The following is a 56,269-nucleotide window of genomic DNA, read 5'->3' as shown; positions in this document are numbered from 1 at the left end:
GTAATGATAACCAGCGTCAACAAGTTCATTCGCTACTAGACCTTAGGCTGAGCCAATACAAAGCTTTTGCTGCCCTCTCTGGAGTTGGGAAGTTCTTTATTTTTTTGCTTTCTAAAATTTTTATTCCCTCCCTTACTAACTCCCCAGCCATGAAGTTTACTATTATTGGCTTATCACAATTTGCCTCGACAACAGCTCTTGCTATCTCCTCGCTGGGTATGAATATTGGTGGAACGCATATCACCAGAATGGCATCCACATTCTCATCCCTACACACAACTTCAATGGCCCTCTTATACCTTTCATAGTCTGCATCCGCTATCAAATCAACTGGATTCTTTACTGAGCACTGGGGAGGCAAAAAACTCCTTAATTCCTCCACTGTTTCTTCAGTCAGCTTGGCAATTTCTAACCCCAATCTCTCAAGCTTGTCAGTAGCCAAAACTCCTGGGCCACCTGAATTGGTTATAATTGCCACTCTCCTTCCAGCTCTTTCGTACATCTCAAAGGCCTTAGCTGCATCGAAAAGCTCTTCCATCTCCTCAACTTCTATTGCCCCAGCCTGCCTGAATGCAGCCCTGTATATTTCGTAACTTCCAGCAAGGGAGCCTGTGTGAGATGCGGCAGCCCTCGCTCCGGCCCTACTTTTTCCCGCTTTAAGGATTATGACGGGCTTTTTTGACGCTGCATAACGGAGTGCATCCAGGAACTTTCTTCCATCCTTTACTCCTTCAATGTAGAGACCAATAACCCTAGTATTTTCATCGTCGGCAAAGAACCTTAGAAAATCACTCTCATCAAGGTCAGCGGCGTTCCCATAGCTAACGAAGGCTGAAAATCCAATGCCTTCTTCATTCCCCATGGCCAATGCTGCTCCTCCAAATGCTCCACTTTGGCTTATCAGAGCTAGCCCTCCCGGATTAACGCGGACTTCAAAGGAACCGTAGAACTTTGCATGAACCCCGAAGATCCCCGCACAGTTTGGCCCTATCACCCTAATTCCAGCTTCTTTTGCAGCTTTTATTAGCTCTTTTTCAAGCTCCACATTTCCAACCTCAGAGAATCCAGCGGAGATAACTACAGCTCCTTTTGTAAGCCCTTTTAGTCCCCTTATCAATTCTGGAACGAGCTTTGCTGGTATGGCTATTATTGAAACATCAACTGGCTCATCGAGCTTCTCTTTTATGTTAAATTTTTTACCCGCCACTTCTACTTCTCCACCTTTGGGATTCACAGGAATTATCTTGCCCTCAAATCCTCCCTCAACTATGTTCCTCAGTATTTCCCTCGCTATTGCTCCCTCTCTGAATGAGCCAAATATGGCCACACTATTTGGGTAAAAGAAGTACCTCATTTCAACCCCCGAGAAGTTTTTATTTAATCAAGATAAAAGGGTAGCGATGAAAAAGAAGTACAAAAAAGTTGTCGTTGGTGGAACTTTCGATAGGCTTCACCTGGGCCACAAGGCCCTCTTGAGGAAAGCATTTGAAGTTGGTGAGATAGTCTACATAGGCTTAACATCAGATGAGATGATTAAGGAAAAACAATACTCCGAGAGAATTCTCCCCTATGAGAAAAGGCTCCTCGACCTCATCAAGTTCTTGGAGGTGAACAAATACAGGAACTATAGGATAATGAAGATTCACAATGCTATTGGATTTACAACTAAAATTAAGAGTTTAGAGGCTATAGTTGTTAGTGAGGAAACTTACAAGGGGGCTGTTCTCGTGAATAAGGCGAGGGAAGAGTTGGGCTTAAGGCCTTTGGACATAGTTGTCATTCCAATAATAAGGAGTAGACTCGGGTGTAAGATAAGCTCTTCCCTCATAAGGGCAGGACTTATAGACCCATTTGGCAACCCAATTAGGAGGGAAGAGAAGTGAGGGCAGTAGTTGTTGGAGCTGGGCTTGGTGGCCTTCTTGCTGGGGCATTTTTGGCGAGGAATGGACATGAAATCATTGTCCTAGAGAAGTCAGCCATGATTGGAGGAAGGTTTACGAATCTCCCCTATAAAGGCTTCCAGCTCTCTACTGGAGCTTTACACATGATTCCTCACGGCGAAGATGGTCCTTTGGCACATCTACTAAGAATTTTGGGGGCTAAAGTGGAAATAGTGAATTCAAATCCAAAAGGGAAAATTCTGTGGGAAGGGAAAATTTTTCACTATAGGGAGAGCTGGAAGTTCTTGAGCGTGAAGGAGAAGGCCAAAGCTCTCAAGCTCTTGGCTGAGATACGGATGAATAAATTGCCTAAAGAAGAGATCCCCGCTGATGAATGGATAAAGGAGAAAATAGGAGAGAATGAGTTCTTGCTGAGTGTTCTTGAGAGCTTTGCTGGGTGGGCAGATAGCGTTTCTCTTAGTGACCTTACAGCTCTAGAGTTGGCAAAAGAGATTAGGGCAGCTTTAAGATGGGGAGGGCCTGGGCTAATTAGAGGGGGATGCAAGGCTGTCATTGATGAGCTTGAAAGAATAATAATGGAAAACAAGGGCAAGATTTTAACGAGAAAAGAGGTCGTTGAAATCAATATTGAAGAAAAGAAGGTTTATACAAGGGATAATGAGGAGTATAGCTTTGATGTTGCAATATCAAACGTTGGTGTAAGGGAAACTGTAAAGCTCATAGGAAGGGACTACTTTGATAGAGATTATCTCAAACAAGTTGATTCCATTGAGCCAAGCGAGGGGATAAAGTTCAATTTAGCAGTCCCAGGAGAGCCGAGGATTGGTAATACAATAGTCTTTACTCCTGGGTTAATGATCAATGGATTTAACGAACCTTCCGCGCTTGATAAGAGCTTAGCTAGAGAGGGGTATACATTAATAATGGCTCACATGGCTTTGAAAAATGGAAATGTCAAGAAAGCGATAGAAAAAGGCTGGGAGGAGTTATTGGAGATTTTTCCCGAAGGGGAACCTCTCCTTGCCCAGGTTTATAGAGATGGTAATCCTGTGAATAGGACGAGAGCTGGCCTACATATCGAGTGGCCATTAAATGAAGTTCTGGTGGTTGGAGATGGGTATAGACCTCCTGGGGGAATAGAGGTGGATGGAATAGCTCTAGGTGTTATGAAAGCTCTTGAAAAGTTGAACTTGGGTAGCTTTTCGGAATGGTATCTATAGGTGAAAATTGATGAAGAATAAGTAAGATAGGTATTGCTTCTCTCCATATAGAATTATGTCATGAAGGTTTCCCACTCAGAAATACCTGTGGTTATCTCGTATTTCTTTGTAAATTCGAAATCTAAGAAGAAAAGAGATTAGAATAGGGGGTTTCACTAATTTAACAATTATAGAGCCCCTAAAGTGTTTAAAAAGCCTGATTATACTTTTCTTGCTATAATGGGGGAGGAAATAAGAGACAGGTAATTATTCCAGCTACAATGCTCATCGTATAGGCTAAATACTTATTAGATGTGTTTCGAGATAAAATGGTTCCAAGTTTATAATACGAGATAGCGAGAGCAACTAATAATACTCCTTGTTCGAGAATTATCCTGATTGTATAGCTTTCCGGAAATATAAGAGAAAGAAATCTTAAGAGGGATGTAATAACTCCATAAAATGTAGCAGGCTTAAAATACTCAATTGTATCAATTGTTAGGAGAGCAGTAGATCTCAAAACAGCGCTCAGAATAAAAATAGGAAGTAGTAAAAATATAATTCCTCGAATAGTATATCAAATACTAGAGACCAAGAATAGCAAGATTATTCCTGTGTACCCTAGTGATGCTCCCCACAGTGAAATAGAAAATATTTGGGGTAGATAAAACATCCAAGCATATAGTGAAATCTTGAACCATTTTGATCTTCTAATAAACATTAGGAACCCTCCATTACCCTATCCAGGATATAGAGACCGGGTAGAATAATAAACAGTACAATAAATCCAAGAGTAGGGTTCGTCCAGTAACTAGTCAGTGCAGGTAAAAGTGAAAGCATAGTTCCTGCACCCAATGTACCAATTACCTTGAGGAATCCCCTAAAGGCTTTTTTGGTCTCTTTCATTTTATGTTCATGAACTAGAGCGCTAAGCAAGATGAAAGACGCAACTCCTATTGGAATTATTAATGTGTACACAAAAGTATCAACAAAATCCGAAGGGAGATGTTGCTTCCAAGTTGATTCAATTAACAACGTCAGTGAAAGAAAAAAGTAAACAGAAAAGAATCTTAAAACTCTCATATACTCACCCCTCTACGTAAACAAATACAATATCTGCGTTGACTCCTGTTTCTATTATTGATACTATGAGTCTAATCAAATTTGAGTTTAATGCAAGGCGCTTAAGAGCACTTAAAGTAAATTTCTTCCCTAGGGATTCAACTAACTTCTTAATCCCATAGAAGGAGGTAACGAGTTTCCCTGCGTCACTGAAAGATGACATTGATGTTCCAATAGTTCCAACAATGGTCCAGCCTGTTTGTGTAAATCTCGTTGGGAGTCTAACTCCAACTTTCCATGTCAACCATCCTTCCTTTTTAAAGTGGAAAGAGTTTTTTGTAAGCCATGGACCAAGATACTCGACCTTTTTGTACTCATTTGAAAGTATTTTCTTCCCATCTAAATCAGTAGCCTCCTTAAGATTCACTTGAGCACTTTCTGGAAATATTACAACAAACTGATACTGGCTACTAAGTGGGATCCTATAGTATTTAACCTCTACTATATAGTCTTTTCCCCTCTGAACTTTCCAAATGTCTATCTCCCTAAGAGTAACTCCAACAGGTCCATAGAGTGGAACAGAGTAGTGTGTGGCTCCTACTATGGATATTGAGACATAAGAACCAAGACCTATGCCACTTTTAGGCTTTGTGTCATCTACTGGACGTGCTGCTACACTTTCGGTATTTGCCCCGATAATTAATAATCCGAGTAGGACTGCTATCAAAGACCTCAACTTCACTTTCACCCCCTCTTTAGTTTTTGTGAACTTTTCATAATATGGTTACGCTAATTATATTTATAAATCTTACTACTTGGATATATCAATGACATGTTATTCAATTTTAAATTTCTATACTTTTTGGATAAAATAGACAACAAAAACCTAAATTTAGTATTTTGACGAGCTTAAAACACATTAATTAACTGTAGCTGGAAATTATTATAATTGTTTTTATTATGAAAATAAAAAATTCTTCAGAAATGTTAAAACACTCAAACAAGATCTGGAAGGTTTCCCTGATGTTAAATTTACTGCTGACTTCTCTAAGATTCTACTGTGAAATTAGTTAGAGTTATAAATTCGACTCTACATACTCTTCGCCCGGTGAAAGAGGAGTGAACGAACTGCTTTATCTTTTACTCTCCTTTGCTATAATTATAGTGCTCATAAGGTTAAGGGTAAATGTAGGCCTATCTATCTTTATAGGCTCTCTTCTCCTGGGAATTCTCTTTAGGTTAACCCCTAAGGAGCTTTTATTGTCCCTGTACACTTCGGCAACAGAGTGGACAACTTTGAGGTTAATTATAATAATCTCCCTAATAATGGCCTTAACAAACGTTTTCTCCCAGATTGGATACCTAAGACTTATGGAAAAAGCTGTGAAAAACTTATTTCCTAGCGAGAAATACTCCTTAGCTGCCCTCCCAGCCCTAATAGGGTTAATGCCAATGCCCGCTGGAGCGCTAGTCTCTGCTCCAATGATAGAGCCAGTCGCAGACAAGCTTAAACTTTTGCCTGAAAGAAAGACCGTCATAAACTATTGGTTTAGGCACGTATGGGAGCTTTCTTGGCCCATGTATCAGGCAATAATCATAACCTCTGCAATCCTGGGAATTACGGTAAGAGAATTTAGCACCAAGATGTTCCCCTTGACTATCATAATGATAATGATTGGATATCTTATCTTTTTGAGACCAATAAAAGCCCAGGAAGACGAAAAAGGAGACTTTAAAGAGGGCCTATTCTTATTTGTAAGGAGCACATATCCAATCCTCGTGATAATATTAATCTCCGTAGTCCTTGGCTACGACATGGTTTATGGAGCTCTTTTTGGATTCCTCTCCGCACTAATTCCCAACTTTACTAGGGTTGACAAAAAGGAGATTGCAAAATATGCCCTTCAGCCAAAGATAGTCTTCCTTCTGATCTTCGGTCATGTACTTCAAAAAGCTACTCGAAGTTACAGGAGTTGTTGAGGCATTGCCAAGGACAATTATTGAGCTTAATCTTCCCATAATCCTGATTATAACACTCACACCATTCATAGTTGGGTTGATAACGGGCATAAGCTTTGCCTACGTTGGAATGACATTTCCACTCTTACTTCCTTTCCTAACAGGTTTCGACAAGATAGCCCTTGCATACTTGAGTGGATACATGGGAATGCTATTCAGCCCAGTTCACCTATGCCTGATCTTCTCTGCTGAATACTATAAAGCTGAGTTAGGAAGGGTTTACAAGGTCTTGCTAGTCCCAGGAGTGTTACTGTTTGTCCTTGGTCTCCTATACATCCTACTCCTATAAAAAATAGAGAAAAAGGAATCACTTGGTTGCCCTTGTTATTCCAACATCTTTCACGAGGACGTAGGGTGTTGACACTGGTGTGCTAACTTCCCACCAGTGGATGTGGTATGACTCCCTGCTCAACCCTTGTATATTTGAAAGTATTCTGAGCATGTTATCGCTCACACGTATGTTCCTTATTGGTTTAAGCTCTCCGTTCTCAATTAGGAATATTCCATCTCTGGGTATAGTTGAGAAGTCTCCAGTCATGTAGTTCTGGAATCTTGTGTACCACACGTTTGTGATGTATATTCCCTTCTTTACCTCTTGGAAGAGCTCATCTTTTGTGTAATCACCCGGCTCAAGGACTATATTCCAAGCTCTTGGAGATATTAGCCCAGCATTTGCCGTGGTCTCTCTTCCGTATTTCCTTGCAAAGCTCGTGTTTAGTAGGTAGGTCTTCAGAACTCCCTTATCTATGAGAGTCGTTTCTTTAGTTGGAACTCCCTCGTCGTCAAACTTTCTTGTTCCATATCCATTGGGCAAGTTACCCACATCTTTTATTGTAACGATCTCCGGGGCAAGTTGTTGGTCGAGCTTGTTGGCGAAGTAGCTGAATCCAGCTTCAACAGCGAATGCAGAGAATGCCCATCCCATGTAGCTTAACAGATTGGCAAAGGCTAATGGATCAAATATAACGTCAAACCTTCCTTCTGGTCCTTGTTCTGGATTCTTTGCGAGCTTTGCAATTTCTCCAGCTTTTCTTCCTGCACTCTCTGGATCAAACTTCTTAAGAACCCTAACGGAATTAGTTCCATGACCGCTCTCTAACTCGCCCACAAAGGCTCTCACGCTTATCTCTATTCCAGTTCCCTCGTCAAAAGCCTCAACACCGTTGCTGGTGGTTAGATAAATTTTGTCGTGATCTGTATAAAGCACTCCAGCCACTCTCTTTGCTCCTTCCTCTAGAGCTGCGTTTATGGCAATTTCAACATACTCACTTGGATCATCTAACTCTACTATAGCTTTATCAAATGTCTCTGGAATGTCTTTGTACTTAAAGGGACCCTCGGCAATTCCATAGTAGTCTTCTTTTGGCTTCATCTTCTCTAGGTTTGCCTTTAGAACTTTTAACGTGGCTTCAATGTTTTCGGGGCTTAGCTCTGTAATCGTCGTTGAAGCTATCCTTTTTCCCATCTCAACGAATACCTCGACCTTCTGCTCATGCCAGTGCTTAGCTACAGTAACTTCATTGTTTGCAAATCTTATTTGCCTCCTGTTAGTTTCGTAACTGAGGACTACAACATCTCCAAATCCCATTTCCTTTGCCTTTTTAAGTATGAGCTCGTTAACATCAAACATTTTCCCTCACCTCAAGGCCTTCTTAGTGGAATATCCCTCAATCTCGCATGAGCTCCTCCCATCCACACTGGGACTCCCTGTCCTGGTTCTCCTTTTCCACATGTTCCTGGGAAGAACTCAACCTCCCTGCCAACGGCGTCAACACTGCTCCAGAGACCTTTTGTAGTAATCTCTAGAATGGGCCTCCTTACTGGATACTTTATCTCTCCATTCTCTATGAGATAGGCTTCCCTTCCAATGTATCTCTGCTGATATCTCCTATCATCGATGTTCCACTCGTTAAATGACACCATGTAAACACCGAGCTTTACGTCCTCGATTAGCTCCTCGAATGTGTAATCCCCAGGAGCTAGGTATGTGTTGGCCATTCTGATAATTGGCTCTCTATTGTAATTTATTGCTCTCGCAGCTGCATTTGACTTAAGGCCGAGCTTTGCGGCATATTCTCTGTTCATTAAAAACTCTGTTATAATTCCATTCCTTATCAAGTACCTGGGTCTTGCCTTAACTCCCTCATCATCATACAGATAGAATCCCCAGCTGTTTGGAATTGTGGGGTCTTCAATTACCGTAACCACGTCACTTCCGATTCTCTCACCCAGCATGTCTGGCTTTACGAAGCTCTCTCCTGCCTGTGCGGCTTCTCTTCCCATTATTCTGTCAAGCTCATACGGGTGCCCAACGCTCTCGTGAACTGCAATTCCAACGACTTCTGGTGCTAAAACTAGGTCTACTTTCCCCTCTGGGGGTCTTTTACCCTCTACTATAATTTTCTTTAGCGTCTCTACCTCTCTCCTAGCCCTTTCCCAGGGTTCGTCCTTCTCTATGAGTTCTAATCCTCCGGAGAATGCCCTCTGAACGAATGGGGCCTGCTCCATCTGGCCGTTCTCAAATACAACTAGATTATACATTACCGAGACCCTGGGAATTACACTCTCCACCAAAGCACCCTCGTTGTTCATGAATATCTTATGCCAAATGAAGTCATTGTATCTTAGGAATCTCATTGGTACGTTAGCGTTTGTTGATGTTACTTCCTCTTCTATTTTCTTCAGAATTTCCAACTTCTCCTCTGGCGGGACATCTCTTATGTCCTTTCTCATCTTTACCTCATAGTACACTTCGTGGAAGTCTTCTTCGCTAAATTTTATTGGCTCTTTTCTTAGCTTTGCTGCGGCCTTTGCCATCTTTATTGCTCTCTCCACAGTCCTCGCTATGCTCTCCTTTGTGAGCACATTTGTGCTGGCAAATCCCATTCCCCCATTTACTAGGACTCTCACTCCAATTCCCTTATCTGCTAGGATTCCTAGTCCTTCTGGATTTCCGTTTTTCATTGCAAGAAAAGTTCCCTGCTTTTCTTCGAACCTTGCTTCTGCATAATCGGCACCGAGCTCCAGAGCACGGTTAACGGCGAACTCAACTAGGTCATGCATGTCCTCAACACCTCCTTAATGCAATAATATTGATGAAACATAAGTATAAAAATCTTTTCGTTTCGATGTTTGTCTTATTGATACTAGACCAGCATCCTAACTCCGATTATCAGTAGAAGAGCGGAGAAGAGAACTCTAAGCTTGTCTGAGTGTATTCTATGGGAAACTATTGCCCCAACATAGGCTCCCACTATCAATCCCGGGGCCAAAGCTAGGGCAATGCTTAAGACAACGTTTCCTTCTTTCAGATGAGTTATGGCTCCTGCTAGGGCTGTAAAGAATAAAGCTAAGCTGGATGTTCCAATTGAGTACTTAATTGGTATTCCCACAAAGATTGTGAAAAGAGGGACGTTCAATATTCCTCCACTAATTCCCAGGAGGCCGGAGAGAAAGCCAGAAGCAACTCCCACAAGGGGTACTCTTTCATAGTGTATTTTTGCTTCTTTAGAATCTTTAGCTCTCCTCTTCACTGTTAACCTTACGGCAAGATAAAACAACAACATTGAAAACGCTACCCTTAGTATTTTCTCATTAATGTCATTCGTTAGATAAGCTCCAAGCACGGCAGCTGGAATTGAAAATAATTCTTTCAATATAACAACCTTGATGTGAACTTTTCCCTTTTTGAGATGTGTATAAGCAGAGGAGAAGGAGCTTATTGCTATACAAGCTAGGCTGGTTCCTATAGCTTCATGTATGGAAAGTCCCAAAATGGTTAGAATCGGAACTATTAAAAAACCACCTCCAACTCCAAAGAGCCCTGCAATGCATCCTATAAAAAATCCAAGGAAAGAATATTTAAGCATGAAAAAGATTATTCAGTAGCTTTTAAAGCCTTTTGTCAAAATCTTTCAACGTTGACCTTCCCATTTACACTCGTTATTGTTAAGGTGTATGGAGAGTTCTGGTTGATTAGTGGAATTGACCTTCCCCTCTTAACTGCAATTACATTGACATCACAAACGTCACTTATCCTTAAATGAACACCCCCGTTGACTGTATTAATAACACCATCTCCCTCCATGTCTAGGATGTCCAGCTTTACATACCCATTTACAGAATTGACAGTTAAATCTTCGGCCATTATGCTTCCTGCTATCATTCCGTTAACCGTTGAAATTGACTTAACGTGGGAATTCTTGAGGATTATCGGCCCATTAACTGAGTTTATGCTCTCAATGCTAACCTGGGATGCAGAAATTCCTGCATTGACCGAGGAGACTTCTAAGGTAACGCCCTCGGGAACCTTAATGTTCATCTTAACCTTGCCATCTGATTTCCATGCGAAGAGGTTTAGAAATCTTTTCTCTTTTCCCTTCGTCTCTATTATGAGCTCTGAATCCTCCTTTCTTATTTCAACTCTTGGCTCTCCCTCGAGAATGTAGTATTCAATGTACACATTATCGTCTTCACTCTTTTCTATCTTCAATTTTCCATTTACAATTCTTACATGAACCTTCTTTACGTCCTTAAAGACTTCCTTCATATCAATTCCCTCCCAAGTAGTTCATTAACTCCTCTACGAGTTCCTTAATCTTTCTCCGGACTCTTGTTCTATCAATCCCAAGCCCTTCAATCACCTCCTCACCCTCGATTTTCACAATATCCTTAGCTTTCTCAATGACTTTCTTGTATGCCTCTCTGCTGTTTAGTGTATAGGTCTTCCCTCCTATCCTAATCTTTACTACACCATTCCTTGCCGAAATTATGGAATCTTCGATTCTAAGCTTTGCATAGTCCTTTCCTACTGATACAGAGATTCCATTAGAGCTTATGGCAACGTAATCCTCAGCTATCGTTAATTTCTCTGAGCCACTCCTATAGGAAATCTTGTCATTCTCTATCTCTATGTCATAATCTTCAGTTTTTATTCTCAAATTAGAGCCAATTTTTGTTAGTCGGAAGCCATTTCTGAGTTCCTCGATCGTGACCATTTCCTCATCTATTTTCCTGGGCCTTCCATCCCTGATTTTGAGGGGTCCTATTTTTACCTCTGAACCTGAGGGAGTGTCAACAATTTCCAAGAATGGCATCTTGACGTAAGTATAATTATCAGAGTCGTACACCTTGAGTATTCCGAGGTCTAGGGCTACTTCGTCCTCTCTAACTCTTAGAGATTTTTGGTGTAGTAAAGCCTCTACTGTGCGAACAAAATTTTCATTGGCTGTAACTTTTCTCCCTTTTATATCCTGGGATGTCCAGATAACTACTGGGGAAATTAGTTTCCTTCTTATACTCCCTAAAGGAGTTTGAGCTTCAACTTCAACGCTTCCCTCTATTGCCCATCCGACTCTTTTCCTACCGAATTTTAGTGGATAGGCTTTTCCCTCTCCCCTAACTTTGACATCGCCAAAGTCGAGATCGTTGAATTCGTAAGCTTTCTTTTCTACTTTTGGAATTATGTCCTCTTTTTTCCTTATTCGGGGAGTTTCAATGCCTCCAACTAGAATGCCTGCAATTGAGAGAACTACAAAGTATGCAAATGCCATCTTTGAAGTTACTGGGAAGTCCTCGGGAATTCCAAGCCACTTTCCTACGAATAGGAACAGGGAAATTAGGAAAGCCGCCTTTGCTAGGGAGAAAATTATTCCACTCAGCGTTACTCCAAACCACCTGCCCACCCCAAGGACTTCCACTATAACTATGAGGCCTATTATTGCCCATACCATGTATTCGTTGTACTTCTCCAATCCCAACCATCCTTTAAATAGCCAGATAACAAGCAGCAGTCCAGTTATGGCCTTTAGGTAGTCTCTAATCTTAAATCTAATTTCACTCATTTTCTTCACCCTCCTCTCCTAAAGCAGAGATTAGCATGAGGATCCTCAAAAACAGCATTCCATCTTGGGTTATTTCGTACTTTTCTCCCTTCCTTACCATCTTGGTCTTCGTGAGAATCTTCAAATGGTGGGAGACAGTTGGACTTTCTACTCCAAGGGCCTCTTTAATCTCCTTAAAGCTCATTGGCCTTTCAGATAGCATCTTCATTATCCTAATTCTGTCTGGGTTTGCAAGGGCCTTTAGGACTTTAGCCGCGTTCTCCTCATTTATCGTGGATATACTTTCTATCTTCTTCCTTAATCTAGCTTTTATGGAGAGCATTACTTCATCTACAGGATCAATGCTTTCCTCAAGTGCTTCAAGCCTCTTTTTCAGCTCTTCAAGCTGTCTCCTTAAGTCCTCCATTTTCCCACCTAGTACAAATTTTTGTAGTACATTTTTCTGTACTAAATTAGGGTGAAAAGTATATAAAAATTTATCTGTCTGTGTAATTACAGAATACAATAATTGTTGAATTATTTAATTGTGCAATTATGTAGAGAATACCTCAGAAAATAACTTCTGGGCGAATTCTCTAAGACTCTTCTTTGCTATCTTAGAGAGTATCTTCTGAGCATTGCTCCCGTATTGTGCGGCCTTTTTCTCCCTAAAGGCAACTTCTTCTGGCAAGCCAAAATCTAGTGCAATTCTCCTCAAAATTGCCTTTCTAACTCCCTCTCTTATCTTTTCTTCTAGGGGAACCCTTAAGGCTAGAGAGACAAAGGGCAAATCCAAGTAGGGGTATCTAACTTCCACACCATTTAGCATTCCCACTTTATCATCTCTACCTAAGTTTCTCTCGGCTATCTCCTCTATATCTTTTCTCATCAAAGAGGGATTCTCGAGATACTTTGCATATCCTCCAAACAGTTCATCAGCACCCTGGCCACTCAAAAGGACCTTAACATCATCCTTCCTAGCAAGCTTTGTGGCAAAATATAGAGGAATTGCAATGGCTAAGTTCATTGGATTTGGCTCCTCTATAGCGAACATTACATTCTTAATCTCCCTCTCAACTTCCTCCCGGGTAAATATATACTCTCTAAGCTCAAGTCTAAGCTCATCACTAACTTTTCTGGCCCACTCAACGTCTTTACTATCCTCCGTTCCCGCAGTGTAGAGAACTACCTTAGAGTATTTTGAAGCTAACAAAGCTATTAATGAGCTGTCCAATCCTCCTGAAAAGAGCACTCCAACTTTTTTAGCTGTCCTTATTCTTACAGCATCTTGAAGTAAATTCTTAAGACCGTCGTAGTATCCTTTTCCAGAACCTTTAATGTCCCAGGGGGAAAGTAGCTTCATCTTCTCTTCTTCTGGCAACTTAACGAGCTCACCTGGGTTAACTGGTATTGCTTCTTCACCTACACTCCACAACACCTTCTTCTCTGACCCAAACCTCCCCCTTGGGGAATAGTAGAGTGGTCTAACTCCAATAGGATCCCTAAACAAATAGATTTTACCATTGAGAGCAAATGCGACGGCGTAGTCTCCCCTCAACATAAGCATCGCTTTTTTAACGGCCTCCTCAACTTTCATCTTTTTGTCAAATATAAAATACTCCAAAAGTCTTAGGATAACCTCACTGTCCACGTCACTCTCAAATGATGCTCCCCTCTCTATTAACCACTTCCTCAAACTTTCGTGGTTATATATCTCTCCATTGTGGACGAGAACAATGTCATTGTAAAAGGGTTGGGTATAGTTTTTAGATCCAGTCATTGCAAGCCTACACTGGGCTAAAACAACGTTGCCCCCTCTAATTTCTTTTATCTCTGAGAAGTCCTCAGATTTTATAACTAACCCATCGCTCCATACGCCAAAAGAATCTGGTCCTCTATGCTTTCCAGTAATTATCATCTTGACGATTTCTTCCTTTGTTAGATTTATTCCTCCGGTTATTAGACACATCGGATCTTACTTTTCAAGAGGACGTAAAAACTCTTGCATTTTCCATGTGGGATAGTATTTAACGGGTGTAAAATACAATGAATGCCTATTCAACAACTATCTTCACTTCTGAAATTTTGTTCTTCTCACTAAGAATCCAAGCTTTGTATTCCCCTTTTTCATTTACAATTAACCAGATGACTGGCCACCTCTTCATCCCTTCCAAGTCTTTTCCACTAGGAATTGGGGGGCAAGCTATGTGAGAATGAAAAATCCCAACAACTTCAAGATTCTCCTGCTCAGCCTCTTCAAGGGCCTTGAGCATTTCTTCTGGATCCATTTCAAATTCAACTGGAGAATTTAGCCTGTTTCTGATGAATCTTACTTTTAAAACCCTGTTCTCTTTACCAAATAGAAAGCCACAAACTTCAACGCTCGATGAAGAAACAACTTTCAAAATGGCCCTTAAGTAATGTTGAGGGATAATAAGGGTGGAAAAAGAAAAATCACTCTTCGAGGAGGATGGCATTTACAACGCCGTCTTGCCCAGGTCTGGAGGTAACCTTTGCCTTTCCAATCTCAGTCTCAATGATGGCTCCCTTGGTTATTATGTTTCTTCTTGCGAACTGCCTATTTGCTGGATTCTCGATGACCCTTATGATTCTAACCTTTCTACCCTTCCCACTCTTGTCAAATACGTTTGCATATGCAGCGGCTGTTAATCTAACCTTCCTGTTGCCACCGTAAGTTCTTATGATCTTTCTCTTGTCTTGCTCAGCTACTCTTGTGTTGGAGGGTTCCCTTCCAAGCTCCCTTTTCCTCTTCTTCCTCGCGAGGACAATCCTTCCACCTGAGGGCTTCTTAAGTGATCTTCCCTGCCAAATCGCCATTTAATCCCACCTCGCTATTGGGCATTAAAGGAAGTAATTTATAAGTTTTTTCGTGAGCTTAATATTCCATATTAATGAACTTTGTGAATGCCGTAAATAACGTGAATGCTATAGCTAACACTAAGATATTCCCCCATGCTAATTGTAGGCTTTCTAATATTTATTGACCTATCCTCGACAAATATGCTAAGGCTAAATATCACTTTACTTATCTGAGGCTTCCGCTGAAGATCATTCTAATAATTTCTTGGTAATGGTAGTTTGGTGAGAGGTATAGGATTCCTTCCGTAGTTTTTACAAGTTCGTTCAGCCATTCCTGGTAAGATGGATCTTGGATTATTAACTCCTGAAGCTCTTCTTCGGTAAAATTTGATGCACCCGCTGGAATGCTTGGGATTAGTGGTAGACCTCACTCTTGGAGCTTTCTTGGTAAGTACCAAACCTTCGTGGAGGAATATTATAGCGGCTATGGGCCCACAGGCATCAGAAAGTTCGGCAATTCAACGTTTCAACCAATTTCGGGGGTGTACTAACTTTTGGAGGTGCAACCCTGTTAATTTTTTAAATAACATGAATTAGAGATAATTTTCCATACTAAAGTTAAGAGTGCCAAAGTCTTTTAGTTGATATAAAAAGAATAAATCTAACTCTCAAAAAAACTTGCTTAGTTCATCAAACAGCGTGACAATGTCATCCTCAGTATTGTAGAGGTGTGGCGAGACTCTTATGCCAAAGATTCCCTTTGCTCCCCTTAAGGAGACCACAATTCCTTTCTCTTCCAAATTTTTCACTATTTCTCTCTGCTTCACATAGTCCACTCCTAATCTCAGAAGAGTTATCTGTGATGAACCTAAAGCAGTTACACCTAGTTCGTATGCGTACTCCCTAACCCTTTTTGCTAGCTTCATGTCGTGCTTCTCGATTTTTTCAATTCCCACACTATTTATGAGCTCTAAGGAAGCATCTAGGGCCACTATGCTAACGTAAGGAGGAGTTCCAGGATCAAGCTTTCTAGCGTCTTTTCTTACAGGAAGAATATCCCAAACATCCTTTCTCTCATCTCCCCACCACTCTGACCATGGAACTTCTGGTTGGGTGTTTAAAAGCCCCAATATAGGTTCGCTAACTTCAATTAATTCCTCCGATATCCACATGACTCCACTTCCCGTATTTGGGTTAAGGAGCCACTTCTCTCCCCCTGCCACGAGGGCATCTACTTCCATCTTCTCTGGATACACCTCTAATGCTCCCAGGGATTGAACTGCATCCACAATAACCCAGGCTCCATGCTCGTGAGCAACTCCGGCAATCTCTTTCGTTGGCATTCTCTGCCCAGTAATCCACTGCACATCACTAAAAACCACGGCAAAGGTGTTATCGTCTATTACCCTCTCTACATCCTCCATGTAATATAATCCCCCTTTGTTTCCGATAACTTTAACTTCCAAACCATGCCTTTTGGCATAGCTTTTTAATATGGCAGAAATCGTGGGGAATTCTAGGTCAAAGGAGACAATCTTCATGCCTTTCTTGGGGGTTAGAGATGTTAGAATTCTCTTTAGGCCATCTGTAGTTTGAAGACTCACTGTTATGTTCTCGGGGTTAGTTTTCATAAGCTTCGCGGCCTTTTTCAACATGGGGTTAAAGTAGAGCTCATCAAGAATCTCAACAGCGTTTATTCCATCCTCGTAGTTTATAACGTCTAAGAGAAATTCATTCACTTTTTGGTAAACTGTTAAGGGCATTAAACCCAGGCCGGCAGTGTTGAGATATGCCCTAAACCTCTTAAGTCCTGGGAATAATTCCTTCATTGGCTTCACCACTAAAACTTTTTGGTGAAGGATAAATAAGTTGTGGAGGTGTAAGAATGGCTGAGCTGTGGGAGATAGTTTCATTCCTAGATGAATACCTCAAGATTTCTGAATATCCTGACAAATCCAGCAACGGTTTGCAAGTTGAGGGGAAGGAGGAAGTTAACACGATAGCATTTGCGGTAGATGCATGTTTGGACACAATAGTTAAAGCTAGGGCCTTCAATGCAGACATGCTCATAGTCCACCATGGCCTAATATGGGGAGGGGTAAAGTACGTGAAGGGGCTTTTTGCAAAGAGAGTCAAGGAACTTTTGAAGAGCAACATGAACCTCTACGCTGCCCACCTTCCTTTAGATGCTCATCCAGAAGTTGGAAATAATGCTCAACTCCTTAAGTTACTTGGGCTTGAGCCGAAAGAAAAGTTTGGGGAATACCACGGTGTTATGATTGGATACATTGGGGAGTTCGAGGAGGAAAAACCTCTTCCCTTAATAGCTCAGATGCTTGCGGAAAAGTTACCAGTCGATTATGTGAAGAGTTATGAATTTGGAGTACAAGAGATAAAGAGGGTCGGAGTTGTCAGTGGTGGAGGAGGATTTGCGGTGGAGGAGGCAAGTGAAAAGGGCGTTGACCTATTCATAACGGGTGAGTTTACACATGAAGACTACAGAGCGGCAGAAGATTTGAGGCTTAGCGTGATCGCCGCTGGCCACTACGCCACAGAGACCCTGGGAGTAAAGGCTCTAATGCCAATCTTAAGAGAAAAGTTTGGAGTGAAGACAATATTCATAGACAGCCCAACTGGGCTATGAGTGCATTGCGTAGTGTATTAACTCATCCCAGTCCAAGTTTAACTCCAATCCCTCTATTCCAAATATTGTTCCCAGGGTTGTAAAGATGAAGTACAGGGAAATGAACGCTATCATGAATCCAAATTCTGCAACGAGAGTAATTAAGATTGCCTCCTTTATTTCAAGTTTTTTGTAAGCTAAAACTGTGAAGAAGGTAAATGCCATTGCTGCCAATATGTTTCCAAACAGAGTAACTAAGGTAGCTCCAACGGAAAGTGCAAATAGGATGAACTTTCTTGGTCTCTTATACGTGAATACTTCAAAGCCCGTCTTTAGAAACTCGTAATACATAATGGTAGACAGTAATATGACAAAAAAGTCAGCGGGTGCTATGAAGGGATATTCCGAGAGGTTCATCTTTCTCCCTCACCCCACCTGGGATCTCATCAAATATATATTCTTCTCTCAACCCCAACAGTATCTCGACTTCCCTTGGAGTTAAGACCGGTTTTCTCCAGTTCTCATAATCATCTATTGGAACCCTCGGGCACGCAACGATAACGTAAGCATCGAAGCTGAATCCTTCAAGTTTCGAGTAGCTTATGTCGTTCATTGCAATTAACTTGGCCTCTCTTCCATGGTCTTTGAGAAGCTTGATTATTCTCTTTGCCTCATTTAGCCTTAACTGTCCTCTCTTGGTACTTATCACAACTCCAAATCTTTTAGCGTCCATAGCCTTGGCTATTTGTGCCCACCTTTTTCTGATAAACCTTTCCGCTAGCTCATTTATCCACTGGCAATCCCCACTATAGGGATTAACAGCTAAAACTCTTTTTCCAGTTGCTAGGGCCAATCCCAGGGGGTGGAAGGTTCCAGAGCCTATGAATAGTATTCCATCTCCCTCAACCTTGGCAACAGAAAAGTTACATCCCAAAACTTGGCTAGGCCAAGATACCCTATTATCTCCCCTCCCCACAACTGGCTCGAATCCCTGGGACTTAAGATACTCTATTGCCCTCTCAAGTTGGTGAATGTGCTGGGCTGTGGTTGTCACGATTATCTTTTTCCCAAGCTTCTTGATCTCGTGAAGGTTCTTTTTCAAGGCTTCAACTACATTAACCTTGGCAAACGCGGGAACGAAAATAGTGGGTACTTCTAAAGATAACATCATGAAGGAGTGTCCCAGGTGTATTAGGGCGTCGCAACCTAGCAATCTAGCTTCATGATCTGCAGGATCACAAGCACCATAATTAATTTCACCGTGAAGTATAACTTCAATTTCATTTTTTTCTAAAAATTCTGCGAGTTCTTCTGCTTCTCGCCTTAACCCTTCGGGAGATTGGATTAGAACTTTCTTTGCCCCTATATTTTTCAACTTTTCGAGAATTTCTTCTTTTGGTATTTCGTGCAACATGAAGAAAAAGAGGGAAAGGAAGTTAAAAACTTCACCCTATAACCTGGGCAAAGGCGTACTTGCTCTTCACGGAGTTTATAACGATCTCCACTTCGTCCCCCACATGTGTATTGGGGACAAAGATTACAAACCCCTTAATTCTGGCTATCCCATCTCCTCCTTTGCCCATGCTTTCTATCTTAACCTTATATCTTTCTCCAACCTTCACTGGTGCTGAGTTTTCAAACCTTCTTCCTTTCCTTTCTCCATCAAACCTTCTTCTATTCCTTCTCATATCTCCACCTTGCATCTCCAACACATCCATCCACAGTTTGGGCAAACACCCCAGAAGAGGTGTCTGCCCAAGAATGGTCTAAGCGTTTGTTTATAAACATTTTTATGGCCACGAAGTTATTTTAACCACCTGAGACGACGGGGATAACTTCCACAAAGTCTCCATCCTTAACTTCATCATCTTCCAGTACAACTTTCCCATTAACCTTAGCTATTGCACTTTCAGTGTTAAATCCCACGGCTCTTAGGATGTCTCTGACTTTCATTCCTTCCCTCCACTCGATTTCCTTCTCTATGTTTCTCCCTATGACCTTCACCTTTATCATTTTCATCCCCAAGGGTAACTTATGGAAAAACTCTATAAACTTAGCTCTTGTTCCACCATTGGGTGAGTTAAGTGGAGGATCTCAGGCCTGAGAGAATTCAGGAAATCGGGAGAACAGACTGCCCTGTGTGCAAAGGGAAAAATACATTAAAATTAATCCAGTTCATTCACAAGATACCCTATTTAGGAGAGGTAATGCTTTCAACCGCAATATGTGATAATTGTGGTTACAGGGATGCCGATGTCATGATACTCGAGGCGAGAGAGCCAAAGTTGTACGAAGTAAAGGTTGAAGAGGAGAAAGATCTCTTTACGAGAGTTGTGAGGAGTAAAAGCGGGACTATTGAGCTTCCAGAACTTGGAATAACAATAGAGCCAGGCCCAAGAGCTGAAGGGTTTATAAGCAACATTGAGGGGGTTCTTGAGAGGGTCAAAGAAGTCCTACTTATGGCGAGAGATTTCAAGGAGCAGGAAAATGATGAAGCAAGTGTGAAGAAAATTGACGAGCTTCTCAGATATATAGAGGAGGTAAAGGAAGGTAAGAAGCCGTTGACTGTAAGGATAATGGATCCCTTCGGAAACAGTGCTTTAATTGGAGAAAAGGTAAAGAGTAGAAGGCTCACGAAAGAGGAAATCAAAAGCCTGAGCACTGGGCCTTATTATGTCATTGATCTTGATGAACTTCCTCAGCAATGACAGCTAATCCCTTAACGTTGAACACGAATGCTCTCTTTTCTCCACTTAAATTGGCTTCAATTCTTCTTCTAATTTTCCAGTATTCCTCTTCTGGAACGCTTATTCTTAAAGTTGCTCTTCCATAACCTTCTTTTCTTAGGAAATCGTTAATTCTAACTGGATGGAAAGGCATTGTTTTTACAACGACATAAGCTCTCTTAAAGTATTTACACTTTATTTCTTCATCGCTCGTCGCCAAAATTCTTCTTTTTTCTCTAAGGAGTAGCTTAAGCTCTCCCCTAACTGTATGGAAAAGCTCATTTATCAAGTCTGCGTAGTCTATTCCCTGGGGAATTTCGTAGATATACCTTCCAGGCTCATCAACTTCCTCCACTATATTCTCCAGATCTGGATTGCTCTCAAGTCTTGCCCCCTGGGGAAGAAGAACAGCACTTCTTTCTGCCTTCGCTAGGGGTTCAGTGTAGAAGGTTAGCCTATTCACGTGCCCATAGAGGTCTATGTACTCAAATTCTCCCTTCCAGGGAACTTTTTCTCTCCTTATTTGTGGGGGAAGGTCAAAGATAAAACTCTCGGTTTTTTCCTTGTAGGCCTCGTAAACCTTAAGGGGGCTTGGAAGTAGATCTTCAAGGTTTCTCTCTGGAACTTCGGGAGGTCTGGCAGGATCTGAGAATATTACCTCCGCATTAATCTTCTCAACAATTTCCGGATCTAGAGAATCCCCAACGATAAACTTGATATTTACCCCATACTTATCTGCGTTCCTCTTCGCGAACTCTATCTTTATGGGATCAATGTCAACACCAATGCTCTCGATTCCATGTTTTGCAAAGAATATCAATTGTATTCCAACTCCACAAGAAACGTCGGCAACGCTCTTAACTCCCTGCTCCTTTAGTCTTTTTCCTCTATAGTCGGCTACCATTTCGTGAGTGGCATACCTGAGGCCTTCTAAGTCAAACCATAAATCGTTCCTTGAGAATTTGTCTTTGGCCTTTATTCTCGCCTTTGCTACTTCCAAGGCTATGTTGAATTCTTCTTCGGGGAGTTTTAGTGCTCTCTTAATCTTTTTTATATCGTATCCTTTTCTTATCATCTCCTCAGCCAGCTTAACGGCTTCTTCGGTGATGAGAGTTAGGTCAACCATTCACATCCCTCCATACTAAGTAGATAGTTATGATCACTCTTAAAGTACTCCACGCGGCTAAGAGCGCAAATAATGGCTTTATTAATCCCAGGAGGGCGAATATCATTGTTACAAATATTCTCTCATCCCTCTTACCTGGGATTTTTCTTAAAGCTGGAACGACCTTGTATGCATCTGCACAATAGGCTCCCCTAAATCTTTCGGTTGAATAACTCACCATTGCCGAAGAGAAGATTGCAATTCCTGCAATTACCCACCATATTGGCTCTCTTATAGTCACGTAGGCTAAGGTTAGGAGGTAAGTAAAGTCTACATACCTGTCGAGAATGGAGTCAAAAAATCCGCCAAACTTGCTAGTCTGCATCCTTGCCCTTGCAATTTCTCCATCAACTCCGTCAAATATCGAGCTTATTTGGTAAAGAATTGCAGCTAAAGGAACGCTGATTAGATTCATTAATCCGGAAAATATGCCAAAGAGAAAGGTTACTATTGTTAACTTGTTTGGGGTTATGTGATCGACGAGAAGGGCCGAGATTCTAGTTGAGATTTTTCTATTAATATATCTACTTATGAATCCATCTCCAACCCCCTTTACCGAGGAGTAAACTATTAACTTTCTCGCCTTCTTCAAATCACCTGGAGTATCCACATCCATCCAATATAGCCCATCTACGTAGCTAACTTTTAATCTCGCCCTCTTAACAACATCCTTAAGCTCTACAACTTCCTTTTCCTTTAAGATATCTTCAATGACACTGAATATTGAGTCATCTAAAATGAAAAACCCTGTATCTACTCCATCCCATGAAGGTATCTCTTTTCCAATGTCAACAACCCTGTCGTTCTCGATTTTAACTTTAGTCGCCTCATCAATGTCCACAAATTTAGGATTTCTATCTACAATGAGGCCTTCTCCCCTCAAGGCTAATTCATAAAACTTCTCCTCATATATGTGATCACTCATCACGAGGACGAATTTGCCCTTCACAAAATCCTTTGCAACATAAAGTGAATATCCATTCCCCTTTTCGGGAAATCTATTCACAGCAAGTTTTACATTTTGCAGGTTGTTCTCTTTTACGAATTCTTCAAATTTTTGAAGGTATCTCTCGTTTGTAACGATGATAAATTCTTTAATTCCGTTTTTTTCGAGGTTCTTAATTGTTCTGTAGAGGATCTCTCTTCCTGCGATCTTTAGTAGTCCCTTTGGTTTCTCTCCCATTCTACTCCCATATCCAGCAGCTAGAATAACCCCTTTCACTTCCTCACCTCCAAGGATATTCACAGGATTCTACTTTTAAATGTCTGGTTAAAAATTAAGAAAGTAAGTTAGAGAACTTTTCGTAACTAATCTTTAGCGCTTCAAGAACTGGCAACTTTTCTCCAGCAAAAAATGTTAGCATAGCTCCCCCACCGGTAGAGATATGGCTTATCCCAGTTATGTTGTACTTGTATATGCTTGCTATTGAATGACCACCACCAATGACGCTAAAGGCTGGACTCTCTCCGATGGCCTTGAATACCCCAATTGTTCCCACGGCAAATTCTTCCCTTTCGAACACTCCCATAGGACCGTTGGCTACTATTATCCTGGCCTTTAAGAGTATCTCCCTATACTTTTCAACTGTTCTAGAACCGATGTCAAGGATTGGATATTCGTCAAAGAGCCTTTTCTCGTCGCTGAGCAAATCTATCTCTACTCTTTCTCCCTTGAAGTCAATGGCAAAGTCTACGGGAGTTCTAACGTAGGGATAAAATTCGTCAAGAATCTTTTCTGCCCAGTCTACGTATTTTAAAATTCCCTTCTTTTCTAAGAATTTAATGTTTTCTCTTCCCAGGTCAAAGCCCTTAGCTAGAGTGAATAATTGGCCAACCAATCCCCCTGTCAGTATGAGATCAGCCTTTTCTTTCCTAAGAACGTTTTCGGCAACTTTTAATGAGTCATCAACTTTTGCACCACCAAGAACATAAACTCTCGGCTTTTCTTCACTTTCATAAGCTTTTGTTAAAGCATCAACTTCTTTTTCCATAAGGAATCCCATTATCATAGGCTTTATTCTTGCAAAACCAACGAGAGATGGCTGACTTCTATGAGCGGCAGCAAAGGCATCGTTAACAACGAGGTCTATTACCTGGGAGAGCTTCCTAACAAAAAACGTCTTTTCGCATTCCTCAATAGTTGCGTTTTTTACTTCTTCTGCAGAGAACCTGAGGTTTTCGAGGACTATAACTTCCCCAGGTTTCATAGCCTTTATTCTCTCCCTTGCATACTTTCCAAAAATGTCTTCAACGTATTCAACATGCATATTTAGGAGCTCAGAGAGAATTCTCGCATGCTCTTCAGTAGTCGAATACTCTTCGCTGTAGGGTTTTCCTTGATGAGTGCCAACAACTACTTTTGCTCCACTCTCTATTAGGTACTTTATCGTTGGAAGGACTGCTCGAAATCTCGCGTCACTTATTATTTTTCCATTACTCATTGGTGAGTTTAAGTCAACTCGAAGAAACACGGTTCTGTTGTAGTATTCAAAATCTCTCAACCTGAACATTTCACCACCATAAAATAGTTGGATGGAGATTTAAGAAAGTTGTGGGGAAGGGGAAGAAAAGATTTGTATAGCCTAAAACATGTTGTTTTAGAAGGGCTGTAAAGCTTGGAAACGTGAATGTTCTAATTGTCCTGAAGGGCTTGTTGTCGCTAGTTTCAGAACTGCCTAAAGGCTTGTAGTATGGAACCTAAAGAAAATAAAAATAATCAGAGATAGCCAAGCCTGTAGGCGAGTTCAGCGTTGAGAACTGAACCTCCAGCCGCTCCTCTGACGAGATTATGACCAAGTGTTACGTACTTCACTCCACCGTTTATTTTCTCGAGTCTACCTACAGTTACAGTTAGTCCTTTCCCCCTATCCCTGTGAAGTCTGGGTTGTGGAACTTCTGAATATACTATCGGTTTCTCATAAGAGGGGAGCTTATAGTCTCTCAATGGATCAAAGCTGTCAAATGCTTCTCTTATCTCTTCAATGTTTACCTTCTCCAACTCCACAAATACTGCCTCCGTATGACCATGAATAACTGGAACTCTCGTTGCTATGGCAGAGATGTCGAAGTCTGCGTTTTCTATTCTCTCACCGTTGAATTTTCCCAATATTTTCTTGCTCTCATTTTCTATCTTCCACTCCTCTCCATTTATGAAGGGAATTACATTGTCATGAATTGCATATGCCGAAAGTCCTGAAAATCCAGCTCCACTAATAGCTTGCATTGTTGCAACTCTAACCTTCTTTATCCCAAATTCAACTAATGGAGCTAAAGATACCGTAAGTATAGCAGTTGAACAGTTGGGGTTTGTGACTATAAAACCATCCCAACCCCTGTTCTTTTTCTGAACTTCAATTATTCCCAGGTGATTCATGTTTACCTCTGGAACCAAAATAGGAACATCTTCGTCATATCTGTGAGCTCTAGCATTTGTAAAAACTGGAATCTCTTGCGCAAGTTTTTCTTCAACTTCTCTGGATATTGAGGCTGGGAGAGCATTGAAGACTATATCAACATCGGGGTCTTTTAAAAACTCCTCTAGGCTGATTATTACATTTTTTCTAAACTCTTTTGGTGAGTCCTCGACTATTTCTCCGTACTCCTTACCTGCAGACTTTTCAGATGCTACAAGCTTACTGACTTTAAACCATGGGTGTCCGCTGAGTAATTTCACGAAAGTCCTTCCTACGAGTCCAGTTGCTCCTAAAACGGCTGCTTTCATTCAATCACCTCCTTAAAAGCTTCTAAAGTTGGGTCTATAGGTTCTGGAACTTGGAAGTTCTTTATGACGATATTTGGATCTTTTAGCCCATGTCCAGTTGTGATTAAAACGTAACTCTCATTCCTGCTTATTTCACCACTTTCAAGGAGCTTAATTAAGCCAGCTAAAGATGCTGCAGAAGCAGGTTCAACAAATAGTCCTTCCCTAGACGCTAGAAGTTTCTGAGCTCTTAGTATTTCCTCATCACTTACGCTCTCAAATAGTCCCCCAGATTCTTCAACAGCCCTCCATGCCTTTATCCAATTTGCGGGGTTTCCTATTCTTATGGCCGATGCAATGGTTTCTGGACTCTCTTCGGGTTGGAATTTTCTTTTCTCTTTCCAAGCCTTCGCTAATGGGGATGCTCCTTCTGCTTGAATTCCTATCATCCTGGGAAGTTCATCTATTACGCCAGCCTCATACATCTCCTTAAACCCCTTCCATATTGCAGAAATGTTTCCTGCATTTCCAACTGGGAGAATAACGTTGTCTGGAACTTTTCCAAGTTGGTCATATATCTCATACGCTATTGTCTTTTGTCCTTCGAGCCTGAATGGGTTTATTGAATTTAACATGTATATCCCAAGTTCTTTGCTTGTCTCCACGACTACTCTTAGAGCATCGTCAAAGTTCCCCTTGATTGGTACAACCCTAGCCCCATAGATTATTGCTTGAGCAAGCTTTCCTAACGCTATCTTCCCACTTGGGATTAGGACATATGCTTTTATTCCTGCTTTTGCAGCATAAGCAGCAAGTGATGCTGAAGTATTTCCCGTAGATGCACATATGACTTTATCCATTCCTAGCTCAAGAGCCTTCGAGACTCCAACCGTCATTCCGCGGTCTTTAAATGAACCTGTTGGATTCGCACCCTCGTTTTTTGCATAGAGCTCTTTTACTCCAAGATCACTTTCAAGATTTAATAACCTATATAGGGGAGTTCCACCTTCTTCCAGACTAACTCTCTTCTTTACGGGTAGCCAGCTTTCATATTTCCACAGCTTTATCTCCTTACCGTTAAAAATGGAAGTATCAACTTTATCTAGATCGATAACAACCTCTAATAGACCTCCACACTCACACCTATACCTAACTTCGTCTTCAGGATACTCTCTCCCACAGACTACACATTTCAGCACCATTTTGCACCCCTACCAACCTTTGTCACCCAGTATTCAGCCTCAATTCCAAAACTTTCAAACGCCTCCTTCATAGCCTTCCCTATTTCTTTGAGGTTCTCCCCAAGAGCAAATACTGCTGGTCCCGAGCCAGATATCATAACCCCATAGGCTCCTGCCTCCTTAGCGGCTTCCTTTACCTTAGGAAACCATGGAACTAGGCTGAGTCTGTATGGGAGGGCTAAATGGTCCTCTAGTAGCCTTCCTACTTCCTCCAGGTTTCCCTCCTTTAGTGCCAGAACTAGAGAAGAGGCGAGGGCTATGTTTTTCACGGCATCTTTGAGAGGGACTTTCTTCGGAAGTACTTTTCTAGCCTCACTTGTAGGTACTTCAACACTGGGAAGGATGACGACTACCTTGAAATCAACCTCAATGTTGTGGACTCTGAGGGGATTTAGGGACTCCACGATTGTGAAGTTTCCATAGTAAGAGGGGACAACATTATCTCCATGAGGGCTTCCAGAGGCTTTTCTTTCCCCTTCGAGAGCCGCTCTTATTATAATTTCATCATCTTCTACTCCTAAAATCCTAGCCGCAGCAACTGCTCCTGCTATTGAAGATGCCCCAGAACTTCCTAGGCCACTTTTTGGCCTAATTCCTTTCTTTAGTTTTAGGTAGATTCCTCCTTCCTCGCCCACAAGTTTAAATAAAGCTTTTGCAGCGACTAAAGCTACGTTTTCGTCATTTTCTGGAACTTTGTAGCCTTCGACCTCTATCCTGAAATCATCACTTTCCTTTGCAATTACAGTATCCCTTGGCGTTTCTATTGCCAAGCCAAAGACGTCAAACCCAGGCCCAAAGTTCGCTATCGTAGCTGGGGCGTAGACTTTCATTTTCCACCACTCTCCTGTGTATATCTTTTAAAACTTCCAAAAACTGCTCCTTGGGAATTTTTATCTTAAAGTAAAAATCTCCTTCCTCATAGACTTCATAGGGGAGAGAAAAGCTCCTTCTAGTCGATACCACGGAAACTTCGGCGTGATCCTCGATCAATTTATGAACCACTACAGGAATCCCCTGGGACTTGTGAGAAATCAAGGTTCCAAACTTCAAATCTCTAGTCTTTCCGAGGATTACGGGTATTCTTCCCTCTACTGGATCAATAGCCCTATGATGAAGGGCTTTCATACCTAGTTTTGCAGCTATTTTCGCTTCTCTGTATGAGATGTAGTGGATTAACTTTGCAGAAGGCACAAGCTTTGGATCTGCCGTGTAAATTCCCTCAACATCGCTCATAATCAAAGTGGCCTTTGCGTTTACTAGTCTTGCTATTGAAGTTGCTGAGTAATCGCTTCCTCCCCTCCCAAAAGTTGCTCTGAATCCATTTAGATTTCCATAGTATCCAGTAACAACGGGGACTATTCCCCTCCTAAGCATGCGATATAGGATGCCTGCTCCATAGACGCTCTTTTTAAAGTCTACTTCTGCATTTCCATAATCCCCCTTGGCAAAGAGTATATCCTTTGAATCAACAGCCTTAGCATTAATTCCGAGTATTTTAAGCCCCTCTGAGAATAGTTCGGCTGAAAATCTCTCTCCAAAGGATGCTATTTCATCCACAAATGCTTCTTTTGATGGAAAGCTTGATTTAGAATTAAGTGTCTTGTGAAGCTGATACATTAAGTGGTCAAGCTGAACGTCTAATTCTTGAGATAGTTCTTCATGTATTTCTTCGATTTCTAGAAGAGCAGACATATCACCATTCGCGAGCCTTAATAAACAATCTGTAACCCCTGCAAGTGCAGAAACGACAACGATTGTTCTTGTATTTTCGTTTAGATTTGCAACTAGCTCTAGTGCTTCTTCAAAGGCGTACCTTACTGAAGTTCCTCCAAACTTTACAACAACAGGTTTCTCCACCACCGATGGTCGTTCACCCAGGAAGGTTAACCTCTTCCTCACTGTAATAAATTTTTCGATTTTCTCCTTGTTCAATTGATATTTTTTCGTTAAATTCTTGAGTTTTTTGCCCATTTTCACTAGATTTGTAAACACTATATTGGATAAATGACGGTTGAAATAATTTTGTATGAAGCTCTCTCATTAAGTGAATTCCCTCTTCTTGGGAAACTTTGTAGAGTTTCCAGAAAGGCCCTTCAGCTATAATCGGATATTTTATCTCTTCAGTTACATTAACAAGTAGCAGCCCATCTTTGTATGTCATAAGCGGCATTCCTGAGCTCCTTTCGCTCATCAAAGTTCCCATTCTCCAGTTCCTAGTCCTTCCAAAGAGGACTGGAATCTTATACTCTTTAGCTAATTCTGCAGCTTTCCATTGTAAAGCCCTCATGCCATGTTTTGAGGATATTATGATCTCATCATAAGAAACGTAGGGAATTAACCTTGCCGAGGGGACTAGCTTTGGATCTGCTGTATAAATTCCCTCGACATCACTCATAATCGCCACTAATTTTGCCTTTCCAAGGACTCCAGCGGCAACTCCCGAATAGTCACTCCCCCCTCTTCCCAGGGTGAGAATGTAGCCATCTTTTCCAGCCGTAAATCCTGGGATAACTGGAATATAGCCTTCTTCAAGCACCTCAAATACTCTCTTGAATTTTTTCTTGCTACTTTTTATGTCTATGAATGCATTTCCAAAGTTACCCTCGGCCTCAAAAATATCCCAAGAGGGGACGAATTTTCCTCCAATTGAGGCTGAGAAAATTACAGCAGAAAGAACTTCGCCCAAAGACAGGATATAATCCCTTAGTGCCTCCTCTGGAAGGTCTGGAAGGTTAAAAAGCTCATCTAAGTAGGGTTTCAATATCACTGGATCTATACCATGGGATTTTGCAAAGCTAACATACTCAGAAGCTATTTTTGTTGCTATTGTCTTATCCAAGGTCTGGGAGTACAGAATCAGCTTATCTGTTATCCCTTTTATTGCAGAAACTACTACAATGACAGCATCATCTTCAAAGAGACTGAGGGCTAAATTTGTTGCTTCCTCGAAGTCATACTTAATTGAGCTTCCCCCAAATTTTAGCACGATCATCTCTCTCCCTCCTCCTATTTTCTCTCCACCCCAATTTTGTCTTCAATTTTATATATCTTTCGACATATTTTCATCAACTAATAATAACCAGCAGTAATATAACTATCCAAAGTAAGAATTTTGGGAAAGTAAAAAAACCTTAGCTTTCGAGCTTATCGTGAATTAGAGCCATAATCTTCTTGTGTAGCTCCTTGATTAATTCCCTCCTATCCTCCATGAGAACGACATCGCTAGCTCCAGCAACTTCCAAGTTGAAGGCGAAGGGGCTTGGATATTTGTGCTCTCTAATAATTACCTCTATTCTTCCCTCTTTAATCCAACCCAAGAAGAGCTCCGCGTTTCCGATGTCCATTTTATCTTCCATAATTTCTCTATAAACCTCTTTTAATAAGGGAAAATCAGGATAGTTCTTTTTCAAAAAGTTTAAAAGAGTCTGTGCATTCATTTGTTGCCTGCTTAGGCTTTTTTCTCTTCCCATATACCTCCTTAGTACTAGAAGACCCCTGTTAGCCACGTGTCTGAACCTCCTTTTAAGAAGCTCTGTGTTATCCAGAGCTTTCTTTAGAACCTCCCTTAAGTTCTCAACACGGAAGAGCTCCAGTATCTCCTCCTGAGACAACTCTTTCTCCCTGGGAACCTTTAGCATGAAGCCGTTGTCAGTAATCGCTACTCCTACATTGCATTTCTTCCTCTTACTTATTAAATATGCAAATGCCCTACTTAAGGCGTCATTGGCCCTTCTTCCTATTAGAGTGTGGAAGAAGTACTTTACCACGTTTCCCTCCCTAACGACTTCCACGAGAACTGTTTCGTCATCGGGAATTATCGAGTATTTAGCTTGTTCCCTAAAGTAGGAGAGGATGGCATTTGCAGTAGTTTCGTCTATTCCGTATTTCCTCATTAAAAACGTTTTAGCCCTCTTGTTATTTAATAACCTCTTTACTTCTTTTCTAAATCTTTGAATGTCTATAGCCAAATCGAAGCTTAAAGGTAGCATTTCAGAGAACCAGGAGGGGATAGTAGGCTTTGCCCCCTCTCTTGGAATAACGTAAATCCTATTCCCCTTACTCTTGACGAACTCATAAGTTCTTCCTGCAAGGACGAAGATATCACCAGGCATTAGGTGCTCCGCAAACTCTTCTTCAACTGTTCCGATATATTTCATATCCATGGTAAAGACGTCAATTTTTGCCTCATCTGGGATCGTTCCAACGTTCATATAATAGATCGCTCTCGTCATCTTACCTCGTCTTCCAAACTTTCCATCTTCGAGCCATATTTTTGCGTACACCTTTTTTTCCTCTAACCCAGCATATTCTCCAGCCAAATATCTAAGAACGTTCATGAAATCTTCAAATGGAAGGTCTCTAAATGGATATGCTCTCCTAACTACTCTGTAAGCTTCTTCTACTTCCCATACTCTTTCTAGGGCCATTCCCAGGACGTGCTGGACTAAAACGTCCAGTGGATTCTTTGGGATTTTAATTCTATCTAGCCTTCTATTTCTAGCATTGTGAGCAAGAACAGTAACTTCCACTAGGTCATCCCTATCTAGAGCAAGAATTACGCCTTCGCTGACTTCATGCAGTCTGTGCCCTGCCCTTCCAATCCTCTGAAGGGCCCTGTTAACGCTCTTCGGAGAGCCAATTAAAATAACGAGGTCTATGGATCCAATATCAATCCCCAGTTCCAGAGAAGTGGAGCTCACAATTATCTTCAATTCCCCTCGTTTTAGTCTTTCTTCAACGTTTAACCTAACTTCCCTGGAAAGAGAAGAGTGATGAGCCTCTATTTTGTCTGCCCATTCAGGAAACATCTTCTTTAGGTGATATACAACCCTTTCAGTTCCGCTCCTTGTGTTCGTAAAGATTAAAGTTGTCTTTCTGTTTTTAACAAGCTCGCCTATTCTCCTATATAGGGCCTCACTTAGAACATTTGCGGGAGTATAAACTAAATCTTCCACAACGCTTTCCACGCTAATTTTTATCTTCTTAGCAAAGCTTACATCAACTATCAACCCTGGTCGGGGCTCCCCGTTATCGTCAAATCCAAATACAAATTTAGCTACCTCTTCTAAGGGATGAATAGTTGCACTAAGCCCTATCCTAACGAATTCCCTTCCAGTAAGCTCTCTTAATCTTTCGAGGGTTAAAGCTAGATGAGAACCTCGCTTGTTCTCAGCTAGGGCATGGACTTCATCAACGATTACCCACTTCACGTCTCTCAGTTTTTCCCTAAATTTGGGGGCGTTAAGGGCAATTGCAAGGCTTTCCGGAGTTGTTATCAGGATGTGTGGAGGTTTTTTTAGCATTTTACTCTTTTCGTAACTTGTAGTATCGCTTGTCCTTACGCTAACCCTTATTTCTGGGATTTCAACTCCCAACTTTCTCGCAAGTTCGTAGATTTCCTGAAGAGGTTCTTGTAAGTTTCTCCTTATGTCGTTGTTTAAAGCCCTAAGGGGAGAGACGTAAACACAATATATTTTATCTTCAAGTTTTCCCTGCCTTCCCAGGGAAATAAGTTCACTAATTATAGAAAGAAAAGCTGATAAAGTCTTCCCGGAGCCTGTGGGGGATGAAATCAATACGTTCTCTCCTTTATGGATTTCAATAACTGCATAGCGCTGAGGAGGGGTGAAAGTTCTAAACTTTCTTCTAAACCATTCCCCAACTATTGGGTCAAGGATTTTGAATATTTCTTCATCTGAATATTCCCTCTTCGCCCACCTTATCCTCTCCATCTCACAATTCAAAACCAAACTTACTTCTTAAATCATTCTGTTCCATTCAAGCCTATCTCCTACCTCCACGCTTAAAGCCTCTATAATTCCCCTAGGCCCCTCTACTATGTATTTAGCTGGCCTTTTTGGGACGTAAAATCTCCATGGCTTTAAAACTGTTAAATCAACCACTTCCTTGTTAGAATTTAGGAAGATTACGTCAATTGCTTCTCTCATAAAAAGACCATGTACTGAGGCATTTATTCTTGTCTCTAGGGGAAGTACAAAAATTAACACATACCTGGGTTTTCTAAACATCAAGCCCAAAAACCTCTTGATAAAATTGTCGGCAAATCTCACCTCTATCCTTATCTCTTTCCCTTTTGTTACGTTTAACATATCATTCACCCAACAAGGGCATTCTTGAAACCGTACTTCTTTACAAGTTTTTCTGCTTTTTCCATTTCCTCTATTGTCAATACTCGTGAAATCTCTTTGTAGTTTTTGGCTTTGTACTCAGGCCTGTATTGGAACATGACATTAACTCGAACATCCCTCCCCAAGTTTTCCGCTATCCACTTGAGTACTGGCTCGGTGCAACACTCTAGATGATTTGGCATTACCAAATGCCTAATGAGGAATTCGGCCCTGAAGTGTTTCTTCGCTAGCAAAAAGTTTCTCGTAACAATCTCCCAATAGTTGGGAATCTTGGAATATCTGCGAGCGCAGTTATTATTTCCATACTTAAAGTCTCCCAGATAAACGTCAACTATACCGTCTAGGAGCTTCATTGCCTCCTCGCTCATGTACATATTGGAATTCCACACAACTGGAATTGGAACATTAACGTATCTTAACGTCTCTAGTATATAGGGTAGATTAGGTGTGGGTTCGCCTCCAACGAAGTTAACGTTTCTCGCACCAAACCTGTATGCCCTTTCAATTTTTAGTGCTAAATATTCTGGCAAAAGTTCAACTCCAACTCTGAACTGACTGATGTCCCAGTTTTGACAGAAAACACATCTAAAATTGCAACCTGAGAAGAATATCGTATAGGAAGGAACAAGCTCTGGCTCTTCACCATAGTGAAGAAAATCACTTGCTATTAGACTTTCCTTAACTCTACAATACCCTACCTGCTCCTTCCTGTTTACACCACACCTAATTTCACAAAGATGGCATTTCTCAATTATTTTTGATGCTATAACGCTCTTTAAGTCAAGCAAATTTTTCTCGGGGTTTTCTGATAGATTATTCTCTCTCAACTTTTCCATTCCTTCATCGTGAATAGCCCAAAGTTCCTCTAGAGGAGAGGAAGGATCAAAATTAACAGCGATTTTCCTTGCTAAGAGGAAGTTAGGCAACTCCTCTCCTTCGAGGATTGAGAAGTACTTTGGTAAGGCCTCCCTCGCTCCCATCAATTAAGTTTATGAAGTAAGGCCGTTAAAAAATTATGGCAGATGATGAGCTACTCCCGGCTGAAAGATGATGAACCACCTACCGGCTGAGGTTATGGAAAATGGAGCGAAGAAAGCTTGTCTTAATAAGTCTAGATGGAAATGGAGTGTACAACTTTAAATATATGCCATTTTTAAGCGAGTTAGCAGAAAATGGAGAATATTTTATCGTGGATTCTATATTTCCAACTCTCACAGATCTTGTTCATACCACTGTAATGACGGGGGTAGAGCCAAGGATCCATTGGGTTGTAGAGAATGGATATTATGATAGGATAACAGGAGTTAAAGTGAAGTTTTACGACTTTAAAGTTGCTTTCAACCCCCATGAGGTGATAAAGGCCCCTCTAATTCAAGATATTTTGAGGCAAAGGGGTGTCAGAATAGCGAGTGTCTCGGGCTACACCATGCCTCCTTTCAGCAATGTTGATGTGAGAATATACCCCCCATTCTTCTCTTCCGACGAGCTTTATAGAAAGCATGGGAGAGATTGGAAAAAGGATTTGTGGGTGTTGAATTCGGCAATTTATCTTTACGAGGAGTGCAAACCAGATCTTCTCCTTGTTCATTTCGCGTCAATAGACGGGATGCAACATGATTATGGGCCCGAAAGTAAAGATGCTTTAAAGGCTATAGAGACTGTAGATTCTGCGGTGAGGAGCTTATGGGAAAGATTAAAGGATGAATACGCTTTCATAATATTTGCGGATCACGGGCAAGAAGAAGTCCACACCTGGGTAAACCTAAGGGAATATTTGAAAAGGCATGGGATAGAAGTGCTTAGAGTATCTTCTGGTGGAGGCGTTCACATCTATCTAAAGAATCCAGAAGAGAAAGAGGAGGCTTATCAGCTCTTAAGGAGAGCTCCAGGAGTGAATGAGATTTTCTTTAGAGAGGATCTTCCTTACCTTAATGTTCCGGTGAGTGGCGACTTAATAGTCTCTGCCAAGAAGGGTTACTGGTTCTGCCACCATAGGGAGTGTCAGAAGGTAAAGGGAAAAAGCTATTGGGTGAAAGGAATGCATGGTTCTAGAAATTCCCAGGTCATGAAGGTTCCTCTTATTATTTGGGGGTTAGATGTAAAAAAAGAAGAGGCAACTTTATATGACATAGCTCCTACAATCTTGGATTTCTTTGGTGTAGGAAAGAAAGGAGAAATGAAGGGGTCATCCCTTCTTAAATCCTAGGTAGAAGCCTGCAACAAATGCTGCTCCTCCTGGGAGAATTCCTAATGCTTTCTCTCCCAAGCTCAAGGTTGTTTGGGCAGCTTCTTTTGTGAGGTTAAAGAGGGCCTCTGTGTTTATTGTTATAACACCCTTTTGTTGAAGCCAGAATAAGCTAAGCACGTAAGCTCCTATTAGAGCCATCACTATCTTCATGAATTTCTTCAATGCATATCCCACTATGAATCCCACTACAGCACCAACGCCTACATCCCCTGTTATGCCAAACATGTTGAACTCCATACTTTATCCCCTAGATAGGATTAGTTATTAGGGTATATCACTTTTTCTCCTCTACACCTCTTCTTGTTTTAACGGCTCTTCCTGAGCTGAACAAAACCATTTCTCTGCCCGAAAGTAGAGCTTGCCCCGTTGCAAGTAACTCATCGTTTTCATTAACAATCAGAACCTCGTCATATGGCCTGATTTTAGGATCTGCAAATTCTACGAACTTGGCGAAGACGTCTTTTCCTTTCCTGGCAAATGGTTCAGCTTCCTTATTAACCACAACTCTCATCACTGGATATGGGAGAAGTTCGTGGAGCCTTTTAGCACCTTCAATTCCCAGGGTTAGCAATCCGTCTTCAGCTCTTACAGTGGCGAGCCTTTTTCCATTTTTCTTTACCTGCCTAGGCATTCCCGTCTTTGCTATCTCAACTTCAGCGTCTCTAAATGCTTCTCCTGCTCCTTCACCAAACTGGTACTCGGCTATTGCCATTATGTAGAGGATTGCGTTCTCTCTTGTTGGTTTTTCTATTTGAAAGTCTTCCTCACTCTCGCTTTGAGCAAAGGGATATGTTAGGCTAAGATATTTGGGAATCTCCCCAAATATTGGATGGGGAATGCTTTCGGGGAACTTTGCCTTTACCTTTTCTGCTCTTTCTTTTGCCCTTCTTGCAATTGGCCATTTTAGGCTTTCCTCACTTATTTTAAAGAATGCGGACTTCTTAGTTATTGGTTCGTATTCCTCCAAATAATGATAATACTCCAGAAGCCTTTTGTAAGCGGCATATAGCTTTGGATGAGCTCTTGCCCTCTCATCAACGAGCCTCCAAAGCTCACCCTCCTTTATTGCCTGTTTTACTCTATTAATTTCCTCTCTAATAACCCACAGATTGTGGAGAGCAAGTAATTTTTCCCTTTCTTCTTTTGGCATTTCTCTTAGTTCTTGCGGAGTGTATTTAGAACAAACGGGACAGGAGCAGGAAAAATATTCGAGCTCTTCTAATCTCTTAGTCCCCTGGGGAGTTAAGTATCTATCATCTTTTGCATAAAGTGCATAACTTGCGGAGTCAAACAGGTCAACTCCCATAGCAACTGCTAAAGCAAAAACCATTGGATGGCCAGCTCCGAAAAGGTGAACAGGCCTATCTGGCCTAAGGCCCATTTTAGATGCGATAACGATGTCCACAACGTCCTTAAATCTATAACTCTCTAGCAATGGAACAACAGCTCCAATTGGATGAATTTCAAAGTTCATTTCGCTTAGCTTTCTTGCGGCAAGTTTCCTTAAGTCCAGGTATGTTGAACCTTGAACTGTGGCATTCATTGGAATTTGCTTTATACTTTCAGCTTCTTTTGCCCTTTCTAGGGTGATCTTCAAATCCTGCTCGGCCTTTTCCCTGGGAGCATCTGGGGGTGTAGGGATGTCGAGAAAAGTCCCTATGTCAACCCCAATTTTGTGCTGAAACTCGACTATTTCCCTGTTCGTAACTTCGACTTTTCCATACCTCATAAGTTGGAATGAGCCTGAGTCAACCTCTATTATGCCATCGTAGTCTAAAAGCCTATGTATGCCTTTTTCTAAAGCCTTTTCCCTCAGTTTTTTGTCTTTATAGATTATATAGGAGTTTGTTATTATTATATCAAATCCCATTCTCTTTAGTTCCTTTGGTTCAACTATAAGCTGCTTAGGGTTAACAACTGGCATTATAGCTGGAGTCTCTATCTTCTTTCCATTGACCTCCAATTTTCCAATCCTTCCAGCAGCATCCCTGTCCTTTATTTCAAATCTTAGCATACTATCACCTCGGCTCATTCGGGCTGGACTTCATCATCGATCAGATTTTCCGGAGTCAAATCATCGCCTCCCTATTGCGGATGTAATCTAATAGAGGCCTTATTCTCTCCCATACTTCGTCAATATTTCCATGTCCGTTTATTTTTACGTAGATCCTCTGCTTCTGATAAAACTTGATTATGGGCTCCATATTTTTCATATAAATCCTATATCGTTTTTCAACAACTTCCGGTCTATCATCTTCTCTCTGAACTAGCTCCGCCCCACATACATCACATCTCCCAGGTATCTTGGGAGGATTGAATTCGACATGATAAACCGCTCCGCACTTGGGACATATCCTTCTTCCAGATACTCTTCTAATACTCTCCTCTAGGGAGACGTATATGTCTATGGCCACATCTATTTTTATCCCATGGTCATAGAGATAATTTTCTAGTGCTATCACCTGCTCGGGAGTTCTAGGATAGCCATCCATTATAAAATCCTTTCTAACCCTCCTGAGCTTTGAGATTATTAAAGTGTTCACTATGGTGTCAGGAATTAGATCTCCTCTGGCAAGATAAGCCTGCATTTCTCGTCCGAGAGGTGTTCCTTCTGCAATTTCTTTTCTTATTAAGTCTCCAGAGGAAATGTAAGTTAATCCATATCTTTCTACAATTCTTCTTGCCTGGGTTGATTTTCCGCTCCCTGGGGGACCAAATATTAGAATGTTCACCTTGGGATCACCAGTTAGTGATTTATACTACAACCTACAAAAATTAATTGGTGAATGCCATGCCCAAGCTAATGACTGGATTCGTTAGGGCTAGTGGATATGCAAACAAAGTTAGAAGGGTACTATTCGCCATAACTAGAGGGAAAGTCTTCCCTGAAGAAGTTGTTAAGGCAGCTGGTGAGTTGAACAAAATTATCTTTGAGAAGCTTCAAGAAATGGGAGTCAAGAAAGAGGATGTTGTGAGAATATCTGTAGATTTTAACATAGAAGATGGGAAAATTGTGTGGAACTTAGATAGCTTAGAAATAGAAACCTACAAGAAGGAGGAAGAAGAAAAGCTAGCTCTTGCAATGGAAGAAGTTGAACACATGGAAAAGATGTTTGAGGAAACTGTGAAGGAATTAGAAGCTCTCTCGGATAAGCTGAGGGAGATAAGTAAAGAGATCAGCGAGCTTGTTGAAAGAATGAAACAGGAATACACTGGACTTAAATTAAGAAGTGAATGATGTTACTTCTCTTCCTTTTCTTCTTCTGAACTTTTAGAATCTGACACTTTCCTTATTACAAACAGACACTTTTCATGTCCTTGGGACTCGCAGGAAATTTCATCACCTTTCCACTCTCCTCCAAGTAACTTCTCGACTATCCCAGCAATTGAACCTGCATAGTTAACATGAGCTGGGTAGGGAAAGTTTTTAAGCCTAGGGAACAGATTCTTACCTTCAATAACTATTATATCATCCTCAAAGCTGACAAAATTGAGTATACCTCCTCCAGTTATTTTTGTTGTCGTGAACATGTCCTCCAAAATTTGCCTTGCTTTTTCTTTTGAGGATTTGGGGAGTTTAAGCTCTTTACTCTCAAACTTTCCCCATTTATAAAGGAACTCCTTTCCCTTTTCTGGTCCTAAGTACATATACACAAATTTGATTAGGCTTGCCTCTGAGAATTCATCTATTATTTGAACTCTAAGATTACCTAGCATTAAAGAGCCGTCTTCCTTTAGTGTAATTGAGTCTCTCATTTGATACACATTGTTGAAAGCACTTTCAACATCAACTATTCCTTTCTTTGACTTGACGTAATTAATTCCCTCAATAGGTGTTGTTAATGGAGAATAAGACCTCTTTACCCTTATTATTCCATTCATAACCTCAACCACGTACTCAAATGGAATTAATATCATTGTTAAATCTTGAATGGGCAGAACATCTTTGTTTATTCCACCGATTACCGAAGCTCCTCTGCTCTTAAGTGAATTAACAAGCCTTATGGTTACCCTTATGTACCCTCTTGGGTCAGGCTGAAGGGGATATAAGGTAGTAATGTCGTCAAGAACTACAAAGTCGTACTTTTCTTTGCTCACGGCATCTCTAATAATAGCTGAGGTTATACTTAAGTCGAGAGGATTGGGAAGTATATCTGGCTTAGATACTTGGGTTTGAGAATAAACATTGGTGAAACCATCAAGAATCCTTAGTTGTTTTCTTTCCATATATTGGGCATAGTCAATTCCGTAATCCTTTAACCATTCGAGAAGGGAGTTTGGATCTTCCCTAAACTCAACTAGGAGAACTTTCTTTCCTTGAGAGAGAATTGAGTTTACTATTTGATGCATTAGCAAAACATAATCGTTATCAATACTTCCAACTAACGCAATGTTACAATTTTCTTTTATCCTCCCACCAAGAATTCTATCTAATGCCTGTATACTCGTTACGATTGACATAGCAGTTTGAATGATAGGTCAGATTATTTAAAAAGTTTACTAAAATTGTCAATATGATAAGTAAGAAGGAATACCTCCGCAAAAGCTATTCGGATTCTATTCTCTCTTTTAACTTTAAAAGTAGAGCTTTGTGCTGATTCTCATTCTGAATTATAGAGCTTGTCAGATCCTTAATTACTGGATGAAATGCTTTTTCGTGAAGCTTGGTATACTTGTCTATCATTTCCTCTTCAATGCTCGTGACCTTTTCTAAGTTTCCTTTAATTTCTTCTCTCTTCTCCTCTGGGATTATTGAAGGTTCAGGCAATGACTTGATGATCTCTGCCAGGATATCCTCCGTTGGTATTCTCCTACCTAACTTTCCAAGATCTAGAGGTAGTAACAACGCTGGAACTCCAGGAATTAGAGCTAGTCCTTGATCAAGCTCTAGGAGGGATTCTCTTATGGGTTCTAGTTCTGGGTAATAAGGCTCAATGTTGTCTCTTATCAATTTAACTGATTTTTCGTAGGCCCTTTCTATGGCCTCCATAAGTTCCCTGTGGAAGATTTTATCTACAGCTAACCTTAAAGTTATTCTTTTGAGGTCAGCATCTTCTGGATCTCTAAGATTCTTGATTAACTCTAGATAACTTTTAAATGCTTCTTCTTCCATATTTTTTAGCTCTTTAATTATTTCAATGAGCTTCATTTTTCATCACCAAATTTTAATAACTTTTAGTGCTTAAAAATTTTAGGTAAATGCATATAAAGAGAATTAAGAGATGCGAGATAAGGAAGGTGAGCGAGATGAAGGTCTTAGTTCCAGACACTAGCGTGATAGTAGATGGGAGATTGACCCAATACTTGGAGAGATTGAAAGAAAAGGTAAAGGTAGTGGTTCCTGAGGCTGTAGTAGCTGAAATAGAGCATCAAGCTAATGCGGGAAAGGCAATAGGGCATACAGGACTAGAAGAGTTGAAGAAACTTAGAGAGATAGCTAATGAAGGAAAAATACTTCTGGAATTCTACGGAGAGAGACCAGATTTGTGGCAAATAAGAAGGGCGAAGTCTGGAGAAATTGATAACATGGTAAGGGAGGTTGCCAGAGAACTTAACGGAGTTCTAGTAACTGGTGATCAAATTCAGAGAGACATCGCCATAGCAAAGGGTATTGATGTAATCTACCTCGAAGCTAAAAGAGAGCCAAGAATGAGACTCGAAGATTTCTTTGACGAGGAAACCATGAGCGTTCACTTAAAAGCAGGAATAAAACCCCTGGCAAAGAAGGGAAGACCAGGGAATTGGAAATTAGTGCCAATAAGAGACGAGCCTCTCAGTGAGGACGAACTGGAGGAAATAGCTGATGATATTGTAGAGAGAGCTAGAAGAGATCCCGAAAGTTTCATTGAGCTTGATGAACCTGGTGCTACGGTAGTCCAACTAAGGAACTATAGAATTGTAATAGCGAGGCCTCCCTTCTCTGATAGAATAGAGATAACTGCCGTGAGACCAATTAAGAAGCTTAGTATAGAGGATTACCAGCTAAGTGAAAAGCTCTTGGAGAGGCTTAGGGAAAGAGCTGAGGGAATACTAGTAGCAGGACCTCCTGGAGCTGGAAAAACAACATTTGTTCAAGCATTGGCAGAGTGGTATGCATCCATGGGTAAGATAGTTAAGACTATGGAAAAGCCCAGGGATTTGAATGTCTCTGAAGAAATTACTCAGTACACAGCTCTGGGAGGAAGTATGGAGAAGACTGGAGACGTTCTTCTCTTAGTAAGGCCTGATTATACAATTTTTGATGAAATGAGGAAGACCAGCGATTTCCTTATTTACGCCGATCTAAGACTTGCCGGGGTAGGGATGGTAGGAGTAGTGCATGCTACCAAGCCTATAGATGCTATTCAAAGATTCATCGGAAGAGTAGAGCTTGGAATGATACCTCAAATAGTGGATACTGTGATCTTTATCAAAGATGGAAGAGTTGCCAAGGTTCTAACACTCGAATACAAAGTCAAAGTCCCCACTGGAATGAAAGAAGAGGACTTAGCAAGGCCTGTAATTGAGGTTAGGGACTTCGAAACGGGCCAACTAGAATACGAGATTTATACGTTCGGAGAAGAAGTAAGCGTCGTCCCAATAAAGAAAGAAGAAAAGGCTCCAGCGCTAAAGTTGGCTGAGAAAAAGCTCAAACAGGAAATCCAGAGGTTTTTACCAGATGTATACACTGAAGTAGAAGTCGTAAGCCCTCACAAGGCAGTTATATACGCTGACGAATTCGATATACCTTTGATTATTGGGAAGAAAGGAAAAAGGATACAAGAGCTTGAAAATAGGCTCGGAATTAGCATTGATGTAAAGAGTTTTTCAGAGAAAGCTCCAGAGAAGCCTGGGGAAAAAATCCCAGTAGAAGTTGAGGAGAAAAAGAAGAGTATAGTACTAAGAGTGTCCCCAGACTATGCCAGAAGACCTTTAAGGTTTTATGCAGATAATGAATATATATTCACAGCTACTCCAAGCAAGAAAGGGGTAGTCAAAGTCGGAAAGAATTCTCCTGTTGGCAAGCTCCTTAAGAGGTATCTTGACGAAGGTCATCAGATTTGGGCTTCCTACTGAGGAATGCCCACACTATTTCTTCAATTTTTTCTGAAGGATCTTTGTCAAAGAAGAATAAATTCCCAGGAACAGAGAGGTCGGAAGAACCGAAGCCTTTAACTACTTTTCCCACCATATTGAGGGATTTAGATAGCTCTTCTTCTATTCTTACTGGAGAGGGTACGAGATAAGCCTTTAGTGGAGTTGCGATCAAAGTTAGATAATCTATATGCCAGTGCAACTTTTTATCCTTTCTAAGATGACGAAGAACTCTACCTTCCAGAGAATTCATTCCAGAACCGACATAAGCGTAATATCCTTTCTTAAGCCTAAATACTTTCCCTTTAGTTTTTATAATAGAGTTTCTTGGAAGATAAAGAAGTAAAATATAGGCTCCTCTCAAATGGAAACCCCTCTTCTAAGATCTTCAAGTTTTTTCCTCGCTTCTTCTATGCTTCCAGCGCTTTCAATTGCAGTTCCTGTAACTATAATATCTGCTCCAGCCTTGACCAATTTTCTTACTTGTTCTCCACTCCTTATCCCTCCTCCGACTATTAGAGGAACATCTATTGCTTTTTTCACGGTTGCTACCATCGTCTCTGGAACGGGTTGCGGAGCTCCGCTTCCTGCCTCAAGATATACAAGTCTCATTCCTAGATACTGTCCAGCTAAAGCATAGGCAGCTGCTATTTTTGGCTTATGTCGTGGAATTGGTTTTGCATCTCCAACCCAACCTGCAGTCTCTCCCGGTTCAACTATTATATAGGCCATTGGAATCGGCTCTAGGTTATACTTCTTGACTCTAAATGCCCCCAGGGCTTGAGCACCTGTTATGAAAAAGGGATTTCTGGAGTTTAGCAAGCTCATGAAGAATATTGCATCTGCATATTTACTAATTCCGCCGTGAGATCCTGGGAAGAGAATGACAGGAAGAGAATAATTCTCCTTTATAGCTTTAACAACCTCATCTAGCGTTTCTCCTTCCGCTCCTGTAGATCCTCCAACCATTATTGCATCAATTTCAAGCTCCTCGCATACTCTGGCGAGTTTCCCAGCAACCTCGGGTGAAGTGTCATCTGGATCTATTAGAACGAAGTGCAGTCTCTTCTTCTCAAGCTTTTCATGAATATATCTTTCTACTTTCCCGATTTTCATAACCATCCCTATTCTCCTCATTAGCAATGTTTTTAAATAATATCCTAAGTTTCTCATTAGGTGAGCCCCTATGAAATTTAAGGGCAGTACTTTTGGAAGGCTGGTTCGCATAGAGTTTGATATTCTTCGCCTTGGCGAGCTTAAAATTGATGACTTATCTGAATTTGACACCAGCGAGATTAAACTCGAAATTAAAGCCACTAGCTCAGGTATAAAATTAGTTGGTGTGTGGGAGGGAGATATAGAGAAGGTTGGTGAAGCTATAAAGAAGGCTCTGGAAGAGAGCATAAAACTTAGAGAGAGAATACTCAGGAAAATGAAGAGTAAGGTAGAAAGAATTAGGAAAGCGTTACTTGAAATGGGGTTTAGAGAGGAGCAATTTGGTTATGGTGAGGCTGTAAAGTTTGTAAAGAAAGTGGGGGATTTCGAAATAGCGATAATAGTCTCATCAAGAGAAGACATAGTAAGAGTAGAGGTATATGGTGAAGGAAACAGAAAAATCATAGCTCCCGAACTTGAAGCTTTCTTTGAGAGCGTAGATATTGAAGAAATTGAGGTATACGATATTGAGGAAGAAGGGAGAGAGGAGAAAGTTGTCATCAACTTAGAACTACCAAAATCTGATGAAAAACCGGAAAAAAGAATTACTGAAGCAGTCAAAATATTGGAGAACATTTTAATGGCTTAATATTTTAGCGTTCTTAATTCTTAATTTTCTTAATTCTCTTAGGATCTTGTCATCTAGAACTTCCAAAATTATCTCATTGTATCCAAAAGCATCTGGAGGGAGCAACTTTGCCTTCGCAACCTTATCTTTAATTAGTTTGCTTAACTTTTTGATAATTTCTCCTTTTTTGTCATAGGGGACTCTAATGTCTACAACAATGTTTTTCATAAATTTCACCCATAGTTTAGTTAGAAAAAGGGATATAAAACCGTTTCCATTCGCCAGAGTAATAAGAAAAATTTAAGGAAAAAACCGGGAGGAATAGTCACTCTCTATACTTGTCAAGGATATCTAAGATTTGCTTCATCTCTTCCTGTGTTGGTTGATATTCTTCCTTGGCAAATATAACTCTTAGATCCATACTGTCTTCTGGCATGATGTCAACTATTTTGCAGGCAATTCTGTCACTCATCCATTCAAAGGCATTCATAAGCTCCTCTACTGCCTCTTTGGCCTTATCTGCTGGAAGCTTTGCAAATCTTTCAGCATGTTCTAAAGCTAACCTCGCTTCATAGTATAGAGGTTCCTCTATTCCAGCTTTTACTTCTTCTTCGCGCCTTTTTAGTAATAATTCCTTTGCTTCAGCTATCGTTATGTACTTTTCCCCGAGTTTGCCTCTCCCTATCATAGCCCGTCACTTCTGTGGTCTGAGATGTACTGGATGAATGAAGAGCGTCTTTACCTTGCTCCCGTCTTTAATTTCCACGATGTAGGCTTCTCCCCTCTTCCCCACCACTGTCCCAGTTCTTCCGTGAAATCTTGGATCTGGCATTCCTTTGTGATAACTGGGCTCTATAACAATATGAACTCTCTGTCCTACTTCAAACTCTTGGAGAAATCTAGTTAGAGGTGGAAGCCCTCTCCTTCTAGGATGTTTACTAAGCTTCTTCCTAGTTTTTCTCCTAAAGCTGTGAGCCTTTTGAACCATATTTACCACCCTCCTATTAACAAATTTTAGGAAATTAGATTAGACAAAACCATATCTTAGAGACGGTGCTTACCCCCTTACCCTTCACCCATGTTGAAAGGTCAGGTATTTATAAAGATTTATCCCAAAGCAAAGTCGAGTATAATATCTCCCATCTAAATTTTTAAAGTTAAGCATAACTTATTCTGAGGGTTCACTATGAAGGAAGAACTAATAAGGATGATACTTGAAGAAGAATGCATAAAGTTTGGCCACTTTATTTTAACTTCAGGGAAGGAGAGCTCCTATTACATAGATATAAAGAAGCTCATAACGAATCCCAAAGCCCTTCGATTAATAGCAAGACTAATCAAAGAGAAGGCAGAAGAAGAAGGAATTCAGTTTGATAAAGTAGCAGGTCCAGAGCTTGGAGCCGTTCCAATTGCAACAGCCTTAGCGTTGGAGACAGATAGGCCCTTGCTAATTGTAAGAAAGAAAAAGAAAGAACATGGAACTGGAAGGCAGATAGAAGGAGAAGTAAAAGAAGGGGATAGGGTTCTTCTAGTTGAAGATGTAACTACAACTGGAGGAAGCGTATTAAGAGCTGCAAAAATACTGAAAGAAGCTGGGGCAGAGATAACTGGGATATTCGTTGTGGTAGATAGAGAAGAAGGTGCCAAAGAGGCCATAGAAAAAGAAGGATTCAAGCTTTATCCTCTAGTTTTGGTTCATGAATTATTTGAAGCTGCTGGAGTCTCTTCTGAGTGACTTTTCTCTTTCTTTTTGCTTTGCTACTTTCTTAATATTGTTCTCTAATTTGTATCTTATTAGGCAAACCGAAAAGTTTATATATTCGAACTATATTAGTTCTTATTGAAAACAAAACTTAGGAGGAATGCAAAATGATAGTGATAGGAGAAAAGTTTCCAGAAGTTGAGGTAAAAACTACACATGGAGTGATAAAGCTTCCAGACCACTTCACAAAGCAAGGGAAATGGTTTATGTTATTCAGCCACCCAGCAGACTTTACTCCAGTGTGTACAACCGAGTTTTATGGGCTTCAAATTAGGCTTGAAAAGTTTAGAGAACTAGGGGTCGAGCCAATAGGCCTAAGTGTAGATCAGGTATTTAGCCACCTCAAGTGGATGGAGTGGATTAAGGAGAAGCTTGGAGTTGAAATCGAGTTCCCAGTTATAGCTGATGATAGGGGAGATTTAGCAGAAAAACTAGGAATGATTCCAAGTGGTTCAACAATAACAGCGAGAGCTGTGTTCATAGTTGATGACAAGGGAATAATAAGGGCTATAGTTTACTACCCGGCTGAAGTAGGAAGAGATTGGGATGAGATTCTCAGATTAGTCAAGGCCCTCAAGATAAGCACTGAGAAGGGAGTTGCTCTTCCGCACAAGTGGCCAAACAACGAGCTCATTGGAGACAAGGTCATTGTTCCACCTGCAAGCAGTGTTGAGCAGATAAAAGAGCGTGAAGAAGCCAAGGCAAAGGGAGAAATTGAATGCTATGACTGGTGGTTCTGCTACAAGAAGCTTGAGTGATCTCTCTTTTATTATCTTTTCTGAAGTAATATTTTTAACTTGGCATCTTACATTCTTTCGAGATGACAATGAGGGTATGCTATAGATGTGGAATATCGGAAGAAGAAGGCGGACCCTTGATTAATGGGTTGTGTCAAGTCTGCTTCAGGAAGGAGAACCCAGTTTTGCTTCTTCCCTCTGAAATTAATACTGAATTATGTCAAAACTGTGGAAGTTATAAAAAGAGGGGAGTATGGATAGATCCGCAAAATTACGAGCTAGAAAGCTTGATATTTGAAGTGGCTGAAAATGCCTTGCTTGAAGCATTGGAGGAATCTTTAGATAAAGTTAAGGAATTTGAAGTTGTTCCTTGGGAAGAACTTGAAAATATAAACAATATTCCAGTGGGAAAGGCATTTGTGGGTTTTATTCCTGTTGACTATCATATCCAGTACTTTCCCGCAGTAATAGTTTATAGGGTAAGGGTAAAGGCAAGGTTGCATGAACTACAACTTGAACCTCATGATGAAATAAAGGAGACAACTGTATATGTTAGGCAAACTGTTTGTCCCAGGTGCCAAAGATTTTTAGCGGGCTATTATGAGGCTATTCTTCAAGTGAGAGTTGAGGACAGGGAATTCACTAAAGAGGAGAGAGAAGCAGTAACAAAATTAGTTCAGGAAAAGGTTGATGAGATAATGAAAAAGGACAGAATGGGGTTTATCCAAGATACCATAGAGAAAGAGGAGGGAATTGACTTCTACATGGGCTCCACAAGTGCCGCTAGAAAGCTTGCAAATGTAATAAGGGAGCACTTCGGAGGAGAGATAAGTGAAGCGTACGAGTTAGTCGGGCTAGATAGAATGACAAGCAAAGAGGTATACAGGACCAGCGTTACAGTAAGGCTTCCAAAGTTCAGGAGGGGAGATATAGTAGAGGATAGACACGGTAGAATATACAAGGTAGAAAACGTTAGTGGAAAAGGAATGAGGCTCAAGAACTTAGAAACCTGGGAAAGCCAGCATTATGACTGGAAAACAATAAAGAGGGAAAAAATTGATAAGGCGGAGCATGAAGAGAAAAAGGCTCTCTTAATAAGTCAAACCCCTAGAGAAGCTCAGTTCATGGATATGTCAACATATGAAACCTTTGAAGTTTTAAAACCAGGGGTTAATCTAGAAGAAGGACAATTGTATAGGCTCGTTAAAGTTAAGGGGAGATTTTACATAAAGGAAAAGGAGGGTGAAGAATGAGTAAGATGATAATTATATATACAACTTTTCCTACCTGGGAAAGTGCAGAAAAAGTTACAAAGGCTCTTTTAGAAGAGAGGCTTGTTGCATGTGCTAATCTGAGAGAACATAAGGCTTTTTACTGGTGGCAAGGTAAGATCGAAGAAGATAACGAGATTGGAGTGATTTTAAAGACTAGGGAAGATCTTTGGGAGGAAGTCAAAAAGAGAATAAAAGAGCTCCATCCATACACTGTCCCAGCAATAATAAAAATTAATGTAGAGGATGTAAACGAGGAATACTTAAAATGGTTATTGGAGGAAACGAAATCTACCTAACTTTTGCTCCCAGCTTTACTTCCTTATCTGGCATTAACAGTGCAACTTTCTCACCATCATCCGCGGCTAGTAGCATTCCTTGGCTCTCAACTCCTCTTAGCTTCTTAGGTTCTAAGTTCGCCACTATAACAACATATCTGTTTAGCAACTCTTCTGGTTTATAGTACTTTTTGAGTCCTGCAACTAGAGTTCTAATCTCCCCTCCAAGATCTACCTTTACCACATAAAGCTTATCTGCATTTGGATGGTCTTGAACTTCAACGATCTTTCCTATCCTAAGATCAATCTTTGAAAACTCCTCAAAGCTTACGTATTGCATTTTTTGCTCACCCTTTTTTTCTCCCTTGTATTTCTCTTTAAATATTTTCTTAAGCATGAATCTTCCGTCCTCTTCTCCAAATTTTTCTATTGCAACTTTCTCCACATCTTCAAGTTTGTAATACTTTTCGAGCAATTCTCTTGCAGCGTCTGGATTGTTCCTTCCCATGTAGTTAAGGATAAAGTAAATTATCTGGTCATCGGATACTTTCTTGAACAATATTTCAGGCTTTCTCACTTTATGTCCAGCTGGGAGCTCTGTAAATCTCCACGTTTTAACTTCCTCTAGGTTTAGGAAATGCCATATCTTTTCGCTTGCATCGGGAAGGAAGGGTTCTAATAATATTCCCAGGGCCTTCACTATTTGTAGGGAAATGTTAATTGTAGTGCCTGTTCTTGTTTTATCCTCCTTTATTGTCTTCCATGGCTCTTTGTAATCAAAGTATCTGTTGCCAAAACCTGCTAGATTCATAACCTTCTTTAAGGCATCTTTAAATCTGTACTCCCTTATAAGCTTGCCAACTTCTTCAAACGTTTTTTCAATTTCCTCTAAGGCTTGCCTATCCAATTCATCTAGCTCTCCTCTTTCAGGAACTATTCCATCGAAGTATCTGTTAACGAAGGTTAGCGCTCTGTACACAAAGTTGCCAAGAACATTGACAAGCTCCTCATTGATCTTTGTCTTGAACTCTGCAAAGCTAAAGTCTGAATCTCTAGTTTCAGGCATTATTGAGGTCAAATAATACCTAAGATAATCTGCCGGGAAGACATCAAGGAATTCATGAATCCATATAGCCCAGTTTCTGCTTGTTGAGAACTTCTTTCCTTCTAGTGTTAAATACTCATTTGCTGGGATATCATAGGGAAGATTCCATTCTGCCTCAACTTCTTCATCCTTATACTTTCCATAGGCCATGAGAAATGCCGGCCAGAATATCGCGTGGAATGGTATGTTGTCTTTTCCAATAAAGTGGATAACCCTAGTTTGACCATCTAAATTCAACCAGTATTTCTTCCACTCATTTGGTTTTCCGATTCTCTTGAAGTATTCTATCGTAAGTGAAATATATCCAATAGGAGCTTCAAACCAAACGTACAGCACTTTATTCTTCATGTCTTCTTCATCCAAAGGAACTGGAATTCCCCAATCTAGATCTCTCGTTATAGCTCTTTCTTCCAATCCTTCTTCTATCCATCCCAGCACCATATTCTTTACATTTGGCTTCCAATCTTTCTCCTTTATCCACTCTTTAAGTTTCTCTTCAAACTCCTGCATTTTTATGTAGTAATGAGTGGATTCTCTAAAGGTTATTGGATTCTTACAGAAGGCACATCTAGGTTCTATTAGAATTTCAGGCGTAAGAGGTCTCCCACATACCTCACACTGATCTCCTCTTTGGTTTTCTGCTCCACAGTATGGACATGTCCCAATAACGAATCTATCTGGAAGAAATCTTTTGTCGTGCTCACAATATGCTTGTTTTGTTACTTTCTTCACAAGATAGCCATTTTCTAAAGCTTTCAGGAAGAATTCTTGACTTAGCCTATAGTGAACTGGAAGCTCCGTTCTTCCAAAGTAATCAAAGCTTATCTTGACCCTCTGAAATGCTGTTTTTATGTGTTCATGAAACTCATCAACAATTTCCCTGGGACTTCTCTTCTCATTTAATGCTCTAAAAGAAATTGGAGTTCCATGTTCATCAGTCCCACATATGAACACAACATCTTCTCCTTTGAGCCTTAGATATCTTACAAAAATATCAGCTGGCAAATAAGCTCCGGCTAAATGCCCCGCATGAATTGGTCCATTAGCATACGGTAAAGCGGCTGTAACCATATATCTTACCATTTTATCACCTCCTTTGTGCTCTTTCTGAAATTGACAAATTTAAATATTACGATGGGTTATTTTAAACTACATGCTTTATATTAATTTTTGCATATCCTCCGAGAGCTCAATCCAATTCTCTCTTCCAACTTTATATACCTTTATAAGCCCCATTTGTTCTAGCCTTTTAACCATTCTCCACGTCGTTGTTTTTGGGAGGTCTAACGCTTTCCTAAGCTCAGACTGGCTGGCTTTTCCTCCCATACTTAATAAAAACCTAAGCGCATTTACTTCTTCGTCATTTAAATTATACTCTTTAGCAATTTTGTTTAAGGTGTCTTCAAAGTGTTTCTTTTTCCTTTCTTTCCTATCTTTTCTTATAGTAAAGAACACAAAAACTAGCAAAAGACTGACTCCCATCAATATGTATTTTGTAAATCCCCTATTTTTAGGAGCTATAATTGACTCATAGGTGTAATATATGGTTATATTTCCAGGTCCAATGAGCACTTTGTTGTGCTCAAGTTTAATTGGTATATCAGAGACACTTACTATAACAGTATCGTTTGGAAAAACTATCGTGGCGGGCACTTCAAGTGAGACATTTAAATACCATACAGCCCCCTTTTTATGAGAAAAGTTCTCTATTGTATACACTATTCTTACAGACCTTAGGGTTGATACGTCAAGTGTGATATAACCCTCTGAATAGATATAAGGGAGGACTGTACCATTCTCAGAGAGAACTAGTATATTAGAGGCCTTATCTGACAATGTAGGAACCTTAATGTGAATTGCATAATCCTGAGGAATAATTGTTTGATCAATTGTAATACTGTTATCTTTCCATACAATTAGTGTGAAGTTCTTTGTGATATATGAAGCGCTAACAGGGGAAGATATAAGGAAAAATAGAACCATTAAGAGGAGCAACATTTTTTTCATACTGTCACACCTCCATAGTTCTGACCAGGTAGTCTAGAATTTTTGAAGCTCTTCTCACTCTTAGGTAAGCTGTTTCATACCTGCCCAAATTTACATCTTTTAAAGCGAGATTTAAGTCCGCAGATGCTATTTCTACAAGTTCTATTTTCTCGGCTTCCTTGACCAGTGATTTTATTCGATTCAGAGAAAGCATAAGTTGTATCAAGTATTCTTTTCTTTCTGTTTCGAATCTATTTTTAATGTAATCAACGTAAATTGACTCAAGCTCATTCTGAAACATTTCTACATATCCAATGTTTCCTTCCAGCTCATAAAGGGCCTCTAAATATCTTTCTGACTCTATCAATTTATCACATCTTTCGATTAATTTCTGAAGATATAGTGCTTCGTAGCTTGTATTGCTTCCAGATGCTATGAAAATTTGAGTTGCATATATTATAGTCCTATTAAACTTTTCTAGCAGGATTATAGCTCTTGTTTTGGGATCGATTTCTAGAGGTTCGCCTGAAGTTAATACATCATCTAATAATCTGTAAGCTTCACTTGTATAGTTTGTTGCTATTTCGATTTTTCCATTCTTCAGCTCTTCTTTCGCAGCGTTAATCTTTTCTTTTATCTTAAGAGTTTTCCTATTAGAGGGAAGTAAATTCAAGTAGTATTCAACTCTGCTTATTCTAGCCTCTAAAATTTCTTTGCTGTCTATTGTGCCCTCTTTGGATTCCAGAATGTGGATAGTTGTTAGACTTAATTTTGAAAGTTTTTCGAAGGCAAATACTAAATTGTCATGCTCTAACTCCGAGGTTATTTCTTCTCTCTTTATCTCAGGGGTATAATCAAACTTGGAAAGAATCTCCTTATTAGTGTCATAAAGTCTAAGGAGAGCATTAGTATCGTAACTTTCTGGAAGTGCAAATACTAAATTAACGATAAGTGTTACTAACATGAGCGGAATAACGTATCTTACCATTATCCTTCCCTTTCAATTGTTGTTTTTAGCCTTTTTAAAAATTCCCAGGTTGTTATAAATTTTTTAAAGGGAGATCCTAAGATGGTGTAAAGGGACAAAGGCTATGAAAGTAGAAAAATATGCGATTATCTTTGGAAAAAATCCTGAGCTTGGACTTTATGAGCTAAAGGCCTTCTCAAAGAGGTTTAAGTTAGGGGTAAGAATATTAGAGATCCGTTTTTATGGTCCAAACAAAAGTTTTGCTATAATCCAGGCTAAAGAAGAAATAGAAAAAAAGTTTAAGTGGTTAGGGGGAGCTTTAAAGTTAGTGAGAATTGTAGGAGAAGGCTTAGATACAATAGAGAATCTCGAATACTCAAAATTGTTTACAGTGAGCTTATATGGGAAAGAAGATTGGAAAGCGTGGAGAAAACTTGGATCTCAAGTTAAAGCAGTTTTTAAGAGGAAAGATTCTTCTAAATTCTTTAAACCTGCTAACGTTTATTCTATGCCTAGCGAATTAATTCTAAAAGGATTTCCAGAAGTCAAAGATGTGGTATTTTTGTTTGTAGATAAGGACAGAGTTCTGGTGGGGGAAACGATAAGGATTACAAATCCCTTTGAACTTAAAAAATTGGATGTAGAGAGACCCATAGTTAGACCTACTCTTTCAATTCCCCCTAGGCTAGCTAGGATAATGATAAATCTCTCAGAAGTTAGAAAGGGAAACGTTCTAGATCCGTTTTGTGGTACTGGAACTATTTTAGTTGAACTCCTCCTTCAAGGTTTAATTGCATATGGGAGTGACATAAGTCAGGAAAGAATAAATGATGCAAGAAAAAACATTGAATGGATCAGAAAGGAGTTTAGGATAAAACAGAACGCAAGTTTGAGGGTTTGTGACGTTAGAAGGCTAAAAAAGTGCTTTAGAACTAGATTTGATGCTATAATTACAGAACCGTATATGGGTCGACCACTAAAAACTAAGCCAACAAGGGAGGAGGCCATTAAAATAGCAAAACAATTGGATCGGTTATATTATCAAGCCTTTGAAAGCTTTTCTGATGTTCTTAAGAGAAATGCTAAAGTAGTTTTCGTATTTCCCGCATTTAATTTAGCTGAGGGAGGAGTTTATAGGAGAAATAGACCCTGGTTAGAGGAACTTGGGTTTAAGGTTGAGTATTCCATTTTAGATATTGATGAAAAGCATAGGATTGGAAGAGATATATACGTGATTAGATACTAGCAATGCTTTTATCCTACCTGGCTCATTGTTCCTGGGTGAAAGTGATATGGCTAGGATCACTGAGGAACAAAGAAGGAAGCTTGCTCAAGATGCGTTGGAGTATCACAGAAATAATTTCCCAGGGAATGGAAAAATTGAAGTGATACCAAAGGTTCCTCTTAGAGATTTCTATGATTTGAGCTTAGCATATACCCCAGGAGTAGCGGAGCCATGTAAAGTAATTGCAAAGAAGGGAAACTATGAAGATTACACTATAATTCCAAATACAGTTGCCGTCGTTACAGACGGATCGGCAATCTTGGGATTAGGAAACATAGGTGTTCTGGCAGGAATGCCAGTTATGGAAGGTAAATGTGTTCTCTTTAAAGCTCTAGCTGGAATAGATGCGTTTCCTATCTTAATTGACACACAGGATGTCGAGAAAATCGTGGAAACAATAAAGCTTATATCAAAGGGATTTGGCGGGATAAACCTAGAAGATATCTCCGCTCCAAGATGCTTCGAAATTGAAATGAGGTTGAAGAGAGAGCTTGATATTCCCGTATTTCACGATGATCAACATGGAACTGCTGTAGTAACTTTAGCGGGTCTAATTAACGCATTAAAGTTAGTGGGCAAAAAATTCAACGAGATAAAAGTTGCTATAAGTGGAGCTGGAGCTGCTGGAATCGCAATAGCAAAGTTGCTCCATCATGTTGGGGTTAAAGAAATATTGCTTGTTGATAGAGCTGGAATAATCTATGAAGGGAGAAAAGAAAACATGAATCCTTACAAAGAGGAAGTCGCAAGGTTCAACATTCATGGGGTTCAAGGAGATTTGGCAAAAGCTATGGAGGGTGCTGATGTTTTTATTGGAGTAAGCGTAGGAGGAATAGTAAAACCCTGGATGATAAAGAAAATGGCCGATGATCCCATAGTGTTTGCAATGGCGAATCCAATTCCAGAAATTATGCCAGAAGATGCGAAAAAGGCTGGGGCAAAAATAGTGGCCACGGGGAGGAGTGACTATCCAAACCAAATAAACAATGTCTTGGGCTTTCCTGGGATATTTAGGGGGGCACTAGATGTTAGGGCTACCGATATAACTTTAAATATGAACATTGCAGCGGCTGAGGCAATAGCATCTGTTGTGAGCGATGAAGAACTTAGTGAGGACTACATAATACCCTCTCCACTACATCCCGACGTTTATCCAAAAGAAGCCAGAGCAGTTGCAGAACAAGCAATTAGGGATGGTGTAGCTAGAAGAAAGCTATCTGGGGAGTGGGTAGAAGAGCATACTAGGAAGCTCCGTGAATTTTATGCCGCACTCATTGAGCCCTTAAATGAAAGAAGGAAACAGTACATTACTTAAACTCTTTCTAACCTTGTGAAGTCTATTTTATATTCAGAAAATTTTATATTTTTTGAAATCCTTATTTATCACCTGGGGGGATATATAGTGCATGAGCTTCTTAAATTAGACCAGGCGAGCGTTTTGGAAATTACCTCGATAGTAAGTAGAAATTGGCCTAATAAGCTAATAGTGGTATTCTCAGGAGAGTACCCAGTCCTCTTTTACTCTAATGGAACGCTAGTAAAATCTTCCTCATCACAAGATGTTCTTCAAGATGTTAAGGTTTGTGAGGTGGATAAGTTTGAATTTCTTGATCTATTTATGAGTGAGCCTAAAGTGAGTCAAGTAGATAGGGCTGAAAAATATATTCCAAAGGTTGTAGAGTTCTCATACTCTCTAGTCGCTCCATCCGAACTTTATCTTAAAATTCTTAATGCCATAGTTGAATTTGCAAAATTCGCTTATCGACGACTGGGGTTATCAATAGAGCTTTTAGATGCAACCTGTAGGTTGGTAAGTGGGAGTACAGGAAGAGACATTTTATCAGTAGATGTGGAGGTATATGGGTACTCAAGTAAGCCAGAAAATGAATTGAGAGAGGCAATAAGGAGCAATTTTTCAAAACTTATAAGAGAGATAGTTGGTTTTCCTGCCCGAATTAACATTAAGGGACTGGAAATTGTCCATACTGAGGAAATTCCAAAAATTAAAATTGAAGAACTTCCAGTCGAGATAAAGGGAGGAAGAGTTGTAGAAATTAATCTACGAGAGGAAATCCCACACAAAATAAAGATAAGAAGAAGACAAGTTGAGGCAGAAGTTGAAAGAATAATTGAAGAAAGTGGTATTAGGGAGATAATATCGAGCATTAAGGATTTGGATAGCGAAAGCAGAATTAACAAGCGTAAAATTGAAGAGAAAGTAAAAGCAAATATAGATAGAACAATTAAGGGAATAAAAGTTAATTGGGCGAAGCTATCAAAAGTAGGCTCATCTTATCAGATATTTATAGGAATTGAGAGAACATCCAGAAGTATTGACGAACTTAAGCTGTCTGATGAAATTAAGAAGCTAATAAAGAATGTCGAAGAAGAAATTAGAAGTCAAGGAAATCCTATTTCTATAGGGAGAGCTATTGTGATCATTGAAAAGGACATTTACTAGGTTATAATTCTCTTCCAAGTTGTTTCGCTTCCCCTATCTTCTAATTGTATGCCTAATTTTTTAAGCTCTTCTCGAATCATATCTGCCAACTCGTATCTCTTTTCCTTTCTAAGTTGTTTTCTGACCTCTACTAAGAGTTCAATTAATTTTTCGGATTCTTCACGTTCTTTTGTTTCCTCTCTGAAATAATCTTCAAATACTCCGAAAACTTCACTAACGATCTTAAAGAATTCGAGAGCCTTCCTAAGTATTGACTCTTTCGGCTTATTAGCCTCCGTTAGATACTTATTTATTGCATTAGCTACCTCAAAAACTGCTTTAAGAGCTTCTGCTGTATTAAAATCGTCATCCATAGCTTCATAGAATTTTCTTTTCCCTTCTCTAATTATCTCATATGTCTTGAATTCCAGTTCTCCCCAGGTATAAGATATTTCGGCATTCCTTAGTGCGACTCTTATGTTTTCAAGGGTATTGTAAAGCCTCTGTAGATTATTCTTTGCGTGTTGAAGTCCTTCTTCTGTATATTCAAGGGGAGAACGATAGTGCTTTTGTAGAACAAAGAACCTTATCACCTCTGGTTCGTATCTCTTTAATAATTCTCGTATTGTGACGAAGTTTCCTAAACTCTTGCTCATCTTTTCTCCTTTTACCATAACAAATCCTGTATGTAACCAATACTTAACCCATTCATGACCAAAGCATGCTTCGCTTTGAGCTATTTCATTTTCATGATGGGGGAATATTAAGTCATTTCCTCCTCCATGAATATCAAAGCTTTCTCCAAGATACTTACTGCTCATGACTGAACATTCAATATGCCATCCAGGTCTCCCCTCTCCCCATGGACTATCCCACTTGGGTTCTCCTGGCTTTGCTTTTTTCCAT

The 56,269-nt window shown here is 40.3% G+C and carries 58 protein-coding genes and 1 pseudogene (2 of these 59 only partly in view); 17 read left to right on the top strand and 42 right to left on the bottom strand.

Going from position 1 to position 56,269, the window contains the following annotated elements; all coding sequences use genetic code 11:
- Positions 1–39: the final stretch of a hypothetical protein gene (locus ACMFNG_RS08065; RefSeq protein ID WP_394295153.1), read on the top strand. Its footprint begins 159 nt before the window's first position; the window shows 39 of its 198 coding nt (coding positions 160–198); its start codon lies beyond the left edge, outside the window; it ends in the stop codon at positions 37–39.
- Here ACMFNG_RS08065 and ACMFNG_RS08060 read toward each other — a convergent pair.
- Complete coding sequence (locus tag ACMFNG_RS08060; protein ID WP_011012222.1) at positions 26–1,354, bottom strand: acetate--CoA ligase family protein; 1,329 nt, start codon at positions 1,352–1,354, stop codon at positions 26–28. The two genes, ACMFNG_RS08065 and ACMFNG_RS08060, sit on opposite strands and share 14 nt — an antisense overlap.
- A 46-nt stretch (positions 1,355–1,400) precedes the next feature.
- On the opposite strand from ACMFNG_RS08060, the gene coaD reads away from it, so the two are divergent.
- Both coaD and ACMFNG_RS08050 read left to right on the top strand, forming a co-directional pair.
- Entirely contained in the window at positions 1,401–1,883 is a 483-nt protein-coding gene (gene coaD / locus ACMFNG_RS08055; protein ID WP_011012221.1) for a phosphopantetheine adenylyltransferase, read from the top strand.
- Positions 1,880–3,121 carry a phytoene desaturase family protein gene (locus ACMFNG_RS08050; RefSeq protein WP_011012220.1) on the top strand — a complete coding sequence of 414 codons (1,242 nt, stop codon included), beginning with the start codon at positions 1,880–1,882 and terminating at the stop codon, positions 3,119–3,121. The genes coaD and ACMFNG_RS08050 overlap by 4 nt, the downstream gene beginning before the upstream one ends.
- A gap of 699 nt (positions 3,122–3,820) precedes the next feature.
- Here ACMFNG_RS08050 and ACMFNG_RS08045 read toward each other — a convergent pair.
- Both ACMFNG_RS08045 and ACMFNG_RS08040 read right to left on the bottom strand, forming a co-directional pair.
- Complete coding sequence (locus ACMFNG_RS08045; protein ID WP_011012218.1) at positions 3,821–4,183, bottom strand: hypothetical protein; 363 nt, start codon at positions 4,181–4,183, stop codon at positions 3,821–3,823.
- Between the two features lie 4 nt (positions 4,184–4,187).
- A complete protein-coding gene (locus ACMFNG_RS08040) occupies positions 4,188–4,904 on the bottom strand; it encodes a hypothetical protein (RefSeq protein WP_014835322.1) in 717 nt (238 codons plus the stop codon).
- Between the two features lie 377 nt (positions 4,905–5,281).
- On the opposite strand from ACMFNG_RS08040, the pseudogene ACMFNG_RS08035 reads away from it, so the two are divergent.
- Positions 5,282–6,470, top strand: a pseudogene (locus ACMFNG_RS08035) (TIGR00529 family membrane protein).
- An 18-nt stretch (positions 6,471–6,488) separates the two neighbouring features.
- Here ACMFNG_RS08035 and ACMFNG_RS08030 read toward each other — a convergent pair.
- From ACMFNG_RS08030 to ACMFNG_RS07985, 10 genes are all read right to left on the bottom strand, one after another.
- Positions 6,489–7,811, bottom strand: a complete 1,323-nt coding sequence (locus tag ACMFNG_RS08030; RefSeq protein WP_011012214.1) for a TldD/PmbA family protein — start codon at positions 7,809–7,811, stop codon at positions 6,489–6,491.
- 11 nt (positions 7,812–7,822) lie between these two features.
- On the bottom strand, positions 7,823–9,244 hold the full coding sequence (locus ACMFNG_RS08025) for a TldD/PmbA family protein (RefSeq protein ID WP_011012213.1): 1,422 nt from the start codon (positions 9,242–9,244) through the stop codon (positions 7,823–7,825).
- Between the two features lie 83 nt (positions 9,245–9,327).
- Positions 9,328–10,050 (bottom strand): sulfite exporter TauE/SafE family protein, encoded by a 723-nt coding sequence (locus ACMFNG_RS08020; protein ID WP_014835321.1) that lies wholly within the window; start codon positions 10,048–10,050, stop codon positions 9,328–9,330.
- A gap of 35 nt (positions 10,051–10,085) precedes the next feature.
- Positions 10,086–10,730: a DUF4097 family beta strand repeat-containing protein gene (locus ACMFNG_RS08015; protein WP_011012211.1), complete on the bottom strand. Its 645-nt coding sequence runs from the start codon at positions 10,728–10,730 to the stop codon at positions 10,086–10,088.
- A gap of 1 nt (position 10,731) precedes the next feature.
- Positions 10,732–12,024 carry a membrane protein gene (locus tag ACMFNG_RS08010; protein WP_014835320.1) on the bottom strand — a complete coding sequence of 431 codons (1,293 nt, stop codon included), beginning with the start codon at positions 12,022–12,024 and terminating at the stop codon, positions 10,732–10,734.
- On the bottom strand, positions 12,017–12,430 hold the full coding sequence (locus tag ACMFNG_RS08005) for an ArsR/SmtB family transcription factor (protein ID WP_011012209.1): 414 nt from the start codon (positions 12,428–12,430) through the stop codon (positions 12,017–12,019). The genes ACMFNG_RS08010 and ACMFNG_RS08005 overlap by 8 nt, the downstream gene beginning before the upstream one ends.
- A 126-nt stretch (positions 12,431–12,556) precedes the next feature.
- Entirely contained in the window at positions 12,557–13,972 is a 1,416-nt protein-coding gene (locus ACMFNG_RS08000; protein WP_011012208.1) for a DUF7411 family protein, read from the bottom strand.
- Positions 13,973–14,057: 85 nt separating this feature from the next.
- Positions 14,058–14,480, bottom strand: a complete 423-nt coding sequence (locus ACMFNG_RS07995) for a desampylase (protein WP_011012207.1) — start codon at positions 14,478–14,480, stop codon at positions 14,058–14,060.
- Positions 14,458–14,841: a 30S ribosomal protein S8e gene (locus tag ACMFNG_RS07990; protein WP_011012206.1), complete on the bottom strand. Its 384-nt coding sequence runs from the start codon at positions 14,839–14,841 to the stop codon at positions 14,458–14,460. The genes ACMFNG_RS07995 and ACMFNG_RS07990 overlap by 23 nt, the downstream gene beginning before the upstream one ends.
- Before the next feature lie 650 nt (positions 14,842–15,491).
- On the bottom strand, positions 15,492–16,652 hold the full coding sequence (locus ACMFNG_RS07985; RefSeq protein WP_014835319.1) for an aminotransferase class V-fold PLP-dependent enzyme: 1,161 nt from the start codon (positions 16,650–16,652) through the stop codon (positions 15,492–15,494).
- Between the two features lie 56 nt (positions 16,653–16,708).
- On the opposite strand from ACMFNG_RS07985, the gene ACMFNG_RS07980 reads away from it, so the two are divergent.
- Positions 16,709–17,467, top strand: coding sequence for a Nif3-like dinuclear metal center hexameric protein (locus tag ACMFNG_RS07980; protein ID WP_011012202.1), 759 nt, complete (start codon positions 16,709–16,711; stop codon positions 17,465–17,467).
- Here the strand turns inward: ACMFNG_RS07980 and ACMFNG_RS07975 are convergent.
- The 4 genes from ACMFNG_RS07975 to ACMFNG_RS07960 form a co-directional block, all read right to left on the bottom strand.
- Complete coding sequence (locus ACMFNG_RS07975; RefSeq protein WP_011012201.1) at positions 17,462–17,863, bottom strand: hypothetical protein; 402 nt, start codon at positions 17,861–17,863, stop codon at positions 17,462–17,464. The two genes, ACMFNG_RS07980 and ACMFNG_RS07975, sit on opposite strands and share 6 nt — an antisense overlap.
- Entirely contained in the window at positions 17,826–18,860 is a 1,035-nt protein-coding gene (gene dph2 / locus ACMFNG_RS07970; RefSeq protein WP_011012200.1) for a diphthamide biosynthesis enzyme Dph2, read from the bottom strand. The genes ACMFNG_RS07975 and dph2 overlap by 38 nt, the downstream gene beginning before the upstream one ends.
- A gap of 31 nt (positions 18,861–18,891) precedes the next feature.
- Complete coding sequence (locus tag ACMFNG_RS07965) at positions 18,892–19,134, bottom strand: TRAM domain-containing protein (RefSeq protein WP_014835317.1); 243 nt, start codon at positions 19,132–19,134, stop codon at positions 18,892–18,894.
- Between the two features lie 121 nt (positions 19,135–19,255).
- Positions 19,256–19,459 carry a MoaD/ThiS family protein gene (locus ACMFNG_RS07960; protein ID WP_014835316.1) on the bottom strand — a complete coding sequence of 68 codons (204 nt, stop codon included), beginning with the start codon at positions 19,457–19,459 and terminating at the stop codon, positions 19,256–19,258.
- A gap of 71 nt (positions 19,460–19,530) precedes the next feature.
- Here ACMFNG_RS07960 and ACMFNG_RS07955 point away from each other — a divergent pair, with 71 nt between their 5' ends.
- On the top strand, positions 19,531–20,154 hold the full coding sequence (locus tag ACMFNG_RS07955; protein ID WP_011012197.1) for a ZPR1 zinc finger domain-containing protein: 624 nt from the start codon (positions 19,531–19,533) through the stop codon (positions 20,152–20,154).
- Here the strand turns inward: ACMFNG_RS07955 and ACMFNG_RS07950 are convergent.
- The 11 genes from ACMFNG_RS07950 to ACMFNG_RS07900 all read right to left on the bottom strand — a co-directional run bounded on the left by ACMFNG_RS07950 (position 20,123) and on the right by ACMFNG_RS07900 (position 33,407).
- Positions 20,123–21,298: a class I SAM-dependent methyltransferase gene (locus ACMFNG_RS07950; RefSeq protein WP_011012196.1), complete on the bottom strand. Its 1,176-nt coding sequence runs from the start codon at positions 21,296–21,298 to the stop codon at positions 20,123–20,125. The two genes, ACMFNG_RS07955 and ACMFNG_RS07950, sit on opposite strands and share 32 nt — an antisense overlap.
- The gene (locus ACMFNG_RS07945; RefSeq protein WP_014835315.1) at positions 21,291–22,559 is read right to left on the bottom strand and encodes a bifunctional L-myo-inositol-1-phosphate cytidylyltransferase/CDP-L-myo-inositol myo-inositolphosphotransferase; all 1,269 of its coding nucleotides are present in this window, start codon (positions 22,557–22,559) and stop codon (positions 21,291–21,293) included. Before ACMFNG_RS07945 ends, ACMFNG_RS07950 begins: the two co-directional genes overlap by 8 nt.
- Positions 22,560–22,614: 55 nt before the next feature.
- Positions 22,615–23,847, bottom strand: a complete 1,233-nt coding sequence (locus tag ACMFNG_RS07940; protein WP_011012194.1) for a phosphoglycerate kinase — start codon at positions 23,845–23,847, stop codon at positions 22,615–22,617.
- Positions 23,848–24,053: 206 nt separating this feature from the next.
- The gene (gene asd / locus ACMFNG_RS07935) at positions 24,054–25,058 is read right to left on the bottom strand and encodes an aspartate-semialdehyde dehydrogenase (RefSeq protein ID WP_288071797.1); all 1,005 of its coding nucleotides are present in this window, start codon (positions 25,056–25,058) and stop codon (positions 24,054–24,056) included.
- Positions 25,055–26,239 carry a threonine synthase gene (gene thrC, locus ACMFNG_RS07930; protein WP_011012192.1) on the bottom strand — a complete coding sequence of 395 codons (1,185 nt, stop codon included), beginning with the start codon at positions 26,237–26,239 and terminating at the stop codon, positions 25,055–25,057. The genes asd and thrC overlap by 4 nt, the downstream gene beginning before the upstream one ends.
- Positions 26,230–27,108: a homoserine kinase gene (locus ACMFNG_RS07925; RefSeq protein WP_011012191.1), complete on the bottom strand. Its 879-nt coding sequence runs from the start codon at positions 27,106–27,108 to the stop codon at positions 26,230–26,232. The genes thrC and ACMFNG_RS07925 overlap by 10 nt, the downstream gene beginning before the upstream one ends.
- Positions 27,059–28,138 carry an aspartate kinase gene (locus ACMFNG_RS07920; protein ID WP_011012190.1) on the bottom strand — a complete coding sequence of 360 codons (1,080 nt, stop codon included), beginning with the start codon at positions 28,136–28,138 and terminating at the stop codon, positions 27,059–27,061. The genes ACMFNG_RS07925 and ACMFNG_RS07920 overlap by 50 nt, the downstream gene beginning before the upstream one ends.
- Before the next feature lie 10 nt (positions 28,139–28,148).
- A complete protein-coding gene (locus tag ACMFNG_RS07915; protein WP_011012189.1) occupies positions 28,149–29,270 on the bottom strand; it encodes an aspartate kinase in 1,122 nt (373 codons plus the stop codon).
- Positions 29,271–29,409: 139 nt separating this feature from the next.
- Positions 29,410–32,010 carry an ATP-dependent helicase gene (locus tag ACMFNG_RS07910; protein WP_011012188.1) on the bottom strand — a complete coding sequence of 867 codons (2,601 nt, stop codon included), beginning with the start codon at positions 32,008–32,010 and terminating at the stop codon, positions 29,410–29,412.
- Between the two features lie 27 nt (positions 32,011–32,037).
- Entirely contained in the window at positions 32,038–32,388 is a 351-nt protein-coding gene (locus ACMFNG_RS07905; RefSeq protein WP_014835314.1) for a DUF192 domain-containing protein, read from the bottom strand.
- A 5-nt stretch (positions 32,389–32,393) separates the two neighbouring features.
- Positions 32,394–33,407, bottom strand: coding sequence for a radical SAM protein (locus tag ACMFNG_RS07900; RefSeq protein ID WP_011012186.1), 1,014 nt, complete (start codon positions 33,405–33,407; stop codon positions 32,394–32,396).
- 101 nt (positions 33,408–33,508) lie between these two features.
- Here ACMFNG_RS07900 and ACMFNG_RS07895 point away from each other — a divergent pair, with 101 nt between their 5' ends.
- A complete protein-coding gene (locus ACMFNG_RS07895; RefSeq protein WP_011012185.1) occupies positions 33,509–34,633 on the top strand; it encodes an alkaline phosphatase family protein in 1,125 nt (374 codons plus the stop codon).
- Here ACMFNG_RS07895 and ACMFNG_RS07890 read toward each other — a convergent pair.
- From ACMFNG_RS07890 to ACMFNG_RS07880, 3 genes are read right to left on the bottom strand one after another with little or no spacing between them, the layout of a single operon-like run.
- Positions 34,613–34,912 carry an FUN14 domain-containing protein gene (locus tag ACMFNG_RS07890; protein WP_011012184.1) on the bottom strand — a complete coding sequence of 100 codons (300 nt, stop codon included), beginning with the start codon at positions 34,910–34,912 and terminating at the stop codon, positions 34,613–34,615. The two genes, ACMFNG_RS07895 and ACMFNG_RS07890, sit on opposite strands and share 21 nt — an antisense overlap.
- 37 nt (positions 34,913–34,949) lie before the next feature.
- Positions 34,950–36,707, bottom strand: a complete 1,758-nt coding sequence (gene tgtA, locus ACMFNG_RS07885) for a tRNA guanosine(15) transglycosylase TgtA (protein ID WP_011012183.1) — start codon at positions 36,705–36,707, stop codon at positions 34,950–34,952.
- A 37-nt stretch (positions 36,708–36,744) separates the two neighbouring features.
- Positions 36,745–37,407, bottom strand: a complete 663-nt coding sequence (locus tag ACMFNG_RS07880) for an adenylate kinase (protein ID WP_011012182.1) — start codon at positions 37,405–37,407, stop codon at positions 36,745–36,747.
- A gap of 59 nt (positions 37,408–37,466) precedes the next feature.
- Between ACMFNG_RS07880 and ACMFNG_RS07875 the strand changes: the two genes are divergently transcribed.
- Positions 37,467–37,913 carry a DUF2258 domain-containing protein gene (locus ACMFNG_RS07875; protein ID WP_011012181.1) on the top strand — a complete coding sequence of 149 codons (447 nt, stop codon included), beginning with the start codon at positions 37,467–37,469 and terminating at the stop codon, positions 37,911–37,913.
- Positions 37,914–37,915: 2 nt separating this feature from the next.
- Here ACMFNG_RS07875 and ACMFNG_RS07870 read toward each other — a convergent pair whose 3' ends face one another.
- The gene (locus ACMFNG_RS07870) at positions 37,916–39,136 is read right to left on the bottom strand and encodes a V4R domain-containing protein (RefSeq protein WP_430515134.1); all 1,221 of its coding nucleotides are present in this window, start codon (positions 39,134–39,136) and stop codon (positions 37,916–37,918) included.
- Between the two features lie 85 nt (positions 39,137–39,221).
- Positions 39,222–39,824, bottom strand: a complete 603-nt coding sequence (locus ACMFNG_RS07865) for a ferritin family protein (protein WP_011012179.1) — start codon at positions 39,822–39,824, stop codon at positions 39,222–39,224.
- 98 nt (positions 39,825–39,922) lie between these two features.
- On the opposite strand from ACMFNG_RS07865, the gene ACMFNG_RS07860 reads away from it, so the two are divergent.
- The gene (locus ACMFNG_RS07860) at positions 39,923–41,731 is read left to right on the top strand and encodes a PINc/VapC family ATPase (RefSeq protein WP_014835312.1); all 1,809 of its coding nucleotides are present in this window, start codon (positions 39,923–39,925) and stop codon (positions 41,729–41,731) included.
- On the opposite strand, the gene ACMFNG_RS07855 is transcribed toward ACMFNG_RS07860, so the two are convergent.
- A complete protein-coding gene (locus ACMFNG_RS07855; RefSeq protein ID WP_011012177.1) occupies positions 41,685–42,113 on the bottom strand; it encodes a GIY-YIG nuclease family protein in 429 nt (142 codons plus the stop codon). The genes ACMFNG_RS07860 and ACMFNG_RS07855 overlap by 47 nt on opposite strands.
- Entirely contained in the window at positions 42,110–42,865 is a 756-nt protein-coding gene (locus tag ACMFNG_RS07850) for a geranylgeranylglyceryl/heptaprenylglyceryl phosphate synthase (RefSeq protein WP_011012176.1), read from the bottom strand. Before ACMFNG_RS07850 ends, ACMFNG_RS07855 begins: the two co-directional genes overlap by 4 nt.
- Positions 42,866–42,935: 70 nt before the next feature.
- On the opposite strand from ACMFNG_RS07850, the gene ACMFNG_RS07845 reads away from it, so the two are divergent.
- Positions 42,936–43,553, top strand: a complete 618-nt coding sequence (locus tag ACMFNG_RS07845; protein ID WP_011012175.1) for a hypothetical protein — start codon at positions 42,936–42,938, stop codon at positions 43,551–43,553.
- Here ACMFNG_RS07845 and ACMFNG_RS07840 read toward each other — a convergent pair.
- From ACMFNG_RS07840 to ACMFNG_RS07830, 3 genes are all read right to left on the bottom strand, one after another.
- Entirely contained in the window at positions 43,542–43,760 is a 219-nt protein-coding gene (locus ACMFNG_RS07840; protein WP_011012174.1) for a hypothetical protein, read from the bottom strand. The two genes, ACMFNG_RS07845 and ACMFNG_RS07840, sit on opposite strands and share 12 nt — an antisense overlap.
- 97 nt (positions 43,761–43,857) lie before the next feature.
- On the bottom strand, positions 43,858–44,220 hold the full coding sequence (locus ACMFNG_RS07835; RefSeq protein ID WP_011012173.1) for an RNA polymerase Rpb4 family protein: 363 nt from the start codon (positions 44,218–44,220) through the stop codon (positions 43,858–43,860).
- 6 nt (positions 44,221–44,226) lie between these two features.
- Entirely contained in the window at positions 44,227–44,520 is a 294-nt protein-coding gene (locus ACMFNG_RS07830) for a 50S ribosomal protein L21e (RefSeq protein ID WP_011012172.1), read from the bottom strand.
- A gap of 198 nt (positions 44,521–44,718) precedes the next feature.
- Between ACMFNG_RS07830 and pyrE the strand changes: the two genes are divergently transcribed.
- The 4 genes from pyrE (at position 44,719) to cutA (ending at position 47,601) form a co-directional block, all read left to right on the top strand.
- The gene (gene pyrE, locus ACMFNG_RS07825; protein ID WP_011012171.1) at positions 44,719–45,267 is read left to right on the top strand and encodes an orotate phosphoribosyltransferase; all 549 of its coding nucleotides are present in this window, start codon (positions 44,719–44,721) and stop codon (positions 45,265–45,267) included.
- A gap of 134 nt (positions 45,268–45,401) precedes the next feature.
- Complete coding sequence (locus ACMFNG_RS07820; protein ID WP_011012170.1) at positions 45,402–46,052, top strand: peroxiredoxin; 651 nt, start codon at positions 45,402–45,404, stop codon at positions 46,050–46,052.
- Positions 46,053–46,120: 68 nt separating this feature from the next.
- A complete protein-coding gene (locus ACMFNG_RS07815; protein ID WP_014835310.1) occupies positions 46,121–47,284 on the top strand; it encodes a 60S ribosomal export protein NMD3 in 1,164 nt (387 codons plus the stop codon).
- 5 nt (positions 47,285–47,289) lie between these two features.
- A complete protein-coding gene (gene cutA, locus ACMFNG_RS07810) occupies positions 47,290–47,601 on the top strand; it encodes a divalent-cation tolerance protein CutA (protein WP_011012168.1) in 312 nt (103 codons plus the stop codon).
- Here cutA and metG read toward each other — a convergent pair.
- From metG to ACMFNG_RS07795, 3 genes are read right to left on the bottom strand one after another with little or no spacing between them, the layout of a single operon-like run.
- Entirely contained in the window at positions 47,594–49,807 is a 2,214-nt protein-coding gene (metG, locus tag ACMFNG_RS07805) for a methionine--tRNA ligase (protein ID WP_288071836.1), read from the bottom strand. The two genes, cutA and metG, sit on opposite strands and share 8 nt — an antisense overlap.
- A 36-nt stretch (positions 49,808–49,843) precedes the next feature.
- On the bottom strand, positions 49,844–50,692 hold the full coding sequence (locus ACMFNG_RS07800; protein ID WP_011012166.1) for a helix-turn-helix transcriptional regulator: 849 nt from the start codon (positions 50,690–50,692) through the stop codon (positions 49,844–49,846).
- Positions 50,693–50,696: 4 nt separating this feature from the next.
- Entirely contained in the window at positions 50,697–51,659 is a 963-nt protein-coding gene (locus ACMFNG_RS07795) for a hypothetical protein (protein ID WP_011012165.1), read from the bottom strand.
- Between the two features lie 103 nt (positions 51,660–51,762).
- Between ACMFNG_RS07795 and ACMFNG_RS07790 the strand changes: the two genes are divergently transcribed.
- The 3 genes from ACMFNG_RS07790 (at position 51,763) to ACMFNG_RS07780 (ending at position 55,384) form a co-directional block, all read left to right on the top strand.
- Positions 51,763–52,884 carry a TRM11 family SAM-dependent methyltransferase gene (locus ACMFNG_RS07790; RefSeq protein ID WP_011012164.1) on the top strand — a complete coding sequence of 374 codons (1,122 nt, stop codon included), beginning with the start codon at positions 51,763–51,765 and terminating at the stop codon, positions 52,882–52,884.
- A gap of 46 nt (positions 52,885–52,930) precedes the next feature.
- Complete coding sequence (locus tag ACMFNG_RS07785) at positions 52,931–54,238, top strand: NAD(P)-dependent malic enzyme (RefSeq protein ID WP_011012163.1); 1,308 nt, start codon at positions 52,931–52,933, stop codon at positions 54,236–54,238.
- 87 nt (positions 54,239–54,325) lie between these two features.
- On the top strand, positions 54,326–55,384 hold the full coding sequence (locus ACMFNG_RS07780) for a hypothetical protein (RefSeq protein WP_011012162.1): 1,059 nt from the start codon (positions 54,326–54,328) through the stop codon (positions 55,382–55,384).
- On the opposite strand, the gene cysS is transcribed toward ACMFNG_RS07780, so the two are convergent.
- Positions 55,381–56,269, bottom strand: partial view of a cysteine--tRNA ligase gene (gene cysS, locus ACMFNG_RS07775; protein ID WP_014835307.1) — the 3' portion only. 545 nt of this gene lie beyond the right edge of the window; 889 of the gene's 1,434 nt are visible here — the last part of the coding sequence; the start codon falls outside the window, past its right edge; the stop codon is at positions 55,381–55,383. The two genes, ACMFNG_RS07780 and cysS, sit on opposite strands and share 4 nt — an antisense overlap.

Source organism: Pyrococcus woesei (assembly GCF_050496105.1).
In the GTDB taxonomy this organism is placed as follows: Archaea; Methanobacteriota_B; Thermococci; order Thermococcales; family Thermococcaceae; genus Pyrococcus; species Pyrococcus furiosus.
Note: the sequence above shows the minus strand (reverse complement) of the source record. Positions and strands in the feature narration are given on the sequence as shown.

Excerpts from the sequence above, each read along its gene's own strand:
- ACMFNG_RS08060 (WP_011012222.1), bottom strand. The coding sequence starts at position 1,354 with ATGAGGTACTTCTTTTACCCAAATAGTGTGGCCATATTTGGCTCATTC.
- coaD (WP_011012221.1), top strand. The coding sequence starts at position 1,401 with ATGAAAAAGAAGTACAAAAAAGTTGTCGTTGGTGGAACTTTCGATAGG.
- ACMFNG_RS08045 (WP_011012218.1), bottom strand. The coding sequence starts at position 4,183 with ATGAGAGTTTTAAGATTCTTTTCTGTTTACTTTTTTCTTTCACTGACG.
- ACMFNG_RS08030 (WP_011012214.1), bottom strand. The coding sequence starts at position 7,811 with ATGTTTGATGTTAACGAGCTCATACTTAAAAAGGCAAAGGAAATGGGA.
- ACMFNG_RS08025 (WP_011012213.1), bottom strand. The coding sequence starts at position 9,244 with ATGCATGACCTAGTTGAGTTCGCCGTTAACCGTGCTCTGGAGCTCGGT.
- ACMFNG_RS08020 (WP_014835321.1), bottom strand. The coding sequence starts at position 10,050 with ATGCTTAAATATTCTTTCCTTGGATTTTTTATAGGATGCATTGCAGGG.
- ACMFNG_RS08015 (WP_011012211.1), bottom strand. The coding sequence starts at position 10,730 with ATGAAGGAAGTCTTTAAGGACGTAAAGAAGGTTCATGTAAGAATTGTA.
- ACMFNG_RS08010 (WP_014835320.1), bottom strand. The coding sequence starts at position 12,024 with ATGAGTGAAATTAGATTTAAGATTAGAGACTACCTAAAGGCCATAACT.
- ACMFNG_RS08005 (WP_011012209.1), bottom strand. The coding sequence starts at position 12,430 with ATGGAGGACTTAAGGAGACAGCTTGAAGAGCTGAAAAAGAGGCTTGAA.
- ACMFNG_RS08000 (WP_011012208.1), bottom strand. The coding sequence starts at position 13,972 with ATGTGTCTAATAACCGGAGGAATAAATCTAACAAAGGAAGAAATCGTC.
- ACMFNG_RS07995 (WP_011012207.1), bottom strand. The coding sequence starts at position 14,480 with ATGCCATCCTCCTCGAAGAGTGATTTTTCTTTTTCCACCCTTATTATC.
- ACMFNG_RS07990 (WP_011012206.1), bottom strand. The coding sequence starts at position 14,841 with ATGGCGATTTGGCAGGGAAGATCACTTAAGAAGCCCTCAGGTGGAAGG.
- ACMFNG_RS07985 (WP_014835319.1), bottom strand. The coding sequence starts at position 16,652 with ATGAAGGAATTATTCCCAGGACTTAAGAGGTTTAGGGCATATCTCAAC.
- ACMFNG_RS07980 (WP_011012202.1), top strand. The coding sequence starts at position 16,709 with ATGGCTGAGCTGTGGGAGATAGTTTCATTCCTAGATGAATACCTCAAG.
- ACMFNG_RS07975 (WP_011012201.1), bottom strand. The coding sequence starts at position 17,863 with ATGAACCTCTCGGAATATCCCTTCATAGCACCCGCTGACTTTTTTGTC.
- dph2 (WP_011012200.1), bottom strand. The coding sequence starts at position 18,860 with ATGTTGCACGAAATACCAAAAGAAGAAATTCTCGAAAAGTTGAAAAAT.
- ACMFNG_RS07965 (WP_014835317.1), bottom strand. The coding sequence starts at position 19,134 with ATGAGAAGGAATAGAAGAAGGTTTGATGGAGAAAGGAAAGGAAGAAGG.
- ACMFNG_RS07960 (WP_014835316.1), bottom strand. The coding sequence starts at position 19,459 with ATGATAAAGGTGAAGGTCATAGGGAGAAACATAGAGAAGGAAATCGAG.
- ACMFNG_RS07950 (WP_011012196.1), bottom strand. The coding sequence starts at position 21,298 with ATGGTTGACCTAACTCTCATCACCGAAGAAGCCGTTAAGCTGGCTGAG.
- ACMFNG_RS07940 (WP_011012194.1), bottom strand. The coding sequence starts at position 23,847 with ATGTTCAGGTTGAGAGATTTTGAATACTACAACAGAACCGTGTTTCTT.
- asd (WP_288071797.1), bottom strand. The coding sequence starts at position 25,058 with ATGAAAGCAGCCGTTTTAGGAGCAACTGGACTCGTAGGAAGGACTTTC.
- thrC (WP_011012192.1), bottom strand. The coding sequence starts at position 26,239 with ATGGTGCTGAAATGTGTAGTCTGTGGGAGAGAGTATCCTGAAGACGAA.
- ACMFNG_RS07925 (WP_011012191.1), bottom strand. The coding sequence starts at position 27,108 with ATGAAAGTCTACGCCCCAGCTACGATAGCGAACTTTGGGCCTGGGTTT.
- ACMFNG_RS07915 (WP_011012189.1), bottom strand. The coding sequence starts at position 29,270 with ATGATCGTGCTAAAATTTGGGGGAAGCTCAATTAAGTATGACTTCGAG.
- ACMFNG_RS07910 (WP_011012188.1), bottom strand. The coding sequence starts at position 32,010 with ATGGAGAGGATAAGGTGGGCGAAGAGGGAATATTCAGATGAAGAAATA.
- ACMFNG_RS07905 (WP_014835314.1), bottom strand. The coding sequence starts at position 32,388 with ATGTTAAACGTAACAAAAGGGAAAGAGATAAGGATAGAGGTGAGATTT.
- ACMFNG_RS07900 (WP_011012186.1), bottom strand. The coding sequence starts at position 33,407 with ATGGGAGCGAGGGAGGCCTTACCAAAGTACTTCTCAATCCTCGAAGGA.
- ACMFNG_RS07895 (WP_011012185.1), top strand. The coding sequence starts at position 33,509 with ATGGAGCGAAGAAAGCTTGTCTTAATAAGTCTAGATGGAAATGGAGTG.
- ACMFNG_RS07890 (WP_011012184.1), bottom strand. The coding sequence starts at position 34,912 with ATGGAGTTCAACATGTTTGGCATAACAGGGGATGTAGGCGTTGGTGCT.
- tgtA (WP_011012183.1), bottom strand. The coding sequence starts at position 36,707 with ATGAGCCGAGGTGATAGTATGCTAAGATTTGAAATAAAGGACAGGGAT.
- ACMFNG_RS07875 (WP_011012181.1), top strand. The coding sequence starts at position 37,467 with ATGCCCAAGCTAATGACTGGATTCGTTAGGGCTAGTGGATATGCAAAC.
- ACMFNG_RS07870 (WP_430515134.1), bottom strand. The coding sequence starts at position 39,136 with ATGTCAATCGTAACGAGTATACAGGCATTAGATAGAATTCTTGGTGGG.
- ACMFNG_RS07865 (WP_011012179.1), bottom strand. The coding sequence starts at position 39,824 with ATGAAGCTCATTGAAATAATTAAAGAGCTAAAAAATATGGAAGAAGAA.
- ACMFNG_RS07860 (WP_014835312.1), top strand. The coding sequence starts at position 39,923 with ATGAAGGTCTTAGTTCCAGACACTAGCGTGATAGTAGATGGGAGATTG.
- ACMFNG_RS07850 (WP_011012176.1), bottom strand. The coding sequence starts at position 42,865 with ATGAAAATCGGGAAAGTAGAAAGATATATTCATGAAAAGCTTGAGAAG.
- ACMFNG_RS07845 (WP_011012175.1), top strand. The coding sequence starts at position 42,936 with ATGAAATTTAAGGGCAGTACTTTTGGAAGGCTGGTTCGCATAGAGTTT.
- ACMFNG_RS07840 (WP_011012174.1), bottom strand. The coding sequence starts at position 43,760 with ATGAAAAACATTGTTGTAGACATTAGAGTCCCCTATGACAAAAAAGGA.
- ACMFNG_RS07835 (WP_011012173.1), bottom strand. The coding sequence starts at position 44,220 with ATGATAGGGAGAGGCAAACTCGGGGAAAAGTACATAACGATAGCTGAA.
- ACMFNG_RS07830 (WP_011012172.1), bottom strand. The coding sequence starts at position 44,520 with ATGGTTCAAAAGGCTCACAGCTTTAGGAGAAAAACTAGGAAGAAGCTT.
- pyrE (WP_011012171.1), top strand. The coding sequence starts at position 44,719 with ATGAAGGAAGAACTAATAAGGATGATACTTGAAGAAGAATGCATAAAG.
- ACMFNG_RS07820 (WP_011012170.1), top strand. The coding sequence starts at position 45,402 with ATGATAGTGATAGGAGAAAAGTTTCCAGAAGTTGAGGTAAAAACTACA.
- ACMFNG_RS07815 (WP_014835310.1), top strand. The coding sequence starts at position 46,121 with ATGAGGGTATGCTATAGATGTGGAATATCGGAAGAAGAAGGCGGACCC.
- cutA (WP_011012168.1), top strand. The coding sequence starts at position 47,290 with ATGATAATTATATATACAACTTTTCCTACCTGGGAAAGTGCAGAAAAA.
- ACMFNG_RS07800 (WP_011012166.1), bottom strand. The coding sequence starts at position 50,692 with ATGAAAAAAATGTTGCTCCTCTTAATGGTTCTATTTTTCCTTATATCT.
- ACMFNG_RS07795 (WP_011012165.1), bottom strand. The coding sequence starts at position 51,659 with ATGGTAAGATACGTTATTCCGCTCATGTTAGTAACACTTATCGTTAAT.
- ACMFNG_RS07790 (WP_011012164.1), top strand. The coding sequence starts at position 51,763 with ATGAAAGTAGAAAAATATGCGATTATCTTTGGAAAAAATCCTGAGCTT.
- ACMFNG_RS07785 (WP_011012163.1), top strand. The coding sequence starts at position 52,931 with ATGGCTAGGATCACTGAGGAACAAAGAAGGAAGCTTGCTCAAGATGCG.